Here is a 57,671-nt window from a genome sequence, read left to right as displayed (position 1 = left end):
CCTCGACGCCCTCGGCGGCGGCGAGCTCGGCGGCCATCTCGAAGTTGAGCACATCGCCGGTGTAGTTCTTCACGATGTGCAGCACCCCGGCTCCGGAGTCGGCCGCCTGCGTCGCCGCCAGCACCTGGTCGGGGGTCGGAGAGGTGAACACCTCTCCTGCCGCGGCGGCGTCGAGCATGCCCCGGCCGACGAAGCCGCCGTGCATCGGCTCATGTCCCGAACCGCCGCCCGACACCAGCGCCACCTTGCCCGCGCGCGTCGGTTCGGCGCGCAGGATGACCCGGTTCTCGGCATCCACGCGCAGCTCGGGGTGTGCCGCGCCGATACCGCGCAAGGCCTCGGCCAGCACGTCTGCCGGGTCGTTGACGAACTTCTTCACGGTGCCTCCTCGTTGTGGCGTCGACGGTTCGGGCCGTCCTCCACGACGATGCTCGTCGGCGCGCCCCGCGTCAAGGGCGACCGGCGAGCCGTGCTCAGAGACGTTCGTGCGGAAGGACCTGCTTGATGCGCTCGATCGGGTTCTGCGCGGGCGCCTCGTTGTACGCGTTGGCCAGCTCCTGCCCGCTGAGGGCGTGGATAGCGGCCATGATCTCGTCGGTCGCCCCGCGCCGAGCGCGCCCCGACGAGGCGGGACCGTGCGGCGAGACGTCGAGCGGCGTCCCGAAGCGCACCGTGATGCGCTCCTTCGTGCTGGGGAACTTCGCACCCACGGGCATGGCCTTGTCGGTGCCGATCAAACCCACCGGAACGACGGGGGCACCGGTCTGCAGCGCGAGGAACGCCACCCCGGTGCGGCCCTTGTACAGGCGCCCGTCGAGCGACCGGGTGCCCTCGGGGTAGAGGGCGACCGCGCGGCCGTCCTCGAGCAGCACCCGCTGCTGGTCGAGGGCGTCGAGCGCCTTCTGGCCCGCGCCGCGCTCGACGGGGATCGCGCCGATGGCGGTGAAGAACTGCCGAGACGCCCACTTCTCGAAGTACGCCGACTTCGCCATGAAGTGCACGGGACGCGGAGCGGCGACCGGGATCGCGATCGAGTCGATGAACGACAGGTGGTTGCTGGCGAAGATCACGGGTCCCGTACGCGGGACGTTCTCGCGCCCCTCGACGCGGGGGCGGTAGACCGCACGAGCCAGGGGAGCGATGAGGAAGCGCCCCAGTCCGTACGCGGCGCCCATCTGCTGCGGCTCTGCGGCGGGGGTTTCGGCGGAGGGGTCGGAACTCACCCGACGACTTTACTCGCCGCCGCATTCCCGGGCGTGCATGGGGGCGGACACGGCCCTCTCAGCCACGCCAAAGCGTCATGCGCAAGGATGGAGGCTTCCCGATCCCCTTCGAGAGGTCTGCCGTGCGCTTCCGCCCGATCGCTTCCCTGTCCGTCGCCGCCGCCGCGGCGCTGCTGCTCGCGGGCTGCTCGGGCTCGCCCGATCAGGCGCAGACTCCGGATGCCACGGGCTCGGCCGACGCCGGGCAGTGCCAAAGCGCCCTCACCGAGGCACCGGCCCCCGAGGGGCTCGAGGTGTCGGGCGACTTCCAGTCCAAGGTGACGGTCGACCTGCCCGCGGGGTACAACCCGACCGAGCTCCAGCGCACGACGCTCGTCGAGGGCTCGGGTCAGGAGGTCCGCGCCGGTGACGTGCTGAAGGCCAACTACACCCTCATCGACGCCGCCTCCGGCCAGGTGCAGCTGCAGTCGCTCGACACCGCCCCCGACGGCATGGACACGCTCATCGCGTCGCAGCAGATCTTCGGTGCGGCCCTGGAGTGCTCGACGATCGGTTCGCGCACCGTGTCGTCGTTCCCCGCCGGGACGCTCGGCGAGGGCTCGCCCGCCTTCGTCCTCGTCGCCGACGCCATCTCGGAGCAGCCCACGCGCGCCGAGGGCGCCGAGGTCGCCCCGGTCGAGGGTCTGCCCACCGTCACGTTCGACGACGACGGCGCGCCGACCATCACCATGCCCTCCACCCCGGCTCCGACCGAGGTGCGCATCGAGAACCTGCGCCAGGGCACCGGCGACGTCGTCAACCCCGGCGACCAGGTGATCGTGCAGTACACCGGTGCGCTGTACGACGGTGGCACCGTCTTCGACTCCAGCTGGGAGCGCGGCACCCCCGCGCAGTTCGTCACCAACCAGGTGGTGGACGGCTTCCGTCAGGCGCTCGAGGGACAGACCGTCGGCTCGCAGGTGCTCGTGGTCATCCCGCCCGCCCAGGGGTACGGCGACCAGGCGCAGGGAGAGATCCCGGCCAACTCCACGCTCGTGTTCGTGGTCGACATCCTCGGCGTCCAGCACGCCACCGCAGCCGGTCAGTAGGCTGACGGAATGCGCCGCGTCCTCATCCTCGGTTCCACCGGTTCGATCGGGACGCAGGCGCTCGACGTCATCCGCGCCAACCCCGACCGTTTCGAGGTCGTCGGTCTCGCGGCCGGGAGCAACCGCGCCGGAGTCGAGGCGCAGGCTGCCGCCTTCGGCGTGGACGCCGTCGCTCTCGGTGCCGTCGAGGCGGAACAGCTGGTCCGTGACGTCGACGCCGACGTGGTGCTGAACGGCATCACCGGCTCGGTGGGGCTCGGTCCGACGATCGCCGCGCTCGAAGAGGGGCGCACCCTCGCCCTCGCGAACAAGGAGTCGCTGATCGTCGGCGGCGACCTGGTGACCGCGCTCGCCGCGCCGGGTCAGATCGTGCCGGTCGATTCCGAGCACTCGGCCATCGCGCAGGCGCTCCGGGCGGGCGACGCGCACGAGGTGCGCCGGCTGGTGCTCACGGCATCCGGGGGTCCTTTCCGGGGACGCTCACGGTCGGAGCTCGCCGACGTGACACCCGCGCAGGCCCTCGCGCACCCCACCTGGGACATGGGCCGTGTCGTGACGACCAACTCGGCGACCCTGGTGAACAAGGGCCTCGAGGTGATCGAGGCGCACCTGCTGTTCGACGTCGCCTACGACCGGATCGACGTGACCGTCCACCCGCAGTCGATCGTGCACTCGATGGTCGAGTTCGTCGACGGCTCGACCATCGCGCAGGCCTCTCCGCCCGACATGCGGCTGCCGATCTCGCTGGGCCTGGATTGGCCGCACCGGATCGGCGGCGTCGGCGCGCCGCTCGACTGGACGCGGGCCTCGCAGTGGACCTTCGAGCCCCTCGACGAAGAGGCGTTCGGCTCGGTCGCCCTCGCCAAGCGCGTCGGACGAGCGGGCGCGACGTATCCCGCGGTCTTCAACGCCGCGAACGAGCAGGCCGTCGACGCGTTCCACGAGGGGCGTCTGAGTTTCCTCGAGATCGTCGAGCTCATCGAGCGCGTGGTCGACCGGCACGAGGCCCCCTCCGCGCTCTCGCGCGAGTCCCTCGCCGAGGCCGAGGCGTGGGCGCGCCGGACGGCTGACGAGATCATCGCCGCGCGCTGAGCGCGCGCGAGCGTTGCACACCCCCTGCGAGGCGTCGCAGACGGGGGTTTCCGCGGCGTGCGGCGCGAATGTGCAGGAGTCGCGCGGCGCCGGCGCCGCGAGGCCCCGATCCGTCGCCGACCCGACGTCAGGCGGGGAAGTCGACCGGACGCTCGGGGTCGGACGACGGCGTGGCGTCGGCCGGGTAGGGCACCGGCCACTGCGGATCGGGCACGGCCCATCCCGCGGCGCGCAGGGCTCGGCGCGAGAGCTCGCGCGCCGAGTAGGGGGTGCGCACGCCGCGGATGTCGCGGTAGTCCTGGTGGCCGGGTCCGGCCCACAGGATCGCATCACCCTCGCCGACGAGCTTGACGGCCTCGAGGATCGCGCGCTCGGGCGGGGTGAACTCGTGGATCTCGCCGTCGGGACGCGCGCGACGCGCCCCCTTGACGAGGACCGCGCGGATGGCATCCGGATCCTCGTGGCGCGGGTGATGGTCGGTGATGACGAGGATGTCGCTGCCCTCGACCGCGGTGCGTCCCATGTCGAGACGCTTGGTGGCGTCGCGATCGCCGTCGGCGCCGAACACCATGACGACCTTGCCGGGCGTGACGCGACGGACGGCCGCGAGCGTCTTCTCGAACGCGTCGGGGGAGTGACCGAAGTCGACGTAGACCGCGGGACCGTGCGGACCCGAGACGAGCTGCGTCCGCCCCGGCAACGACGCGTCGATGCGCTCGCCATCGAGGGTGCTGTACAGGTGCTCCCAGGTGTACCCCGCCTCGAGCAGCATGACGATGGCGAGACCCGCGTTGGCCGCCATGTGCCGACCGATGACGGGGACGACCGTCGTGAGCGCACGACCCTTGCCGTCCGTCAGGGTGAACTCGGTGCCCTCCTGCCGCTCGTCGACGATCTCGACGCGCCACTGGGCGGATGCCGCGGCGGCGGCGTCCTCGGCGATCGCGGGCGTCGCGATGGTGACGACCGGGATCTCGGCGCGCGCGGCGATCTCGATCCCCGCGACGGTGTCGAGGCACACGACGCCGCGGCGGGCGCGGTCGGGCCGGAACAGGGGCAGCTTCGCCTCGAAGTACTCGCGCATGTCGGCGTAGTCGTCGAGGTGGTCGTGGGAGAGGTTGGTGAAACCGGCGACGTCGAACACCAGACCGTCGACCCGGTGACGCGTGAGCGCCTGCGCGCTCACCTCGACCGCGACGGCCTCGACACCGCGTTCGCGCATGAGCGCGAGCAGGGCGTGGAACTCGGACGCCTCGGGCGTCGTCAACCGCGACACGATGACCTCGCCGGCGATGTGCCGCTCGGCGGTCGACGACAGACCCGTCACGACGCCCAGCTGGTCGAGGATCCCCTCGAGCAGGTGCGAGACGCTGGTCTTGCCGTTGGTGCCCGTGGTGGCCAGCAGTCGCGGCAGCTCGTCCTGGGGACCGGTGCCGTACACCCAGGCCGACAGGTCGCCGAGAAGGGCGCGGGGATCCTCGACCACCACGATCGGAAGACCGGTGGATGCCGCGATGGCGGCGCCGTCCTCGTCGGTGATGACCGCGACGGCACCCCGCTCCGCGGCGGTGGGGGCGAACTCGGCCCCGTGGCGGTTCACGCCGCGGATCGCGACGAACGCCTCGCCGGCGCGCAGGTCGGCGGTGGCGAGCGTGATGCCGGTCACGGCGGTGCCGTCGACGTCGCCGACGGTGCGCACGCCGAAGAGGCGGGCGAGTTCGGCGAGGTCGCGGCGGGGAGGCCGCTCCGGTCGGAGCACGGGCGGGAGGTTCGAGGCAGCGTCGGTCGACATCGCTCCCATTGTCTCATCCGGCGTCGCACAGACACCGCATCGCGGCCGCACGGGCCGTTCCAAGGCGGGCGGCGGTATCGTCAGCGGGTGACCGCGATCGCCTTCCTCATCGGCGTGCTCGTGCTCGTGATCGGCCTGGCCGTCTCGATCGCCCTGCACGAGATCGGGCACCTGCTGCCCGCGAAGCTCTTCGGCGTGCGCGTCGGTCAGTACATGATCGGGTTCGGCCCGACGCTCTGGTCGAAGCGCATCGGCGAGACCGAGTACGGCTTCAAGGCGCTGCCGCTGGGCGGCTTCATCTCGATGGCGGGCATGTTCCCCCCGGCTCCGGACGACGCCGAGCCCGGCAGAAAGCGCTCGCGGTTCTTCGCCACCATGGTGCAGGACGCCCGCGACGCCAACGCCGAGACGCTCATCGCCGCCGACGACCGGGTGTTCTACAAGCTGCCCGTCTACAAGCGGATCATCGTCATGCTCGGCGGTCCGGTGATGAACCTCGTGCTCGCGGTCGTCCTGTTCGCCATCGCGCTGAGCGGCATCGGCGTCCAGGCCGGAACGACCACCGTCGCCTCGGTCAGCCAGTGCGTGATCCCCGCGAGTCAGCAGCGCGATGCGTGCACCACGGGAGACCCGGTCGCCCCGGCCGCGGCCGCCGGCATCCAGCCCGGAGACCGCCTCGTGTCGATCGACGGCACCCCGGTCGAGACGTTCGCCGACGCGGCGGCGATCATCCAGCGCTCGCCCGGCCGGCAGCTGTCGGTGGTCATCGACCGCGACGGCTCCCAGCAGACCGTGCAGTTCACCCCGCAGAGCACGGACCGTGCGGTGACCGACGACCGCGGACGGGCCGTGACCGACGCGAGCGGTGCCCCCGAGTACGAGACGGTCGGCTTCGCCGGGCTGCGCGCGCAGGAGGCTCTCGTCCCCCAGCCGCTCACGACCAGCTTCGAGGCCACGGGACAGTACATCGGCACGGTCGCGCAGATCATGTCGCAGCTGCCGGTGCGCATCTACGACGCGGCGGCCGACACCCTCACCGGGCAGCCGCGCGACGCCAACAGTCCCATGAGCGTCGTCGGCGCGGGACGCATGGCCGGCGAGATCGCCGCCGTCGACGCACCCATCCTCGCCCGCGTGCAGCAGATCCTCGCTCTGCTGGCGGGATTGAACGTCGCCCTGTTCGTGTTCAACCTCATCCCGCTGCTGCCGCTCGACGGCGGACACGTCGTCGTCGCGCTGTGGGACGGCATCAAGCGCTGGCTCGCTCGGATGCGCGGCAAGGTCGCACGGCCCGTGGATGCCACGAAGCTCGTCCCCGTGACGTTCGTCGTCGTGGTGCTGCTGGTCGGAATGGGCGGCGTGCTGTTCCTCGCGGACATCTTCAACCCGGTGCAGCTGCTGTAACGCGCCGGGTCCCCGGCGTCAGAGCGCGTGGGCGATCAGCCGCTCGAGCGTGCGCATGCCGTCGCGCGAGAGGATCGACTCGAGGTGCCCCTGCACGCTCGCGACCGCGGGGCCGCGCAGGGCGTACACGTCGCCGGTCTCGGCATCCGCGGCCACCTCGATAGGGATGTCGCGATCGACGGTCGACAGCCCCCGTGCGGTGGTCCCGGGCGCGACGCGCGCGGTGAACGTGTTGTAGAACCCGATGGACGCCGGCTCGCCGAACACGTCGACGCTCTTCTGCAGGCCCTGGTGCGGCTGCGCGAGCGGCGCCAGGTCGATGCCCAGCTGATCGGCGAGGATCTGGTGGCTCAGGCAGACCGCGAGCAGGGGAGCGCCCCCGTGCAGGCGCCGCGACACGACGCGACGCATCGCGGCGATGCGCGCGCTGTCGTCGTCGCGCGGATCGCCGGGCCCGGGGCCCGAGACGACGAGGTCGGCGGCATCCATCTCGGTGTCCGTCACCCGCGACCAGTGCACGATCCGCGCATCCAGTCCGAGGTGGCGCAGCTGGTGGGCGAGCATCGTGGTGAAGCGGTCCTCGGCATCCACGACCACCGCCGTGCGCCCCGCGAACGGGCCGGTCTCGTCGGGGTCCTGCGGGTTCATCCAGAACGGTGCGAGGCGGTCGTTGCGCGACGCCAGCAGCGCGGCGATCGCGGGATCCTCGGCGAGCGGGCGGCGCTCGGCGACGGGGGCGTCGGGATCGGCGTCGGCGGGCGCAGCGGGAACATCGCGTGGGATCGCGCCGATGGCGCCGAGCACCCCGGCCGCCTTGCCGTGGGTCTCGCCGACCTCGCCGTACGGATCGGAGTGGCGCACGAGGGTCGCGCCGACCGGCACGCGCAGGCGCCCGTCGACCAGGTAGGCCGTGCGGATGAGGATCGGGGCGTCGAGGTCGTGGGTCGGGCCCTGCACGGCCCCGTTCGGGGTGAACAGTGCGGCGACGCCGGAGTAGTAGCCGCGCGGGGAGGTCTCGTGACGGGCGATCACCGTGCACGCGTTCTGCATGGGCGAGCCCGTGACGGTGGGGGCGAACATCGTCTCGCGCAGGATGTCGCGCGGGTCGAGGTCGCTGCGGCCCCGCAGCATGTACTCGGTGTGGGTCAGCCGCGACATCTCTTTGAGGTGGGGGCCGGTGATGCGGCCGCCGTCCGTGCACACGGCGCTCATCATCTTGAGCTCCTCGTCGACCACCATGAAGAGCTCCTCGGTCTCTTTGGTCGAACGCAGGAACTCCGCCAGGGTGTCCGCGGTGGCACCGCCGGCCGGATGGCGGAACGTGCCCGAGATGGGGTTCATCGTGACGATGCCGTCCTGGGCGCTCACGTGCGCCTCGGGGCTCGCACCGACGGCGATGTGCCCGTCGGTGACGACCGCGAAGGTCCAGTAGGCGCCTCTCTCGTGCTCGAGCAGGGCGCGGAACCACGTCAGCGCCGCCACGCGCGGGTCGGCGGAGACCCCGGCGACGAAGTCGCGGCGGATGACGAAGTTCGCCCCCTCGCCGCGTCCGATCTCATCGGCGATCACCCGCCGGACGATGTCGGCGTACTCCTCGTCCGCGATGTCGAAGCCCGCTCCCTCGAGCTCCACGGGGGAGGAGGGGAGGGATGCCATGACCTCCGCGCGCGGCAGGATCGTCCGCTCGCCGATGACGAGGCAGCGCAGCGGGGCGCCGTCGTCGTGGCAGACGAACCCGCGCTCGCGGACCTGTCGGAACGGGACGAGGGCGAGCACCTCGCGGTGCCGGCCGTCGGCATCCGTCAGCGGGATGTCGGAGAGCAGCTCGACGTCGACTACGTCGCCCGTGAGCACCTCGACGGTGTCGGGGTCGCGCGCGATGAGCGCGAACGGCGCGTCGCCGGTCAGCAGGTGCAGGAGCGAGGAGGAGGGGTCGGGCCCGGTCATCGAAGTACTTCCGTCTGTGAGCGAGGGTCCTGTGCGGCCGCCGAAAACACGAAGACCGCCCGGATCCCGAGGGAGGGCGGTCTGTCGCACGCGAGCTCACCGCCTAGACGGTGGGCCACCAACTGCAGTGCGCGCGCATGGCGCCGAACCTATCACAGAGAGCTTTCGCAGCCGGTTCGGACTCCGTTCAGCGCGGGCGGCGTAGGCTGAGCGCGTGCCTGCTGTGAATCTCGGAATGCCCCGCGTGCCGGAGACCCTCGCTCCCCGTCGCAAGACCCGTCAGATCCGGGTCGGCAAGGTGCTCGTCGGAGGCGACGCCCCCGTGAGCGTGCAGTCGATGACGACGACGCCGACGACCAACATCAACGCCACCCTGCAGCAGATCGCCGAGCTGACGGCATCCGGGTGCGAGATCGTGCGTGTCGCCGTGCCCTCGCAGGACGACGCCGACGTGCTGCACATCATCGCGAAGAAGAGTCAGATCCCCGTCATCGCCGACATCCACTTCCAGCCGAAGTACGTCTTCCAGGCCATCGACGCCGGGTGCGGCGCGGTGCGCGTGAACCCCGGCAACATCCGCAAGTTCGACGACCAGGTCGGTGCGATCGCCAAGGCCGCCAAGGACGCGGGCGTCTCGCTGCGCATCGGCGTGAACGCCGGTTCGCTCGACCGTCGACTGCTCGAGAAGTACGGCAAGGCGACCCCCGAGGCGCTCGTCGAGAGCGCCGTCTGGGAGGCCTCGCTGTTCGAGGAGCACGACTTCCACGACTTCAAGATCTCGGTCAAGCACAACGACCCCGTCGTCATGGTCAAGGCCTACCGCCTGCTCGCCGAGCGGGGCGACTGGCCCCTGCACCTCGGCGTGACCGAGGCCGGCCCCGCGTTCCAGGGCACCATCAAGAGCGCCACGGCCTTCGGCATCCTGCTCTCCGAGGGCATCGGCGACACCATCCGCGTGTCGCTGTCGGCCCCGCCCGCCGAAGAGGTCAAGGTCGGCCACCAGATCCTGCAGTCCCTCAACCTGCGCGAGCGCAAGCTCGAGATCGTGTCCTGCCCCTCGTGCGGTCGCGCGCAGGTGGACGTGTACTCGCTCGCCGACAACGTCACCGAGGGTCTGAAGGACATGACCGTGCCGCTGCGCGTGGCCGTCATGGGCTGCGTCGTGAACGGCCCGGGCGAGGCGCGCGACGCCGACCTGGGCGTCGCGTCGGGCAACGGCAAGGGCCAGATCTTCGTCAAGGGCCAGGTCATCAAGACCGTGCCCGAGGCCGAGATCGTCCAGACCCTCATCGAAGAGGCGAACCGCCTCGCCGACGAGATGGGGCCCGACGCCGCGACCGGCACGGCCCAGGTCATCACGGCCTGACCCGGCCCCGGCCGGCGGGACGAGGCGCCGCGGTCCGATAGCGTCGGAGGCCTCATGGCTTCCGACGTCTCCCTCGCTCGCCCGCTCGTCGCGGGCGTCGTCACCGCCCTGGTCGGCTTCACGAGCACCTTCGCCGTCGTCTTGACGGGGCTGCGCGCGGTCGGCGCGACCGCCGAGCAGGCCGCGAGCGGACTGCTGGCCATCACCCTCGTGGTCGGCATCGGGTGCATCGTGCTGGCCGGACGCCACCGTCTGCCGATCACCGTCGCGTGGTCGACCCCGGGTGCGGCTCTGCTCGCGGCCACGGGGGCGATCGACGGGGGCTGGTCGGCCGTGGTCGGGGGCTTCTTCGTCTCGGCGGGCCTGATCCTGTGCACGGCGCTGTTCCCCCCGCTCGGGGCTCTCATCGCCCGGATCCCTCCCTCGATCGCGCAGGCCATGCTCGCGGGCGTCCTGCTGCCGCTGTGCGTGGCGCCGTTCACCGGTCTCGTCGACGACCCGTGGGGCGTGGCGCCGGTGCTGATCGTGTGGCTGGTGGCATCCCGGATCCTGCCCCGGTGGGCCGTGCCGCTGGCGTTCGTGACGGCGATCGTCGTGGTCGCCGTCGAGCTCTCGCGCACGGGCGCGGGGACGGATGCCGCGACCCTGCTGCCGCGGCTGGAGTTCACCGCACCGACGCTCACCGTGGGAGCGGTCGTGGGTATCGCCCTGCCGCTGTTCGTCGTGACGATGGCGTCGCAGAACGTCCCGGGGGTCGCCGTGATGCGCAGCCTCGGCTACACGATCCCGTGGCGTCCCGCGATGCTCGTCACCGGGCTGGGTTCGGCGGCCGCCGCGGGCTTCGGCGGACACGCGATGAACCTCGGGGCGATCAGCGCCGCTATCGCCGCCGGCCCCGACGCCCACCCGGACCCGCGACGACGGTGGGTGGCCGGCCTGTCCGCCGGGGGCACCTACCTCGTCCTCGGCGCGCTGTCGGCGGCGTTCGCCGCCGTCGTGCTGCTCGCGCCGGCCGGGGTGATCCCGGCGGTGGCCGGTGTGGCGCTGTTCGGTGCGTTCGGGTCGGCGGTGCAGCAGGCCATCGACGACCCCGGCGAGCGGGTGCCGGCCGTGGTGACGTTCCTGGTCGCGGCATCCGGGATCGCCGTGTTCGGGGTGAGCGCGGCGTTCTGGGCGCTCCTGGCCGGGCTGGCGGTGCGCGGGGTGCTGCACGTCGGGCGCGGCCCGCGCTGACGCCGTCCCGGAGCGGCGCGTCGGCGGTCAGGAGCCGAGGGAGAACTCCGCCCGGATGCGTTCGCGGGCCCCGGCGTACTCGGGCAGCTCGGCGAAGTACCGGAACTTGTCGGCCAGGACCGAGTCGCCGACGATCTCGGGCTCGAGGACGAACGTGGCGAAGGTCTCGGCGAAGTCCTCCGAGGCGTTGGTGGCGGCGTAGTCGCTGACGAAGTCCGCCTCGTGCGCGGCGTAGAACGCGGTGCCCACGTCGGTGTCGAGGTTGTCGCGCGCCGGCGCGTCGTCGTACCCGGCCCAGAAGCGCTCGGCGAAGCGCTGCAGATCGGAGTCCGCCGACAGGCATCCGGCCCCGGTCCACTCGGTGTCGCAGGTCGAGGCATCGGTGTCGACATCGTCGACGCCCAGGCTCAGCAGGTGCGCGTACTCGTGGACGAGGGTGGTCAGCAGCAGCCGCGGGTCGTCGGCGAAGGCCAGGTTCGCGGCGAACGCCCATCGCGTCGGATCGTCGTCGTCGCTGATGACGTAGGCGAGGGTGTCGCTGCCGGCATCGTCGCCGACGCGGTAGGTCGTCACGTCCGAGCGCACGAAGGCGGGGGTGGCGACGCGCACGAAGTCGTCCCAGACGCGTTGCGCGCGCTCGTCGGGTGAGGGGTCGAGCGCGCCGTCGGGGGTCAGGCGGTACGACGCGGTGATGGCGAAGTCCCCGTCGGTGGGGGCGGGGGAGCGCGGGTCGTCCCCGCCCAGGGCCGAGACGCCGACCCACGCGCCCACCCCGACGAGCAGGGCGAGCGAGAATCCCAGGACGAGGGTCCACCGTGCGCGCATGTGCTCACGATAAGGGAGGCCGCCACCGCCGCGCCCTAGACTCGACTCTCGTGGTCACCCGTCTGTCGAACTACTTCCTCCGCACGCTCCGCGAAGATCCCTCGGATGCCGAGGTCACGAGCCACCGCCTGCTCGTGCGCGCCGGATACATCCGTCGCAACGCCCCCGGCGTCTTCGCCTGGCTGCCGCTCGGCCTGAGGGTCAAGGCCAAGATCGAGGCGGTCGTCCGCGAAGAGATGGCGAACGCCGGAGCATTCGAGGTGCACTTCCCGGCGCTCCTGCCGCGCGAGCCGTACGAGGTGACGGGCCGCTGGGAGGAGTACGGCGACGCGCTGTTCCGCCTGCAGGACCGCAAGGGGGCCGACTACCTGCTCGCGCCCACGCACGAGGAGATGTTCACCCTGCTGGTGAAGGACCTGTACTCGTCGTACAAGGACCTGCCCCTGACGATCTACCAGATCCAGGACAAGTACCGCGACGAGGCGCGCCCCCGCGCCGGCCTCCTGCGCGGTCGCGAGTTCACGATGAAGGACGCGTACTCGTTCGACGCGACGGATGCCGGTCTCGACGCCTCGTACCAGGCTCAGCGCGATGCCTACGAGCGGATCTTCACCCGCCTGGGCCTCGAGTACGTCATCGTCGCCGCCGACGCCGGCGCGATGGGCGGCTCGAAGTCCGAGGAGTTCCTGCACCCGACCCCGATCGGCGAGGACACCTTCGTCCGCTCGGCCGGAGGCTACGCGGCCAACGTCGAGGCGTTCACCACGGTCGTCCCCGACGCGCTGCCGATCGAGGGTCGGCCCGAGCCGGTCGTCTTCGACTCGCCGAACACCCCCACGATCGCCACCCTCGTCGATCACTCCAACGCGCACCTGGCCGCACCGGCCCCCGGTATCGCCGGTCCCGCCACGGCCGACGCCGTCGAGTGGACCGCCGCGCACACGCTGAAGAACGTGGTGCTCGCCCTCACGCATCTCGACGGCACGCGCGAGCTCGTCGTCGTGGGCCTGCCCGGTGACCGCGACGTCGACGACAAGCGCGTCGAGGTCGCCTTCGCCCCGGCCGAGGTCGAGGCGGCCACCGAGGCGGACTTCGCGAAGAACCCGCTGCTGGTCAAGGGCTACATCGGCCCCTGGTCGCCCACCGGTCCGGTGCTGGGCGAGGAGTCGGCGACCAAGATCCGCTACGTGCTCGACCCCCGCGTGGTCGACGGCACCGCCTGGATCACCGGTGCCAACATCGACCAGAAGCACGTGCACTCGCTCGTCGCCGGCCGCGACTTCGTCGGCGACGGCTTCGTCGAGGTCTCGACCGTGCGCGCGGGCGACCCCGCCCCCGACGGCTCCGGTCCGGTGGAGCTGGCCCGCGGCATGGAGATCGGCCACGTCTTCCAGCTGGGCCGCAAGTACGCCGAGGCCCTGGGGCTCAAGGTCCTGGACGAGAACGGCAAGCTCGCCACCGTCACGATGGGCTCGTACGGCATTGGGGTCACCCGCATCCTGGCCATCATCGCCGAACTCAACAACGACGCGAAGGGTCTCATCTGGCCCGAGTCGGTCGCCCCGTTCGACGTGCACGTGGTGGCCACGGGGCGCGACGCCGTGGCCTTCGAGCTCGCGGCATCCGTCTCGGAGCAGCTCGAGTCCGCCGGCCTCGACGTGCTCTACGACGACCGCCCCAAGGTCTCTCCGGGGGTCAAGTTCGGCGACGCCGAGCTCGTCGGCATCCCGCGCATCCTCATCGTGGGTCGCGGCGCCGCCGACGGGCAGGTCGAGCTGTGGGACCGCCGCACGGGCGAGCGCGAGACCGTGTCCGTCGACGACGCTCTGGCGGCGCTCACGCGCTGACGCCTGACGGAACGGCATCCCTCCCGCTGCGGGAAAGGGGTGCCGTTCCGCCGTTCCGGAGGGTGTTCGCCGGTACCGTGGATGCCATGATCTCGGCCCCTCGCCTGTCGCTCGCCGACGGCTCCACGATTCCCCAGCTCGGCGTCGGCACCTACAAGGTGCCGGCCGAGACCACCGCCGGACTCGTCGAGGGGGCGCTCGCCGCGGGCTACCGCCACATCGACACCGCGGCGCTCTACGGCAACGAGGCCGAGGTGGGCGCGGGGCTGCGGGCCTCGGGGCTCGATCGCGACGAGGTGTTCGTCACCACCAAGGTGTGGAACGACGATCAGGGCTTCGACGAGACGCTCCGCGCCTTCGACACCAGCGCCGCGGCGCTGGGCCTCGACCGCGTCGACCTGTATCTGATCCACTGGCCCATCCCGAGTGCCGACCGCTACGTCGACACGTGGCGGGCGCTGCTGCGATTGCAGCAGGAAGGGCGGGCGACGTCGATCGGCGTCAGCAACTTCTCGGTGCCGCACCTGGAGCGGCTGCGCGACGAGACGGGCGTGCTGCCCGTGGTCAACCAGGTCGAGCTGCACCCGCGCTTCCCCCAGGACGACCTCGTCGCCTGGCACGAGGCGAACGGCATCGTCACCGAGGCGTGGGCGCCGCTGGCGCGCGGCGGGCTGTTGGACGAACCGGTCCTGGCGACCCTGGCCGACAAGTACGGCAAGACGCCGGCTCAGGTCGTCATCCGCTGGCACCTCGACCGCGGGCTCGTCGTCTTCCCCAAGTCCGTGTCGCTGGACCGGATCCGCGAGAACGGCGACGTGTTCGACTTCACGCTCGACGCCGACGATCACGCTGAAATCGCCGGGCTCGAGACGGGCGAGCGGACGGGTCGCGATCCCGACCTGGACTGAGGGCCGTCACACGTCCAGTCGGGCGTACCGGGCGCGGAAGACCGTGAACACCCCGTAGGCGAGGAAGCCCAGGCCGACCAGGCATGCCAGGAACGGTCCCAGCGGCAGGGCCACGACCGCAGCGACGGCGCCGTCGAGTCCGCCCGCGGTGTCGGGCTCGACACGGATCGCGGCGGTCACCAGCAGCACGCCGACGACGATCAGCGCGATCCCCTTCGCGACGAAGCCGACGACGCCCAGGGTCGTGAGCGCGAAGCCGCGCGGCCCGTCCGGTGTGCGCACCTTCGAGTGGAACGATCGACGCAGGCCCATCCACACGAAACCGATGCCCACGCCGGCCACGGCGAGTCCGACGGCGCCCAGGATCGCCCCGCCGATGGGCCAGGTCAGCACGCCCTGGCTGAGGTCCTCCGCGGCCTGCTCGGCGCGCGGGCGGGCCCCCAGGGCGACGGATGCCGACACCAGACCGATCGCGAGGAACACCAGCCCCTGCGGCAACTCGGCGAGGATCCGCGCGAGACGCCGCCACACCGACAACCGCCGCGGAGCGAAGGCCTGCAGCAGATGCCACCCGCCGAGGGCGACCAGGCCGATCGCCAGGGCCCACAGGGCCGCCGCGCCCAGGGGAGCGGCGGCGAGGGCGCGGAAGGCCCCCGTCTGATCGCTGTCCTCCTGCGCGCCCAGGCCGACCGCGATGACCAGGCCGCCGATGAGCAGATGCAGGATGCCGTTGGCGGCGTAGCCCGCGCGGGCAGCCAGCCGGAAAGCAGGGTTCGCCTCGGCGTCGCGAGCGGCGGTCCGGGCGGTGGAGGGCATCGGCTCACCGTATGCGCTGGAGTCCTCCGGCGACAATCCGGTTGCGCGACGGGCGTCGTCCCGTGCGGCACGCGGGTGAAGATCGTGTGTCGTTCAGGTTCCACCTTGGCGAGACGCCGCGGGACTCATTACGGTCGGAGAGTGCCCGAGAACACCCCCGAACTGCGCCCGACCCACCCCCTGGCCCTCGCGCCGGTCGTCGCCCCCGCGGCATCCGTCGACGGCTTCGCGAAACAGTTCCTGCAGAACCTCAACTTCGACCAGGGCGTGACCCTGTCGAACTCCGACGTCAACGACCAGTACCTGGCCCTGGCCTACACGGTGCGTGACTACCTGATGGCGCGCTGGTTCGACGACCGGGCCCAGCAGAAGGCGCAGCAGAACAAGACCGTCTGCTACCTTTCGGCCGAGTACCTGCTCGGTCGTCAGCTCGACAACAACCTGCTCGCCGCGCGTCTGACCGACATCGCCACCGAGGCGCTCGCGCAGTGCGGCATCGACATCGACGACCTGCGCGCCGTCGAGATCGAGCCGGGGCTGGGCAACGGTGGTCTCGGCCGTCTGGCCGCCTGCTTCGTCGACTCGCTCGCGACCATGAGCATCCCGGCGATCGGGTACGGCATCCGCTACGAGTACGGCATCTTTCGCCAGGCCTTCGCCGACGGGCAGCAGATCGAGCAGCCCGACGCGTGGCTGCGCATGGGCTCGCCGTGGGACTTCGCCCACCCCGAGGCCGCGCAGACCATCTCGTTCGCCGGCACCACCGAGACCTACGACGACGGCGGCGTCGAGCGCACCCGCTGGGCGCCCGAGTGGAACGTGCTCGCGGTGCCGTACAACATGATGGTCCCGGGCTACCACAACGGTCGCGTGAACACCCTGCGCCTGTGGCGCGCGGTGGCCACCAACGCCTTCGACCTGCACACCTTCAACTCCGGCGACTACGTCGAGTCGGTGCGCGCGCAGACCTTCGCCGAGAACATCTCGAAGGTGCTCTACCCCGAGGACTCCACGCCCCAGGGCAAGGAGCTGCGCCTGCAGCAGCAGTACTTCTTCGTCGCGGCATCCATCGCCGACTTCATCGACAACGTGCTCCCCGACGACTTCGACATCGAGAAGCTGCCGGAGCGCGTGATCTTCCAGCTCAACGACACGCACCCCGTGATCGGCGTGCCCGAGCTCATGCGCGTGCTGGTCGACGAGAAGAAGCTCGAGTGGGATGCCGCGTGGGCCATCACGCAGAAGTGCTTCGCGTACACGTGCCACACGCTGCTGCCCGAGGCCCTCGAGGTCTGGTCGGTCGATCTGCTCGGGCGCCTGCTGCCGCGCCACCTCGAGATCATCTACCGCATCAACGACGAGTTCCTGCTCGAAGTGCGCGAGCGCTTCGGCGACGACGAGATGCTCATCCGCAACATGTCGATCATCGGCGAGCACCCGTACCGCTCGGTGCGCATGGCGTACCTCGCCACGGTCGCAGGCTCCAAGGTGAACGGTGTCGCCGAGCTGCACTCGCAGCTGCTGCGCGACAACGTCCTGAAGGACTTCGCCAAAATGTGGCCCGACAAGTTCACCAACGTCACCAACGGCGTCACCCCGCGCCGCTTCCTCCGTCTGGCCAATCCCGATCTCTCGGCTCTCATCACCGAGGCGCTCGGCGCGGGCTGGACCGTCGACCTCGAGCGCCTGCGCGGCCTCGAGGCGCTCGCCGACGACGGCGACTTCCGAGAGCGGTTCGCCGCGGTCAAGGCCGCCAACAAGCGCCGCTTCGCCCGCGTGCTCGAGGCCCGCGGCGACCAGCCCCTCGACGACGGTCACATGCTCGACGTCATGATCAAGCGCCTGCACGAGTACAAGCGTCAGACGCTCAAGGTGCTGCACATCGTCAGCACCTACGAGGGCATCGTCTCGGGTCGTCTCGACGTGGACACCGTGCAGCCGCGCACCTTCCTGTTCGGCGCCAAGGCGGCCCCGGGCTACGGCATGGCCAAGCGCATCATCCACCTCATCAACGCCGTCGGCGAGGTGGTGAGCGGGGACGAACGCGTGCAGGGCAAGCTCAAGGTGCTGTACCCGGCGAACTACAACGTCACCCTCGCCGAGGGCATCATCCCCGCCGCCGACCTGTCGGAGCAGATCTCGCTCGCCGGCAAAGAGGCGTCCGGCACGGGCAACATGAAGCTCGCCCTGAACGGCGCGCTCACCATCGGCACCGACGACGGCGCGAACGTCGAGATCCGCAAGCTGGTCGGCGACGACAACTTCTTCCTGTTCGGCATGAGCGAGCCCGAGGTCGAGGCGCTGTGGGCCGAGGGGTACCGCCCCGCGGACGTCTACCAGGGCGACGAGCGGCTGCGCAGCGCGATCGACCTGATCGCCTCGGGCGCGTTCTCGGACGGCGACCGCACGGTCTTCGAACCGCTCGTGTCGAACCTGCTGTACGAAGACCGCTTCATGGCGCTCGCCGACTTCGCCTCGTACCTCGACGCCCAGGAGCGCGTCGACGCGGCGTACGCCGACCAGGACGCGTGGGTGCGTTCGGCGATCCTGAACGTCGCCCGCAGCGGCTACTTCTCGTCCGACCGGGCCATGCGCGACTACCTCGACCGCATCTGGCACGCCACGCCGGTGTCCTGAGCGGTTCTGGATGCCGCGGCCCCGCCGCCGCGGCATCCCTCGCTCTTGTGGTGCGCCTCGCCGCCGTCCTTCCCCCGGCACGTCCTCTCGCCTGCGGGGCGGCGGCGGCGTTCGTCGCGGGGGAGCGGGGTCGGCACGGGTGCGCGATGCAGGGCGTGCGTCTTGGCAGGGGAACGACGAGGCGTGGCGGGGCGGGGCGTCGCGGCGGGCGCGTGGGCGCGTCAAGCTGGGGCCCTGACCCCGGAGGACCCATGCGCATCGCCGACTTTTCCGTGCCCGACACCGCCGCCGCCCGCGCGGCGCTCGAGCTCGCCCGCGAGTATCAGACGCCGGCGATCACGGCCCACGCCCTGCGGTCGTGGCTCTTCGCCGAGGCGTTCGCGCGCGACGGCGGCTTCGACGCCATCGACCACGAGCTGCTCTACGTCTCGGCCGTGCTGCACGACATCGGCACCGTCACCGCGTTCGACAACCACACGCTGTCCTACGAGGACGCCGGCGGCCACGTCGCGATCGCCCTTACCGCCGGAGCGGGCTGGCCGCGCGAGCGTCGGCGCCGCGCGCTCGAGGTGATCGTGCGGCACAACTGGACCAGCGTGGATCCCATGATGGATGCCGAGGGCCACCTGCTCGAGATCGCCACCGGCCTCGACATCTCGGGAGCCCGCGTCGACGTGCTGCCCGAGGACTTCGTGCGCGAGGTGCTCGCGGCCCACCCGCGGGGGACGCTCGCGGCGGAGTTCGCCGCGTGCGTCTCGGACCAGGCCGCCCGCAAGCCCGGCACGGCCGCCCGCCGTCTCGTCGACGGGGGAGTGCGGGAGAAGCTCGCTGCGCACCCGTTCGAGCGCCTCTGAACCGGCATCGGCATCGCTCCGCCGTCTCGGGTCGCGGAGCGGGTGGCATCCCGGGTATCGTAGGAGGGTTGTCGGCGCCGGTCGTGCCGACGAAAGCTGAACAACGGAGGGCCTTGTGGACATCGATCTCGCACTTCTGAAGACGATCGAACGCGAGAAGGAGATCCCCTTCGACGAACTCGCGCGGATCATCGAGCAGGCGATCCTGACCGCCTACGCCAAGCACATCTCGTCCGAGGGCGAGATCCCGGCGGGCGCTCGCGCCTCGCTCGACCGCAAGACCGGTCACGTGGGCATCTTCACGCCCGTGACCGACGACGAGGGCGCCGTGATCGGCGAAGAGGAGCAGGCCCCCGACGACTTCGGCCGCATCGCCGCGTTCGCCGCGAAGCAGGTCATCAGCCAGCGTCTGCGCGACATCGCCGACGACGCGGTGCTGGGGGAGTTCAAGGGCAAAGAGGGCGACATCGTCGCCGGTGTGGTCCAGCAGGGACCGAACCCGCGCATGGTGCACGTCGACCTCGGTACCGTCGAGGCGATCCTGCCGCCCGAGGAGCAGGTGCCCGGCGAGACCTACCCGCACGGCTCGCGCCTGCGCGTGTACGTCACGAGCGTCTCGAAGGGCAACAAGGGCCCGCAGATCACGGTCTCGCGCACCCACCCCGGTCTCGTGCGCAAGCTCTTCGCGCTCGAGGTGCCCGAGATCGCCGCGGGTCTGGTCGAGATCGTCTCGCTGGCGCGCGAGGCGGGCCACCGTTCCAAGATCGCGGTCAAGGCGAACGACCCGACGGTCAACGCCAAGGGCGCCTGCATCGGCGAGCTGGGCCGTCGCGTCCGCGCCGTCACCGAGGAGCTCGCGGGCGAGAAGATCGACATCATCGACTACGACGCCGAGCTGCCCCGTTTCGTCGCGAACGCCCTGTCGCCCGCCAAGGTGACCTCGTCGTTCGTGCTGGATGCCTCGACCAAGGCCGTGCGCGCCCTCGTGCCCGACTACCAGCTGTCGCTCGCGATCGGCAAAGAGGGGCAGAACGCCCGTCTCGCCGCCAAGCTGACCGGTGCCAAGATCGACATCCAGCCCGACAGCATCCTCGAAGACAACTGAGCGTCCGTCTTCCGGGTAGGCGCGAGGTGTAGGATGGATCCCGTACGAACGTGCGTCGGATGCCGCGCACGCGCCCCCCGATCCTCGCTTCTGCGTGTGGTCGCCGACGGATCGGTCCTCGTCCCCGACGAGAGAGCGGTGCTTCCGGGCCGGGGAGCGTGGGTGCACGAGACGGACGCGTGCGTGACGAAAGCTCTCACGCGTCGCGCTTTCGTACGAGCATTGCGTGTGTCAGGCCCGCTTGACACGCAGACCTTCGAATCACACCTCCAGCGAAAAGGCTGAACGGCTATGGACACGAAGTGAACGGCTCGAAATGAGACCCGTCCGCAACTAACGGTCTGCCCTGTCCGGGGTAGGCCCTCAGACAGGAGAATTGTGGCAAAACCACGCGTGCACGAGATCGCTTCCGAGCTCGGCGTCGACAGCAAGGTCGCGCTTGCGAAGCTGAAGGAGCTCGGCGAGTTCGTCAAGAGCCCTTCGTCCACCATCGAACCCCCGGTGGCCCGTAAGCTCCGCGCCGCCCTGGCGGCCGAGGGCTCTTCGGGATCCTCGGATGCCAAGCCCGCCGCTCCCGCGGCGCGCCCCGGCGCCGGAGCCCGTCCGGGCCCCGCGCGACCCGCGGCGACCCCCGGCGCGCGCCCCTCGGGACCGACCCCCGGCCCCGCGAAGCCCGCCGCTCCGGCTGCTCCCGCGGCCGCGCCGGCCCCCGCGGCATCCGCTCCCGCGACTCCCGCCGCAGCCCAGGCCGCTCCCGCGGCGTCGGCTCCCGCGGCGTCGAGCCCCGCGCCGTCCGCTCCCGCCAAGCCGGGCGCCAAGCCCGCGGCTCCGTCGGCGACCCCCGCGGCCGGTGGCGGCGCACCCAAGCCCGGCCCCAGCGCGCCCCCGCGCCCGGGTGGAGCGCGCCCCGGCAACAACCCCTTCGCGTCGTCGCAGGGCATGGGTCAGCGTCCCGCCGGCCCCCGACCGGGCAACAACCCCTTCGCCTCGGCGCAGGGCATGGGCCAGCGCCCGACCCCCGGCAACATCCCGCGTCCCCAGGCTCCGCGCCCGGGCGCCCCGCGTCCCGGAGCCCCGCGTCCCGGCGGCGCCGGTCGCCCCGGTGGTGGCGGTCGTCCCGGCGCCCCGTTCCAGCAGCGTCCCGGCGGTCCCGGTCGTCCCGGCGGTGCCGGCGGCGGCTTCCAGCGCCCCGGTGGCGGCGCTCCGGCCGGTGGTTTCGCCGGTCGTCCCGGCGGCGGCGGTGGCCGTGGCCGTGGTCCCGGCGGTGGTACCGCGGGAGCCTTCGGCAAGGGTGGCGGCAAGTCCAAGCAGCGTAAGTCGCGTCGGGCGAAGCGGCAGGAATTCGAGATGCGGTCGGCGCCGGTCGTCGGCGGCGTCAACGTCTCGAAGGGCAACGGCGAGATCATCCGTCTGCGTCGTGGTGCCTCCATCGCCGACTTCGCGGACAAGCTCGAGGCGCTGCGCGGCTACACCGTGCAGCCCGGCACGCTCGTGACCATCCTGTTCAACCTGGGTGAGATGGCCACCGCGACCGAGTCGCTCGACGAGGCCACCTTCGAGGTGCTTGGCGAGGAGCTCGGCTACAAGATCCAGATGGTCTCGCCCGAGGACGAGGACAAGGAGCTCCTCGAGGGCTTCGGTCTCGACCTCGACGCCGAGCTCGAGGCCGAGAGCGAGGACGATCTCGAGATCCGTCCTCCCGTGGTCACCGTCATGGGCCACGTCGACCACGGTAAGACGCGACTGCTCGACGCCATCCGCCAGACCAACGTGGTCGCGGGCGAGGCCGGCGGCATCACGCAGCACATCGGTGCGTACCAGATCTGGACCGAGCACGAGGGCATCGAGCGCGCGATCACCTTCATCGACACCCCGGGTCACGAGGCGTTCACCGCCATGCGTGCCCGCGGTGCGCAGGTGACCGACATCGCGATCCTCGTGGTCGCGGCCGACGACGGCATCATGCCCCAGACGGTCGAGGCGCTGAACCACGCCCAGGCGGCGAACGTGCCGATCGTGGTCGCGGTCAACAAGGTCGACAAGCCCGACGCCAACCCCGCCAAGGTGCGCCAGCAGCTCACCGAGTACGGTCTGGTCGCCGAGGAATACGGTGGAGACGTCATGTTCGTCGACGTCTCGGCCCGACAGAACCTCAACATCCAGGCCCTCCTGGACGCGGTCCTGCTCACCGCCGACGCCGGCCTCGACCTGACGGCCAACCCGAACAAGGCGGCCCGCGGTGTCGCGATCGAGGCGAAGCTCGACAAGGGTCGCGGTTCGGTCGCCACGGTGCTCATCCAGTCCGGAACCCTGCGCGTCGGCGACGCGATCGTCGCCGGAACGGCGTACGGCCGCGTCCGCGCGATGATGGACGAGAACGGCGAAGCCGTCGAAGAGGCCTACCCCTCGCGTCCCGTGCAGGTGCAGGGTCTGAACTCGGTGCCCCGCGCCGGCGACGTCTTCATCGTCACCGAAGAGGACCGCACCGCGCGTCAGATCGCCGAGAAGCGCGAAGCCGCCGAGCGCAACGCCCAGCTGGCCAAGGCCCGCAAGCGCATCTCGCTCGAGGACTTCACCCGTGCTCTCGAAGAGGGCAAGGTCGAGTCGCTCAACCTCATCATCAAGGGCGACGTGTCGGGTGCCGTCGAGGCGCTCGAGGAGTCGCTGCTCAAGATCGAGGTCGACGACAGCGTCCAGCTGCGCATCATCCACCGCGGCGTGGGTGCCATCACCGAGTCGGACATCAACCTGGCCACGATCGACAACGCGATCGTGATCGGCTTCAACGTCCGTCCCGACACGAAGGCCCGTGAGCGCGCCGCCCGCGAGGGTGTCGACGTGCGGTTCTACTCGGTCATCTACAACGCGATCGACGACGTCGAGCAGTCGCTCAAGGGCCTGCTCAAGCCGGAGTTCGAAGAGGTGCAGTCGGGTGTCGCCGAGATCCGGGAGGTGTTCCGCTCCTCGAAGTTCGGCAACATCGCCGGTGTCATCGTGCGATCGGGAACGATCACGCGCAACGCCAAGGCCCGCGTCATCCGCGATGGCGTCGTGCTGGCCGACGGTCTGGCCATCGAGTCGCTGCGCCGCTTCAAGGACGACGTCACCGAGGTCCGCACGGACTTCGAGTGCGGTATCGGCCTGGGCAAGTTCAACGACATCCAGATCGGCGACGAGATCGAGACGACCGAGATGGTCGAGAAGCCGCGAGGCTGATCACACCTGGCGGGAGTCGCGTCTTCGGGCGCGGCTCCCGCTTCGTCATCCGTGGCGGTATTGCGAAGAAGGAGAAGGCAGTGGCAGGGGAACGACAGGCACGCGTGGCGGACCGCATTCGCGTGGTGCTCGCGGAGCGCCTCGAGAAGGGGCTGCGCGATCCGCGGCTCGGATTCGTCACGATCACCGACGTGCGGGTGACGGGTGACCTGCAGCGCGCCTCGGTGTTCTACACCGTGATGGGCGACGAGGCGCACCGCGCCGACACCGCCGCGGCGCTGAAGTCCGCGACCGGCATGCTGCGCAGCGAGGTCGGCAAGCACCTCAACACGCGGCTCACCCCCTCTCTCGAATTCATCCTCGACGGCATCCCCGAGAATGCCGACCACATCTCGGCGCTGCTGCGCGAGGCGCGCGAGCGCGACGAGTCGGTGGCCGGTCTGGCGGCCTCGGCCGCCTACGCCGGCGACGCCGATCCGTACGTGAAGCCTCGTGAGGACGACGACGAGGACGACCTCGACGACGACGAGGACGAAGAAGACGAAGAGGCCGCGCGCACCTGAGCGGGCGGGCCGACGGGCCGGATGCCACCCCGAGCGGGCGGCGTCCGGCCCTTTCGCGTTCCGGGTGGCCGTCGGCCCGTCAGGGGGTCGGGTGGCCCGGCAGGCGAAGCTGCTCGTCGACGGCTTCGGCGAGGCCGTCCGCCACGAGGGAGTCGATCGCTCGATCGCGCTGGGCGGCATCCGGCCAGTCCGGAAGAACCGCGAACAGCGGAACGGCCGCCGGAGCCGCAGCGCGCAGCACCCGGAGCACCGCACCGCGGGCCTGCCGGTCGCTGCCCTCGTAGGCGGCCTGCTTGCGACGCCGGTCCTCGGACTCCGGGTATCCCGCCGCCCGCCAGGCGCACTGTTCGGCCAGGGGGCAGACCTCGCACATCGGCGACCGCGCGGTGCAGACGATCGCGCCCAGCTCCATCGCCGCCGCGTTCACGATCGCGGACTCGGCGACGTCGGCGGGGAGCTCGGCATCCATCCGCTCCAGGTCGCGGCGGTGCGGCGGGCCCGGCTGCGCCCGGCCCTCGACGGCACGGGCGAGCACCCGGCGGGTGTTGGTGTCGACGACGGGATGCCGATCCCCGTACGCGAACACGGCGACCGCCCGCGCGGTGTAGTCGCCGATGCCGGTCAGCGCCAGCAGGGCGTCGACGTCGCGGGGGACGACACCGTCGTGCCGGTCGCGGATCTCGACGGCCGCGCGGTGCAGCCAGAGCGCGCGCCGGGGATACCCCAGGTTCGCCCACTGGGTGACCGCGTCGCCCGGGGGAGACGCCGCCAGGTCGGCCGGCGTGGGCCAGCGCGTCAGCCAGGCCTCGAGGTGCGGGATGACGCGGGCGACCGGCGTCTGCTGCAGCATGAACTCGCTGACCAGGGTGCCCCAGGCCCCGAAGCCCTCTCGGCGCCACGGCAGGTCGCGCGCCGCCTCGCGATACCAGTCGATGAGCGGGGCGGCGAGTCCTGGCATCCGTCCAGCCTACGGTCGCGGGCAGGGCCGGACATCACCGATAAACGCCCTCCGTGCGGAGAAACGCGGGCTCTCCGCGTTCATCAGCACAGAGAGCGTTTATCGGCGGCTGCGGGCGCCGCGCCCGGGCTGTCGCGGGGCGGCGGCAGCGGTCCGGTGTCGGCGGTCGATCGTAGGCTGGGGGTATGTCGAGTGAGAACGCCGTCGAGACCCTGCAGCGCAGCCTGCGCGACCTGATGCGGCAGAACAACCGCGCGGGGCGCGTCGTGGTGGCCGTCGATGCGCTCGACCCGGAGGCGGCTGAGCGATTCGCCGGCGGGTTCCAGCGGGCGATCGCCGAGGAGGGCACGGCGGTGTTCCCCGTCCCGGTCGCGGACGCCGCGCCCGAGGTCCGCGAGAGGCTGGTCGCACCGTTCCGCGCGGGCGAGCCGTTCGGTTCCGGCGATGTCGCCCCCGCCGACGCGGTGCTGGTCGTGTCGGGGCGCTTCCTGCACGCGCCCGAGGTGCGGGGTCTGTGGAACTTCTCGATCTGGCTCGAGAGCAACCCGCCGATCGGCGCACCCCGCCCCGAGCTTCCGGATGCCGAGAAGCAGTACCTGCGCACGGTCCGGCCGAAGGCGGCGGCGTCCGTCATCGTCGAGAACTCCGACCCCGCGCACCCCGTGCAGGTCTTCGGGGACTTCTGCTGATGGTGCGCCCCGGCATCCTGCTGGTCGACAAACCCCGCGGCATCACCAGTCACGACGTCGTGTCGCGCGCGCGGCGGGCGCTCGGCACCCGCAAGATCGGGCACGCCGGCACCCTCGACCCCATGGCGACGGGTCTGCTCGTGCTCGGCGTCGAGGGCGCGACGCGGCTGCTCACCTACATCGTCGGGGCCGACAAGACCTACGAGGCGACCATCCTGCTGGGGGCGTCGACCGACAGCGACGACGCCGACGGGGTCGAGACCGAGAGAGCGGATGCCGCGACCGTCGCCGCCGTGAGCGATGCGGCCATCCGCGACGGCATCACCGAGCTGACGGGCGAGATCGACCAGGTGCCCAGCACGGTGTCGGCCATCAAGGTCGACGGGCGTCGTGCCTACGACCTCGCCCGAGCCGGCGAGCAGGTCGAGCTGAAGGCGAGACGTGTGACCGTCTCGCGCTTCGACGTGCTCTCGGCGCGCCGCACCGACGGCGCCATCGCGCTCGACGTCGTCGTGGACTGCACGAGCGGCACCTACATCCGCGCCCTCGCGCGCGACCTCGGGCGTGCCCTCGGGGTGGGCGGGCACCTGACGGCGCTGCGCCGCACGCGCATCGGCGCGTTCGACGTCGCCGCCGCGGCATCCGTCGACGACCTCGACGACGCGGCGCTCATCGAGCCCGCCACCGCCGCGGCGGTCGTCATGGGCGCTCTCGCCGTGGGGGCCGACGAGGCCCGTGACCTGCGGCACGGGAAGCGCATCGACGGGGGCGGACGACTCACCGGCGCCGTCGCGGCGGCGATCGACCCCGACGGCCGTCTCATCGGCGTCGTCGAGAAGCGGGGGGCGCAGCTCAAGAGCGTCATGAACATGCCCGAGGAGGCCGTCCGATGATCCTGTGGTTCACGCTCGTCCAGGTCGGTCTGGCCGTGCTCGCCGGGATCGTGGCGGTCGCCGCGGGGCTCATCGGCCGTCGCCCCGGGGACGTCACGGTCGGGGCGCTGGCCCTCATCGAACTGCTGCTGATCGTGCAGATCGTCGTCGCGATCATCGCCCCCTTCGCCGGCAACGCCCCCTCGGGCAGCCTGCTGGAGTTCTGGACCTACCTCGTGTCCGCCGCGCTCGTTCCCATCGCGGGGGTGGCGTGGGCGCTCATCGAGCGCAGCCGCTGGAGCACGGTCATCATGGGCGTCGCCGCGCTGGCCGTGGCCGTGATGGTGTGGCGCATGCACGTGATCTGGACGGTGCAGGTCGCCTGACGGCACCGGATGCCACGGCGCCGGGGCGCCTAGAATGGAGGGGTCATGGCATCCACCACTCCCAACCGTTCCCGGGGGATGACCGGCATCGGCCGTGTCCTCGTCGTCGTCTACGGCATCATGGCGCTCGCCGCCACGGGCCGGTCGTTCGTGCAGATCGTGCGCGAGTTCGACGACGCCCCTCTGGCGTACACGCTGTCCGCCCTCGCCGCCGTCGTCTACATCCTTGCGACCCTCGCGCTGGTCTTCTCGGCGCGACCGGCGTGGTTCCGCGTCGCGTGGATCGCGATCGGCTTCGAACTGGTCGGCGTCCTCGTCGTCGGCACCCTGAGCCTCGTGCTGCCGGCGCTGTTCCAGCACCCCACGGTGTGGTCGGTGTACGGCTACGGCTATCTGTTCATCCCGCTCGTCCTGCCCTTCCTCGGGCTCTGGTGGCTCGTGCGGCACCGCCGGGCGGCGTCGTGATCGTTTTCCGCGATCCGACCGAGGTGCCCGCGCACTTCGGTCCCTCGGTCGTCGCGATCGGCAAGTTCGACGGGGTGCACGCCGGGCATCGCGCGGTCATCGATCGTGCCCGCGTCGACGCCTCGGACGGCGCGCGCGTCGTGGCGGTCACGTTCGACCGCAACCCTCTGAGCGTCCTGCGGCCCGAGAAGTGCCCCCCGGATGTCATCGGGCCGCACCAGAAGCTCGAACTGCTAGAGCGCGCCGGGGTGGACGCGACGCTGCTGCTCACCTTCGACGAGGCGCTCGCCTCGATCCCCGCCGACGAGTTCGTGCGCCGCATCCTGGTCGACGCCCTCGAGGCGCGGACGGTGCTGGTCGGCCGCGACTTCCGCTTCGGCGCCGGGGGAGCGGGCGACCCCGCGCTGCTGGAGCGCATGGGGGCCGAGCACGGCTTCCGCGTCGACGTCGTCGACGACGTGCGCGCGGTCCACCTCGACCGGCGCGTGTCGTCGACGTGGATCCGCGAGGCGCTGTCGGCGGGCGACATCTCGACCGCGGCCCGCCTGCTCGGGCGCGCCCCCTCGGTGTGGGGCGAGGTGGTGCACGGTCTCAAGCGGGGACGCGAGCTCGGCTACCCGACCGCGAACCTCTCACCCGATCTCGAGGGCTTCGTCCCGGCCGACGGCGTCTACGCCGGATGGCTGATCGACGTCGACGGCGCGCGGCGCATCAGCTACCCCGCCGCCATCAGCGTGGGCACCAACCCCACGTTCGACGACGTGCACTCCCGGCAGGTCGAGGCGTACGTGATCGACGAGACCGGTCTCGATCTGTACGGCCACCACGTCGAGGTGCGCTTCGTCGAACGCGTGCGGGGCATGACGGCCTTCGACGGCATCGATGCGCTCCTCGTGCAGATGGCCGACGACGTCGAGCGTTCGCGCGCGATCCTCCGCTGATCGGCCGTCAGTCCGCGCGCGACAGGTGATTGCGGATGCCGAAGAACGACGTCGCCGCTCCCAGCACCATCAGCACGGCGACGAAGATCGCGGCGCGGTGGAAGCCGTCCAGATCGAGCGATCCGCCCACGACCGCCGACACCGCGGCGATCGCGAGCAGACCCGCGACGCGTGACACGGCGTTGTTGACCGCCGAGGCGATGCCCGACCGCTCGGAGTCGATCGCGCCGAGCACCGCGGCGGTGAGCGGCGACACGGTGGCGGTCACACCGAGCCCGAACACGACGACCCCCGGCAGCACCTGCGCCCAGTAGTCGAAGTCGCTCCGCACGTTCAACAGCAGCAGCGCGCCGATCGCCATGACCAGGGGGCCGAGGGTCATGAACAGGCGCGGTCCGAGGCGTCCCGACAGCGCCCCCATGCGCGAACTGAGCGCGATCATGAGGATGGTGCTGGGCAGGGATGCCAGTCCTGCGAGCGTCGCGGGCAGTCCCGCCCCCTGCTGCAGGTAGACGCTGAGCACGAACCCGTTGAGCGACAGCGCCGCATAGACGAAGACCGTGGCGAGATTACCGGCCCAGAAGTTGCGCGAGCGGAACAGGTCGAGCGGCATCATCGGCTGGCGGGCCAGACGCTGGCGCACGAGGAAGCCCGCGAACGAGGCCGCGCCGATCAGGCCAGGCGCCCAGATGACGGGCGAGGCCCACCCGAGATTCGGCTGCTCGATGAGGGCGAAGACCACGCCGCCCAACCCCGCGGCGCACAGCACGGCCCCGAGCACGTCGACGCGGGCTCCGGGCCGGCGGTGATCGCGGTGGCCGAGGCGGGCGAGCAGCCACAGCGTCACCCCGATGGGCAGGACGTTGACGAGGAAGACCAGCCGCCATGACAGGGTGTCGACGAAGATCCCCCCGATCAGCGGGCCGGCGAGCATGGCCACGGTCGTCGCGCCGGTCCAGATGCCGATCGCGCGCGCCTGCGGCGGCCCGCGGAACGTCGAGGTGATGAGGGCGAGCGAGCTCGGCACGAGCAGGGCCCCGGCGACGCCCTGGAGAGCTCGCGCGGCGATGAGGAACTCCGCGGAGGGGGCGGCCGCGATCGCGACCGAGGCGACGCCGAAGCCGAGCAGGCCGATGCGCAGCACGACGACGCGCCCGAGGACGTCGCTGAGCGAACCGGCGACGAGGATGAAGGCGCCGAGCGTCACCAGGTACGCATCGACGACCCATTGCTGCGTCGACAGTCCGCCCCCGAGCTCGCGCGCGATGGCCGGCAGGGCGACGTTGACGACCGTGCCGTCCAGGAACGACACGAAGGATGCCAGGACGGCGATCGTCAGCACCACGCGCTGCTCGGGTGTCATCGGCTCGGCCACGTGCCCAGCGTAGAGTCGGCCGCCGACGTCGGGGCGGGGGTGGACAAGGCCCTCACCGCCGAGGGAATACCCCCTGGGGGTATCGTGTTATCGGCGATGAGCAGAGGAGGCGTCATGATCGACGACACCGACAGGGGAGCGACCGCCGAGGCGGTGCTCGACATCGAGGGCATGACCTGCGCGAGCTGCGTCGCCCGCGTCGAGAAGAAGCTCCGGCGCGTCGACGGGGTCGATGCCGCCGTGAACCTCGCGACCGAGACCGCGCGGGTGCGCTATCCGGCCGCTCTCGACACCACGGCTCTCGTCGACGCGGTCCGCGCGGCGGGCTACGACGCGCGGGTGCGGCCGCGAACGGCCTCCGAGCCGCCGCAGCCGGTCGAGGTGACCGTCCCCGGGGGAGAGCTGGATGCGGTCACCGGAGGCGACGTGGCGCCGGGCGCCGACGCGCGACCCGCGCAGAGCGAGCATGCGCACATGCACGAGACCGCCGACGCCCCCGGGACGACCCCCCTGCGGGTGCGTCTGCGGGTCTCGCTCGTCCTCGCCGTGCCGGTGATCGCCGTCGGGATGATCCCGGCTCTGCAGTTCCCCGGGTGGCAGTGGATGTCGCTCGCGCTCGCGACCCCGATCGTGCTCTGGGGCGGCTGGCCCTTCCACCGCGCGACCCTGCGCAACGCCCGCCACGGCGCCGCCACCATGGACACGCTCATCACCCTCGGCACCTTCGCCGCGTACCTGTGGAGCGTCTGGGCCCTGCTGTTCGGCTCGGCCGGGCGGATCGGCATCCGTCACGAGGTCATGCTCTTCGGTCCCGTGCACGATGCCACCTCGGTCGTGTACTTCGAGGTCGCGGCCGCCGTGACCGTCTTCCTGCTGCTGGGGCGCGTGATCGAGCAGCGTTCCACGCGCCGCGCGGGAGCGGCGCTGCGGTCGCTGCTCGATCTCGGCGCGCGCGAGGCCGAACTCGCCGACGGCAGCCGTATCGACATCTCCCGGCTCGCCGTGGGGGACGAGTTCGTCGTCCGCCCCGGGGCGACCGTCGCCACCGACGGAGAGGTCGTCGACGGACGCGCCTCGATTGACGAGAGCATGCTGACCGGAGAGTCGCTCCCCGTCGACGTCGGACCCGGCTCGACGGTGACCGGCGGCACGATCGCCTCGGGCGGTCGTCTCGTCGTGCGGGCGACCGGCGTGGGCGAGCAGACGCGGCTCGCGCGCATCGCCCGCCTGGTCGAGGACGCCCAGCTCGGCAAGAGCCGTGTGCAGCGGCTCGCCGACCGCATCTCGGGCGTCTTCGTCCCGGCCGTCATCGTGCTGGCGGTGCTGACCCTCGTCGCCTGGCTCGTCGCCGGCCAGCCGATCGCCGCCGGCTTCACCGCCGCCGTCGCGGTGCTGATCATCGCGTGCCCCTGCGCCCTGGGCCTCGCCACGCCCATCGCGATCCTGGTCGGCACCGGTCGCGCCGCTCAGCTCGGCATCCTGGTCACCGGTCCGGCCGCGCTCGAATCCGCCGAGCGCATCGACACGATCGTGCTCGACAAGACCGGGACCCTCACCGCGGGACGCATGAGCGTCACGCGGGTCACGCCCGCGCGGGCGCAGGATGCCGAGGCCGCCCTGCAGCGCGTCGCGTCCGTCGAACGCGGGTCGGAGCACCCCATCGCTCGAGCCATCGTCGCGGCGGCCGGAGACGGCGAGGTGGCCCGCGACCTCGAAGCGCTTCCCGGACGCGGGGTGACCGGCATCGTCGACGGGGTGCGCGTCTTCGCCGGCCGGCCGGCGCTCGCCGCCGAGCTCGGCGCCGCGCTGAGTCCCGAGCTCGCCGCCGCCGTCGAGGCGGGGGAGCAGCGGGGCACGGTCGTGGTCGCCGGGTGGGCGGATGCCGCGGGGCAGCCGGAGGTCCGCGTCGTGATCGAGATCGCCGACACGGTGCGGCCGCAGAGCGCCGCGGCGGTCGCCCGCCTGCGCGAGATGGGACTGGAACCCGTGCTGCTCACCGGCGACAATCCCCACGTCGCCCGCGCCGTCGCCGCCGAGCTCGGCATCCTGAGCGTGCGCGCGGGAGTGCTGCCCGAGGGGAAGGTCGCCGAGATCGCCGCCCTGCGCGCCGAGGGGCGCACCGTCGCGATGGTCGGAGACGGCGTGAACGACGCCGCCGCCCTCGCGTCGGCCGACCTGGGCATCGCGATGGGCGGGGGGACGGATGCCGCGCTGCACGCGAGCGACGTCGCCCTGATGCGGGACGACCCGCGCGGGATCGTCACCGCGGTCGCCCTCAGCCGCCGCACCATGCGCGTCATCCGGGGCAACCTGTTCTGGGCGTTCGCGTACAACGTGGCGGCGCTGCCCCTGGCCGCGCTCGGCCTGCTCAACCCGATGCTCGCCGGGGCGGCGATGGCGTTCTCGAGCGTGTTCGTCGTGCTGAACAGTCTGCGTCTGCGGCGCGCGGGCTGACACCCGGTGAGGAATCCGGGCGCCTTCTGCGCAATGTCGGCCCGGACCGCTAGAATGGAGACGACCCCGTCACCCGCTGTCCTCGCGAGCCGTTCCGGCGTAGACGCGTTGCGGGTCGCCGACACCGCTTCTCCGGCGGCGGTTCGCGCGACGTCACCCTGGGGTCACTGATCCACCGGCATACGCCGGACGCTCCGGACTGTCATCCGGACGACACGCTCAGGAGGAGCATGCCGACCACGGCAACCGCCGCCCGTAGCTCGAGCCAGCGGCGCAGGAAGACCACGTCATCCCGACGAGACGACGAAGCCCCCGTCATCCCGATCCTCGCGCGCAAGGTGCGCGAGGTCGAGGCCAAGGCGCAGCGCGGAAAGCTCGGACCCACCAACCGCGTCAAGTTCCAGGTGATCGCCTTCCTCGTCCGCGAGGAGCGCGCCCGGGTCAAGGCCGACACCGAGATCACCGACGCCGCCCGTGCCGAGCTGCTCAAGCGCCTCGACGGTGTGGCGACGATCCTCGCCAAGACCGCCGCGCGCGACACCTCGCTGATCCAGCTGCTCGAGGTCGACGCCGCCACCTCGCCGGTCGCCCGTCGCATGCGTCGCGACTGGCTGCTCGAGTCGGGCGCCGAGCTGCCCGCCGACGAGCTCATCATCACCGACAACACCCCCAAGATCGCGCCGGTCGTTCCCGCGGCCCTCGCCGAGAAGCAGGTCGTCCCCGCCTCGATCGAGGCGCGGCAGATGGCCAACCCCTTCCTCGCGCCCGACCTCACCCCCCGCGCCACCGGCGACGCCCCGCGCCGCCGCCTCGACGGCTGGGAGCTGATGGGCCCGCTGTACAAGGCGTTCGAGACCGGCGCCGGCGGCTCGGCCGCGAGCATGGAGCTGCCGCCCGTCCCCGAGTTCGATCGGCTCTCGCCGCGCGGTCTCGAGGTCATGCCGCACCAGTCGCGCTTCCTCGAGGCCGTCCGCACCGGTCACCGCTCGTTCCTGCTCGCCGACGAGCCGGGCCTGGGCAAGACCGCCGAGTCGGTGCTCGCGGCATCCGTCGCCGACGCGTATCCGCTCCTCGTGGTCGTCCCCAACGTCGTCAAGATGAACTGGGCGCGCGAGGTGCAGCGCTGGACGCCGCAGCGTCGCGCGACGGTCATCTCGGGCGGCGGCGCCGACATCGACGCCTTCGCCGACGTCTTCATCGTCAACTACGAGATCCTCGACCGGCACCTCTCGTGGCTGTCGTCGATCGGGCTCAAGGGCGTCGTCGTCGACGAGGCGCACTTCATCAAGAACCTCACGTCGCAGCGCTCGCAGAACGTGCTGGCTCTGGCATCCCGTGTCCGTCAGCAGACGCGCGACCCGCTCATGCTGGCCCTCACGGGCACGCCGCTGATCAACGACGTCGAGGATTTCGACGCGATCTGGCGCTTCCTCGGCTGGACCAACGGCGAGAAGCCGGGCCCCGAGCTGATGGAGAAACTGGATGCCACGGGCCTGACGCCCGCCGACAAGGCCTTCTACCCCGAGGCGCGCGAAGCGGTCATCTCGATGGGGATCGTCCGGCGCAAGAAGAAGGACGTCGCCGCCGACCTGCCCGACAAGCTCGTCGCCGACCTGCCGGTCGAGCTGGACGACGAGTTCGGCCGCTCGATCCGTCAGGCCGAGCGCGAACTCGGCGCCCGCCTCGCGGCCAAGTACCGTCGCATCATCGAGGCGCGCGGCGATCGGGGCCTCGCGCCCGGCGAGATCGACGACGACATCGTCCGCCTCGTCGCCCACGGCGAGCTCGAAGAGGCCAAGGCGGCCGGCTCGGGCAGCGAGAACGTCTTCACGATGGTCCGCCGCATCGGTCAGGCCAAGGCGCACCTCGCCGCCGACTACGCCGTGCAGCTGCAGCGCTCGGTGGGCAAGGTCGTCTTCTTCGCCAAGCACATCGATGTCATGGATGCCGCAGAGGCCCACTTCAAGGCCTCCGGCCTCAAGGTGGTGTCGGTGCGCGGCGAGCAGACCTCGACCGCCCGCCAGGCGGCGATCGATGCGTTCAACGGCGACCCCGACGTGAGCATCGCGGTGTGTTCGCTCACCGCCGCAGGCGTCGGCCTCAACATGCAGGCCGCCTCCAACGTCGTGCTCGCCGAGCTGTCGTGGACCGCCGCCGAGCAGACGCAGGCGATCGACCGCGTGCACCGCATCGGCCAGGGCGAGCCCGTGACCGCGTGGCGCATCATCGCCGCGCACACGATCGACACCAAGATCGCCGAACTGATCGACTCGAAAGAGGGGCTCGCCCAGCGCGCCCTCGACGGCCAGTCGATCGAGCCCGGCTCGAGTGACTCGGTGCAGCTGTCGGCGCTCATGCACCTTCTGCGGCAGGCTCTCGGCGCGGCCTGACCGCGCGTCGCGGACGCCCCGGGGGATGGACCCTCCGGGGCGTTCGCGCGTTCGCGGGCGGGGCGGGCAGGCCGACTCGGTCCCGCGCCTCGCGCCTTGCTCCTCGCGCGACGAAAACAGGGCACTGCGACGAGGACAGGCTGTTTCCGCCCGGACCGGCCTGTTTCTGCGACATGTCCTGTTTCCCGCGACGCCGGGGTGACGCGCCGGCCGCACGACGAGGGCGTCGCGGCACCCGGTGGCGCCGCCCTGGCGGCTGCACGCCGCCGTGGCATCGAGGCACGGTATCCCCGCCGGTCGCCATCACCCTGTCGTACCGTTCCCGCCCGCGGCGGGGGCGGCATCCCCGCAGGTCCCCGTCACCGTGTCGCACCGTTCCCGCCCGCGGCGGGGGCGGCATCCCCGCAGGTCCCCGTCACCGTGTCGCACCGTTCCCGCCCGCGGCGATAGGGTCGAAGACGGCAACGGCGCCGCCCCTCCACCCGACACACAGCACACGAGGACTCTGCCCATGAAGATCGGCATCCTGACCAGCGGCGGCGACTGCCCCGGCCTGAACGCTGTCATCCGTGGCGTCGTGCTGAAGGGCACGACCAACTACGACATCGAATTCGTCGGCATCCGCGACGGTTGGCGCGGGGTCGTCGACGGCGACTTCTTCCCGCTCACGCGGCACGAGGTGAAGGGGTTGTCCAAGGTCGGCGGCACCATCCTCGGCACCAGCCGCACCAACCCGTACGAGGGCGTGCGCGGCGGCGCCGAGAACATCTCGAAGACCCTCTACGGGCACCGCATCGACGGCATCCTGGCCATCGGCGGCGAGGGGACGCTCGCGGCGGCCGACCGCCTCTCCAACGACGGCATCAACGTGATCGGCGTGCCCAAGACGATCGACAACGACCTGCGCGCGACGGATTACTCGTTCGGCTTCGACACCGCCGTCAACATCGCGACGGATGCCATGGACCGCCTGCGCACCACGGGTGACTCGCACCAGCGCTGCATGGTGGCCGAGGTCATGGGTCGCCACGTCGGATGGATCGCCCTGCACGCGGGAATCGCCGCGGGCGCCCACGTCATCTGCATCCCCGAGGTGCCGATGTCGATCGACGAGATCGTCGAGCAGGTCACGCGCGCCCACGACCGCGGCCGTGCGCCGCTCGTCGTCGTGTCCGAGGGGTTCAAGCTGAAGGGCATGGACGAGGCGTTCAGCGACAAGGGCCTCGACGCCTTCAACCGTCCGCGCCTGGGCGGGATCGGCGAGCAGCTCGCGCCCGAGATCGAGCGGCTGACGGGGATCGAGACGCGCGCGACGGTGCTCGGTCACATCCAGCGCGGCGGTTCGCCGTCGGGCTTCGACCGCGTGCTCGCGACGCGTCTGGGCCTGCACGCCGCCGACGCGCTGCACGAGGGCTCGTGGGGGCAGATGGTCGCGATGCGCGGCACCGACATCGTGCGCGTCCCCTTCGCCGACGCCCTCGGCGAGCTGAACAGCGTGCCCCTCTACCGCTACGAAGAGGCCGCGGCGCTGTTCGGCTGATCCTCTCGCCGCTGACGCCCCGTCCCGCCGCCGCGCGGGGCGGGGCGTCGCGCGTTGCTTCTCTCTGGCATGTTGTCCCACTTATGGCGGTGCATGTCCCGCTTTTGGTCGTTTGAGGCGCTCGCAGTCGGCCAAAAGTGGGACATACTCGCGCGGGGCGCAGGAATCGGGGCGTCTTCTTCACAGGCGGGGGAGTACGCGAAGGGGCTGTGGACGACAGCTGACGCCGACGGTGGGGAGGAGATCGTTGAGCATGACGCGACCACACCCTCTGCCGGCCGACCTCCCCGAGCTGTTCCACGTCTCCGATGCTCTGCAGAGAGGCGCGACCCGCGGCCGGCTGCGCGCGTCCGATCTCGCCGCTCCGTTCAACGGTGTGCGATCACGATCGTTGGGCGAGGGCACGGACATCCTCGATCGCTGTCGCGCGTACGCGCCGCGACTCGCGCCCGGCCAGTTCTTCAGTCATGAGACCGTCTTCGCGCTGCGCAACCTCAGCACGCCCGAGTGGCCTTACGTGCCGCGCATCCACGTGTCGACCCATCGACCCGCGCGCGAGCCTCGAACGCACGGTATCGTCGGACACCGGCTGCAAGCGCGAGAAACCGCGGTGGAGATCGGCCCGGGAGGGTTGCCGATCGAGAACGCTGTGCGCGCCTGGCGACAGTGCGGCCGACTGTGGCGTCTCGATGATCTCGTCGCGGGGGCCGATGCGCTGCTGGGCGGCCCGCGGCCGATGGCTTCGGTCGCCGACCTCGAAGCGGAGGTCGCCGTCATGGGCGATGTCCGCGACGGCATCCTGAGACGGTCCCTCGCCCTTGCTCGTCCCGGCGTGAGATCGCCGCGCGAGACCCACCTGCGTCTGCTCCTGGTGCGACACGGGTTCCCCGAGCCCGAGGTGAATGTCGACATCTTCTCGACCCGCGGGGATTTCGTCGCCGAGATCGACCTGGTTTTCAAGATGTGGCGGGTGGCGGTCGAATACGACGGCCGGGTTCATGCAACGGATCCGCGACAATTCGCGCGAGATGCCGACCGCTGGGCCGCAATCCGGGACGCGGGCTGGGATCACATCCGCATCCTGAGCCACCACCTCCGGGACGGCGGCGAGCCGGCGGTCGCGATGGTGCGCGCCGCACTGATGCGGGCGGGTTGGCGGCCCGGCCAGTGATGGGCTCGTCCCACTTTCTGCTGTCTCAGTCGCCGTCAGGCGACCATTTTTGGGACATACAGTGCGAAAAGTGGGACGAGGTGGGTGGATGCCGCGCCCCGCCGCGCGCGCGGAACGCCCCGCCGCGCGGGGCGACGGGGCGTTCGGGCGAGCCGGCCGGGGGCCTACTCCGCCAGGCCGAGCACGTCCAGCAGCCACGCGAGCTCGAACGCGCGCTCGCGCCAGGCGTTGTAGCGACCGCTGACGCCGCCGTGGCCGGCGACCATCTCGCACTTCAGCATCGCGTCGGCACCGACCTCGCGCAGACGTGCCACCCACTTGGCGGGCTCCACGTACATCACGCGGGTGTCGTTGAGCGAGGTGACGGCGAGGATGCGGGGGTACTTCACGCCCTCGCGGACGTTCTCGTACGGCGTGTACGACTTCATGTAGGCGTAGACGTCGGCGTCGTGCAGGGGGTCGCCCCACTCGTCCCATTCGATGACCGTCAGGGGGAGCGAGGGGTCGAGGATCGTGGTCAGGGCGTCGACGAAGGGCACATCGGCGACGATCCCGGCGAACAGCTCGGGCGCGAGGTTGGTCACGGCGCCCATCAGCAGACCGCCCGCGCTGCCGCCCTCGGCGACGAGCCGGTCGGGGGTGGTGTAGCCGGCATCCACGAGGTGACGGGCGGCGGCCACGAAGTCGGTGAACGTGTTGCGCTTGGCCAGCAGCTTGCCGTCCTCGTACCACTGGCGACCCATCTCGCCGCCGCCGCGGACGTGCGCGACGGCGAACACCACGCCGCGGTCCAGCAGCGACAGCCGCGGCACCGAGAAACCGGGCTCGATGGAGTGCTCGTACGAGCCGTAGCCGTACAGGTGCACCGGCCGCGGCGCGGACCCGGGCTCGCCGAACGAGCGCTTCCACACGAGCGACACCGGGACGCGCGTGCCGTCGTCGGCGATCGCCCAGACGCGCTCCTGGCCGTAGTCGGCCGGGTCGAAGCCGCCCAGCACGGGCTGGCGCTTGCGCAGCAGCAGCTCGCCGGTGTCGACGACGTAGTCGTAGACGGTCCCGGGGGTCACGAACGAGCCGTAGCCCAGGCGCAGCACGGGCGGGGCCCATTCGGGGTTGCCGCCGGTGCCGACGCTGTAGAGCGGTTCGTCGAAGGAGATCTCGTCGACGGACCCGTCGGCGTAGGTTAGCATGCCCAGTCGCGCGAGTCCTTCGCGGCGGTAGCCGACGACGCCCCAGTCGCGGAAGGTGTCGACGCCGAGCAGACGCTGACCGGTGCGGTGGGCGATCACCGTCTCGCGGGCACCCTGGGGGTCGGATGCCGACACCCGGACGAGCTCGAAATCGAGGGCGCCGTCGTTGTGGAGGATGTACAGCACGTCCTCGCCGTCGACGACGGCGTGCGACGAGGAGTACTCCACGCCCTCGCGGCGCGGCCAGACGACGCGTGGGTCGCCGTGCAGGTCGTCGGCGTCGAGCAGCCACTCCTCGCTGGTGATGGAGGAGCCCATCTCGATCACGAGATAGCGGTCGCTGCGGGTGAAGTCGGCGCCGACCCAGAACCGGTCGTCGGGCTCGTGGAACAGCTTGGCGTCGGCATCCGTGGGGGTGCCGATCTCGTGCAGCCAGACGGTGTCGGGACGCCAGGCGTCGTCGACCGTCGTGTAGACGATCGCGCGTCCGTCGGGCGAGAACGTCGCGCCCGAGAAGGTGCCCTCGATCACGTCGGGGAGCGTCTCGCCGGTGGTCAGGTCGCGCACCCGCACGGTGTACCGCTCGTCGCCGGAGGTGTCGATGCCGTAGAGCATGCGCGTGCCGTCGTTCGAGGTCTCGAAGCTGCCGAGCGAGAAGAACTCGGTGCCCTCGGCCTCGACGTTGCCGTCGAACAGCACCTGCTCGCCCGGGACGGGACGGTCGGGCGAGAGGGTGGGCGGGGTCCAGTCGTCGGGCGCGTCCAGGGGAGCGCGGCACTGGATGCCGTACTGGTGGCCGGCGACCGTCCGGCCGTAGTACCACCAGTCGCCGCGGCGCGCGGGGACCGAAAGGTCGGTCTCGAGCGTGCGGCCCTTGATCTCGCCGAACAGGGTGTCGCGCAGTCCGGAGAGGTGCGCCGTCCGAGCGGTCGTGTACGCGTTCTCGGCCTCGAGGTGCGCCAGGACGTCCTGGTCCTCTTTTGCGCGCAGCCATTCGTAAGGGTCGTCGAACGTGTCGCCGTGGTGGGTGCGCGCGACGGGGCGGCGTGCGGCGACGGGCGGGGTGGGCTGCGGGTCGAGGTCGGTCACCGTTCCACGCTAGTGCGCGGGCGCCGCGCCGGCGCGGATGATCGAACGGGATGCCGGGGGTGCGGCCCGCTGCGTTTTGACCCTCACAGGTCGGGGTGAAAGGATGTCGTCGCGTCTTTCGTGAACGAAAGAACAACGCCAGGTGAACTCTTCGTTCGTCACGCCGATCCCGTCGGCATCCCCCTCCTTCTCACGGAAAGCGAACGGTGGAGAGCGCAGCCCTCATCATCGTGCTGGTCATCGTGCTGGCACTGTTCTTCGATTTCACCAACGGATTCCACGACACCGCCAACGCGATGGCCACGCCCATCGCGACGGGTGCGCTGAAGCCGAAGGTGGCGGTCCTGCTCGCGGCGAGCCTCAACCTGGTCGGCGCCTTCCTGTCGACCGAGGTCGCCAAGACCATCTCGGGCGGCATGATCCGCGAGGAGCAGCTGAGTCCCGACATCTTCCCGCCGATCATCTTCGCCGGCCTCATCGGCGCGATCACCTGGAACATGCTCACGTGGCTCCTGGGCCTGCCGTCGAGCTCGTCGCACGCGCTGTTCGGCGGCCTGATCGGGGCGACCCTGGTGGGCGTGGGCGCCTCGGCGATCGACACCGGCGTCGTGCTGAGCAAGGTGATCCTGCCGGCCCTGATCGCCCCGCTCACCGCGGGCGTGATCGCTTTCATCGTCACCAAGATCGCCTACGGCGTCACCCGCCGCTACGACATGAAGGCCGACGGACGCGACGGCTTCCGCTGGGGCCAGATCTTCACGTCCTCCCTCGTGGCGCTGGCGCACGGCACCAACGACGCGCAGAAGACCATGGGTGTCATCACGCTCGCGCTCATCACCGTGGGATGGCAGTCCTCGGCGAACCCCGACCCGCAGCTGTGGGTGGTGTTCGCGTGCGCGATCACCATCGCGCTCGGCACCTACATGGGCGGCTGGCGCATCATCCGCACGCTCGGCAAGGGGCTGACCGACGTGAAGCCCGCCCAGGGCTTCTCGGCCGAGACCTCGACGGCGGCGACGATCCTGGCATCCAGCGCCCTGGGCTTCGCCCTCTCGACCACGCAGGTCGCCTCGGGCTCGGTGATCGGTTCGGGACTGGGGCGCCGCGGGTCGACCGTGCGCTGGAACACCGTGGGGCGCATCATGATCGGCTGGGTGCTGACCCTGCCCGCCGCCGGTGCGGTGGGAGCGGCCGCCGCGCTCATCGTCGTGTGGCTGGGCGGCTGGGGCGTCGCGGTCGACGCCGTGATCGCTGTGGTCATCGTGCTGGGGCTGTTCCTGCGCTCACGGCGCGATGAGGTGACCTCGGCGAACGCGATGAGCGAGGTCGCCGACTCGGGTGCGGCCGTCAAGGTGCCCCGCAAGCCCGGCCCCACCCGTCGTCAGCGCCGCCTGGATCGCGAGAAGATCGGGAAGGACGCCTGATGCTCATCGACTGGGAAGCCTTCCTGCACGTCTTCGTCGCGGCCCTGCTCGGCGCGACGGTCGTCGTGACCTTCTACGCCCTGGGACTGCGCCTGCTCGTACGCGGGGGACGCCCGCCGCTGGTCGCACCGGCGGAGTTCACGGATGCCATCACCGTCCTGAGCGACAAGCAGCGCCGCCGCGCCGAGAAGGCGGTCGCCAAGGCGGCCAGGAAGAACCCCCTCAGCGAGGGGCAGAAGCGTGTCTCGCTGATCGGCGCGTACGCCTGCTTCGGCGTGTGCGCGGCGGCGGTGCTCGGCGCACTGCTGCTGATCCTGTTCAACCACTGAGCCGCGCAGCCGCCGGCGCGCGGGGTGTCGGAGCCCCTCTCTAGGCTGAGGTCATGGCATCCGTGCAGTTCGGTCAGCACGCGCCCGCGGCGCGCGTGATCCTCCACCTCAGCGACACGCACCTGCTCGGGGGCGATCGGCTGCTGGGCGACCGCTTCGACACGGCGAGGCACCTGCGCCGCACTCTGGCCGCCGCCGAGGCGACGGGGGTGCGACCGGATGCCGTGGTCTTCACGGGCGATCTGACCGACCTCGGCGAGCCCGAGGCGTACCGCGCGCTGCGCGACGCGGTCGAGCCGTGGGCGGCGCGGCTGGGCGCCCCGGTGGTGTGGGTCGCGGGCAACCACGACGAGCGTGCCGCCCTGCGCGCGCACCTGCTGGACTCCCCGGCCACCGAGGAGCCCGTGACGAGCGTGCACGACCTCGGCGGGCTGCGGCTGATCGCGCTGGATTCGACGGTGCCCGGCTGGCACCACGGCGATCTCGACGCCGCCCAGCTCGACTGGTTGCGGGCCGAGCTCGCCGAGCCCGCCCCGCTCGGGACGATCCTGGCGCTGCATCATCCGCCGCTGCCCACGCACATCCCCTTCTTCGACATCCTCGAGCTGCGCGACCAGGCCGGGCTGGCCGAGGCCATCGCCGGCAGCGACGTCCGAGCGATCCTCGCCGGCCACCTGCACTACTCGACCTCGGGCACGTTCGCGGGGGTGCCGGTGAGCGTCGCCTCGGCGTCCTGCTACACGATGGACCTCGCACGCCCCGCCGACGCCGTCAACGGCATGGACGACGGCCGGTCGTTCCACCTGGTGCACGTGTGGGACGACACCGTCACCCACGCGGTCGTCCCCGTGGTCGACGCCGAGTCGTCCGGCGTCTTCACCCCCGAGTGGACGGCGCGGATGGCCGCGCTCAGCCCGCGCGAGCGACTCGAGGCGTTCTCGCGCAAGCGCGCGCCCGGGCAATAGACGCGGCGGACGGTGGGGATCGCCCGACAGGCCGCGGCGTCCAGCGGCGGGGCGGAGCGCGGTGGTTAGGCTCGTGGCATCCCTGCTCGCCGTGACACCCACGAGGACCCCCACATGGCTTTGGACGCAATGACGCGCACCCGTACCGAGACCGACTCCCTCGGATCCCTCGAGATCCCCGCCGACGCGTACTGGGGCATCCACACCGCCCGGGCACAGGAGAACTTCCCGATCGCGAAGCGGCCCATCTCGGTGTACCCCGACCTCGTGCGGGCGCTGGCGATGGTCAAGCAGGCGTCCGCCCGCGCCAATCGCGAGATCGGCGTCCTCGACGAGTCCAAGGCCGATCTGATCGACCGAGCCGCGCAGCGGGTCATCGACGGCGAGTTCCACGACGAGTTCACCGTCGGCGTCATCCAGGGCGGCGCCGGTACGTCGACCAACATGAACGCCAACGAGGTCATCACCAACATCGCCCTCGAGATGGCCGGACGCGAGAAGGGCGATTACGCCTTCCTCTCGCCGATCGACGACACCAATCGCAGCCAGTCGACCAACGACGTCTACCCGACGGCGATCAAGATCGGCCTGTCGCTCACCCTGCAGAGCCTGCTCGAGGAGCTCGCCCTGCTGAGGCAGTCGTTCCTGGCCAAGTCCGAGGAGTTCCACGACGTCCTCAAGGTCGGCCGCACCCAGCTGCAGGATGCCGTGCCCATGACCCTCGGGCAGGAGTTCCACGGCTTCGCCACCACGCTCGGCGAGGACTACAACCGCCTCACCGAGAACGCCTACCTGCTGTACGAGATCAACATGGGCGCCACGGCGATCGGCACGGGCATCACCGCCCACTCCGGCTACGCGGGTGCCGTCCTGCGCCACCTGCGCGCGATCACCGGCCTCGACCTCGAGACCGCGACCGACCTGGTGGAGTCCACGAGCGACACGGGCGCCTTCATGTCGTTCTCGTCGTCGCTCAAGCGCAACGCCGTCAAGCTGTCGAAGATCTGCAACGACCTGCGCCTGCTGTCGTCGGGTCCGCAGGCGGGCCTGGGCGAGATCAACCTGCCGGCGCGGCAGGCCGGGTCGAGCATCATGCCCGGCAAGGTCAACCCGGTGATCCCCGAGGTGGTCAATCAGGTGGCGTTCTCGGTCGTCGGGGCCGACATGACGGTGACCATGGCGGTCGAGGGCGGTCAGCTGCAGCTCAACGCCTTCGAGCCGGTCATCGCCCACTCGATCTACCAGTCGATCACGTGGATGCGCCAGGCGATGTGGACGCTGCGCGTCAACTGCGTCGACGGCATCACCGCGAACCGCGAACGCCTGGGCGCGATGGTGGGGTCGTCGGTCGGCGTCGTCACGGCGCTCACCCCCTTCATCGGGTACGCGGCGGCCGCCGCCCTGGCCAAGACGGCGCTGCTGACGCACCGCAACGTCGCCGACCTCGTCGTCGAGGCGGGGCTGATGTCGCGCGAAGAGGTCACGAAGCAGATCTCGCCCGCGCGCCTGTCGGGCCTGCAGGCCGTGACCGCGGCGATCCCGATCGTCCGGTCGGCGGACAGCGTCGTCGAGGACTGATCCGCGGCGCCGCCGCCGCGGCGGGCTCGGCGTTCGCGACCCCGCGGCCGGCCCGGCGGCGCCGCCGCTGGCCCGGCGGCCTCGAGACGGCATCCGGCTGACAACTCGGTGACATTCTGCAACCGAGATGTCAGCGGGATGCTGTCTCGCGCGCCCGGAGCTCGGCGCCGGGCGGGCGCGCTCGCCCGGCGGGCGCGGCGGGCGCGGCGCCGGGCGGGCGCGGGCGCCGGGTCAGTCGAGGATGCGGCAGTGCGTCGTGAGCTCGCCGATGCCGTCGATGCCGACGGTCACGGTCGAGCGGTCGCGCAGGAAGATCTGCGGGTCGCGCGAGTAGCCGGCGCCGCCGGGGCTGCCGGTGGAGATGAGCGTCCCGGGCAGCAGAGTCACGGACTCGGACAGCTTGTTGACGAGGGTGGCGACCGAGCGGACCATCTGGCCGGTGCTGGCATCCTGCACGGTGTGGCCGTCGACGACGGTCCAGATGTGCAGATCCTGCGGGTCGGGGATCTCGTCGGCCGTGACGACGAAGGGCCCGGTGGGGGTGAAGCCGTCGAACGACTTGCAGCGCGACCACTGCGCCTCAGAGAACTGGATGTTGCGCGCGGTGATGTCGTTGACCACCGTGTAGCCCCAGACGTGGTCGAGGGCGTCCTCTTCGGCGATGTCGCGACCGGGGCGCCCGATGATCACACCCAGCTCGGCCTCGTAGTCCACGGCCTCGCTGAGCGCTCGCGGCCACGACGTGGTCTCGCCGTGCGCGGTGAGCGAGTTCGGCCACAGCACGAACACCGTGGGGCCCGCGTCGGTCTTGAGCCCGAGCTCGCCGGAGTGCGCCGCGTAGTTCAGCCCCACGGCCAGGATCGACGGGGGAGCGAGCACGGCGGAGGCGAAGCGGATGCCGTCCAACGGATGCCGGGGCGCGTCGTCGACGGCCGCGCGAACACGGGCGAGCTCGGCGTCACCCCCGGCGATGAGCTGCTCGAGCGTGGCGGGGGCGCCGTCGAAGAGCTCGTCGACGAAGCTGAACTCCTCGCCGTGGACGCTGACGAGACGAGGGGCGTGCGCCCCCTCGTGAGACCGGACGTGGGCGAAACGCATGGTTCCACGCTACCGGGCCGTGCCCCGGGGCCGAGCCCGCAACCCTCGACGCCGAACAGACGGCCGACCCTAGGCTGAGCGCATGAGCTCCCCGTCGCCGCTGTCGCGGCCCGGTTCGGTCGAACCCACCCGCATCTCCACCGCGCCGCAGGCGGCGGTCTCCGCCGCCCCGCCCGGCTCACGTCGCGGGGGAGTGGCCCTGTGGGTCGTGGCGGTGCTGCTCGTCCCCCTGCTCGCGCTCCTGGTGCGCTACTTCACGGGTTTCCTCGGCACCGCGGCGACGTTCCTCGGACTGGTGCTCGCGGCGATCCCGTTCGTCATCGTGTGGTTCGCCGTGCGGTACATCGACCGGTGGGAGCCGGAACCGCGACGCCTGCTCGTGTTCGCGGTGGCGTGGGGGGCGATCGCCTCGGTCGTGATCGCCCTGGCCGTCGACCTGGTCGTGACCCTCGTGGCCGGACGTCTGCCCGAGGCCGTCAGCGCCGTCGTCCAGGCGCCGATCGTCGAGGAGATCGCCAAGGGGCTCGGGGTGCTGCTGATCTTCGCGTTCGCGCGTCGCGCGTTCGACGGGCCGGTCGACGGCATCGTCTACGGTGCGCTGATCGGCGCGGGCTTCGCCCTCACCGAGAACGTGCAGTACTTCGCGATCAGCTATCTCGAGGGCGGGTCGGCGCAGGTGGCGAGCACGTTCTTCCTGCGCGCCGTCCTGTCGCCGTTCGCGCACGTCATGTTCACCAGCCTGACCGGCTTCGCCTTCGGTCTCGCCGCGCGCCGGGGCCTGCGCGCGGGTGCGGCGCTGCGCTACGGCATCCCGGGACTCATCGGCGCGATCCTGCTGCACGCCCTCTGGAACGGCTCGGCGACGTTCGCGAACTTCTTCGAGGTGTACGCGGCGCTGCAGGTGCCCCTCTTCGTGCTCTTCATCCTCGGCATCCTGGCCCTGCGGCGCGAAGAGACGCGCCTCACGCGCGCCCGTCTCGGCGAGTACGCCGCGGCGGGGTGGTTCACCCCGCAAGAGGTCGAGATGCTCGCCACGCCCGCCGGTCGACGGTCGGCGCTGGCGTGGGCGCGCACCCTTCCGGGGGACCGCACCGCGGTGATGAGGGGTTTCATCGTGGATGCCACCTCTCTGGCCGCCGCGCGCCAGCGCACCCTGTCGGGGCGCGACCCTCACGCACCGGCGACCGAGCGGTATCTGCTCGAGCGCACCACGGCGGCGCGGGCCGCGCTGCTGTCGCGCTGACGCGTGCGGGGCGCGACAGCCCCACCGGACGCCGGAACCGCACGAGGACGACGAGACCGCGCGCATGTCATCGCGCCGGCGTGCGGGTTCGGCGATCGCCTGCGGTGTCGGCGAACGAGCGGCGCTCACCGGGGTCTTGACACCGGCACGCGGCGGGAGGACCATCGACGTAGGCCAACTCAGCGCCCGGGAGACACGCAGGCATCGCCGCGGCACCGGGCGCTGAGTCTTTGTCCAGGGGACGTTCGCGAGGGGCCGGGCGTGCTTGGATGGACTCATGACTGATCGCACCAAGCCGGAGTTCGACGCTCCCAGCGGCCCCGCCCCCTCCGACCTCGTCATCCGCGACATCATCGTCGGCGACGGTGACGAGGCCAAGCCCGGCGACACCGTCACCGTGCACTACGCCGGTGTCGAGTACGAGTCCGGCGAGGAGTTCGACTCCTCGTGGGGCCGTGGCGAGAGCATCCAGTTCCCCCTCCGCGGCCTCATCCAGGGCTGGCAGGACGGCATCCCGGGCATGAAGGTCGGCGGCCGTCGCGAGCTCGTGATCCCGCCGCACCTGGCGTACGGCCCCGCCGGCGGGCACTTCCTGGGGGGCAAGACGCTCATCTTCATCATCGACCTGCTCAAGGTCGGCTGACCCGTTCGACACCGGACGTTCACGAACCCGAGGGGCCCACGGCACCCTCGGGTTCGTTTTTTTCCTCGAGTGTGGAATACATTCGTGTGAATGGGAGTTTGATCCCGTCAGGACGCCGACACGGCTCCCCCGACCTTTAGGAGTGACATGACCGACGCAACCGCCCTCGACATCCCCGGCTACAAGACGGGCACCTGGGTGCTCGACCCCGCCCACAGCGAGGTCACCTTCTCGGTGCGCCACATGATGATCTCGAAGGTGCGCGGCACCTTCGGTGTCAAGAGCGCCACCATCGTCGCCCCCGAGAACCCCCTCGAGGCCACCGTCGAGGCGTCCGTCGACGTCACCTCGGTCGACACCAAGGACGAGGGTCGCGACCAGCACCTGCGCTCGGCCGAGTTCTTCGACGCCGAGACCTACCCCACGCTCGACTTCCGCTCGACCGGCGTGCGCCTCGAGGACGGCGACTTCCTCGTCGACGGCGACCTCACCATCCGCGGCATCACCAAGCCCGCCACCTTCTCGCTCGACTTCGGCGGCTTCGGCACCGACCCGTGGGGCAACTACAAGGCCGGCGCGACCGCCAAGACCGTCGTCAACCGCGAAGACTTCGGCCTCACGTGGAACGCCGCGCTCGAGACCGGCGGCGTGCTCGTCGGCAAGGACGTCACGATCGAGCTCGACCTGCAGCTCTCGCTCCAGGCGTGATCCGACCGCGACGCGCGTCGCGGTACTGATCGATTCGAAGACCCCGGGTGCTCGGCATCCGGGGTCTTCGTCGTCTCCGTCCGCCACCGGGGTGCAGGGACCGCGTCGCGGACGGGGGCCTACCCCGCGACCGCGCGGCGCCCGAGGCGAAGGCGCTGCTGCACGAGCAGGATGCCCACGAAGACCACCGCCGCGCCCACGGGCTCGTTCCAGCTGATGGTCTCGTTCAGCAACAGGATGCCGAGCCCCACCCCGACCACGGGGGTGATGTACGTGACCGTCGAGGCACGGGTCGGTCCCCAGGCGCGCAGGGTGTTCTGGTTCCAGACGTAGGCGACGCCGGTGCCGAGCACCCCGAGGGCGATGATGCTGGCGGAGACGGGCAGGTCGAGGCGCATCGGCTCGGCGAGGATCAGCGGCGACAGTGCGACCATGATGGCCGCCGCCGGGGCGATGTACCCGAAGGCGAAGGCGACGCCCGAGAGGCCGGTGTCGCCGAGGAAGCGGCGCATGTACGCGAGGCTGAAGCCGTAGCACGCCGTCGCGGCCAACAGTGCCAGCTGGGCGACGGTGCTGTCGCCGACGTCGGCCACGGCCCCCGGCGCGATGATGACGACGACGCCGACGATGCCCACACCGATGCCGACCAGCTGCCCGATCGCGAGCCGCTCGACCCGGAACACCGCCCAGGCCATGATCGCCGTCATGATCGGGGTCGTCGCGTTGAAGATGCTCGCCAGCCCCGACGACACGTGCTGCTCGGCCCAGGCGAAGAGCAGAAACGGCACGACGCAGAAGCTGACGGCCAGGACGACGAGATGGCCCCACGTGCGCCGGCCGCGGGGCAGGCGCTCGCGGCGGACGAGCACGATGGCGCCGAGGGCGAGCGCGCCGAACAGCAGTCGCCCGCCGGCGACCTGCGCGGGCGTCATGCCGGTGAGGGCGACGGCGATGAAGAGGAAGCTCGACCCCCACACGATCCCCGTGAGGACGAACTGCACGACGATCGACGCGGGGGAGGGGGAGGAAGGGGATGCCACGGGACCGACACTACGGTCGGCGCCCGTCCGCGCGTCCGCCGAGCGGATGCGACGTCCGGAATCCGCCGTCTCTCGGCAGTCGGATGACGCGGGGGTGGTGCGCGGGGAGCACGGTCGCCGGGGGCGGCGGCGCGCTCGACGTCCGCGGGGTCGCTCGGGTCGCGGCGTCGCTCGGGGTCGTGGGGTCGTGGGGTCGCGGGGTCGCTCGGTGCGCGGGGTGGTTCGGGGTCGCGGGGTGGCTCGGCGTCGCCCGGGGTCGCGGGGTGGCTCGGCGTCGCCCGGGGTCGCGGCGTCGCTCAGGGGCCGGTGTCGTTCAGGGCTGCGGGTCGAGGGCGTCGTAGGCGCGGAAGCGCGGGGTCAGACGCACCAGGGTCCCGACGAGGGCGAGGATCACCAGGCCGCCCAGCAGCGGGGGCACCCACAGCGCGGCGAGGGTCGCGAGAGTGCCGGCGTAAAGCGCCCCGACACGGGGACCGCCGGCCACCACCACGATGAAGATGCCCTGCAGGCGCCCGCGCATGGCATCCGGAACAGCCGCCTGCATCATCGTGGAGCGGTAGATGGCGCTGACGTTGTCGGCGGCGCCCGAGACGGCCAGTGCGATCGCGGCCAGGACGATCAGCACGACGGCGGCGACGTCCTCGCCCGTGTCGGCGGGGCGCAGCCACCCCAGGGAGGCGGCGAGCAGCACCGCCCCGAAAGCGCCGACGGCCACCGCGTAGACCTGGATCGCCCGGGCGATGCCGAGGCCCTGGCGCCGGACGCGCCCGATCGGTCCCGAGAACAGGCTCGACAGGAAGGCGCCGGCCGCGACCGCGGCGGTGAGCACGCCGGTCGTGATCGCTCCGCCGCCCAGCAGCACGGCGCCGATCGCGGGGAAGAGCGCCACGGGCTGACCGAAGGTCATGGCGATGATGTCGAGGATGTACTGCAAGCGGATGTTCGGCGCACGGCGCAGGAAGCGGACGCCGTCGCGGAACGATTCCAGGCCCGGGCGCACGATCTCTCCCTCGGGCCGCAGGCGCGGCAGCGACCAGAGGCCGAGGAACAGCGAGGTCATCAGCAGGACGTCGAGCGAATACGTCCAGGCGTAGCCGGCGACCGCGACGAGCACTCCCGCGAGGGCCGGTCCGGCCATGACCATGATCCCCACCGTCACCCCCTGCAGCGCCGCCGCCGCGGGCAGGAGGTCGCGGGGGATCAGTCGCGGGGTGATCGCCGACTTCGTCGCCATGACGATCGAGTTGGCGGCCGAGTTGACCACGCTGAGCACGAAGAGCCAGGCCACCGTCTCGAGACCCGTCCAAGCCAGGATCGCCAGCAGGGCCGTCGACGCGAAGGTGATGACGGCCGCCAGCAGTGCCACGGTGCGCCGATCGAAGGCGTCGGCGAGCATGCCGCCGTACAGACCCGCCACGACCATGGGCAGCAGCCCCGCCACCGCGATCATCGAGACCGCGAAGGTGCTCTGCGTCAGCTCGAACACGTGCAGCATGACCGCGACGACGGTGAGCTGACCCCCGAGGCCCGCGAGGGTCGAGCCGATCCACAGCCGGGCGAACGCGGGAGACGTGGTGAGCGGGCGGACGTCGATCAGGGCGCGGCGGGCCCGGGAGGTGGTCACGGGGTCGCTCGGCTGCACGGATCGAGGCTACGCCAGCCCGCCGACAGTGGTCCGCGGCACGGTTCGTGCACGGGGTCGGGGGCTGGTAGACTCATGCGGTTGCCGTTCGATCGGCCGCGGATAAAGAGAGCTCGCACATCAGGTGCCGAGCGCCGCGCAATGAGAAGGAAGGGGATCCCATCTATGGCACTCGAAGCAGACGTCAAGAAGGCGATCATCGAAGAGTACGCGACGCACCCCGGTGACACCGGATCCCCCGAGGTGCAGGTCGCGATGATGACGCAGCGCATCAAGGACCTCACCGAGCACCTCAAGGCACACAAGCACGACCACCACTCGCGCCGTGGCCTGTTCCTGCTCGTCGGTCAGCGCCGTCGCCTGCTGGGTTACCTGCAGGACGTCGACATCAACCGTTACCGCTCGCTCATCGAGCGTCTCGGTCTGCGTCGCTAATCGCACCAGCGTTCTATCGCGCAAAACATTCTTGGAAGGCCGCCCCACGGTGTGGGGCGGCCTTCGGCGTTCCCGGATGCCGTGCCCTCGCTCTTCGCGCCCCCGGCCCGCCCTGCCCTTGCCGGGTCCGCTCCACCGCTGCCCCGCCCGGTCGCTCGAGCACACCGCCAGCACCATCGATAAACGCCGGTCCTGCCGAGACACGGCGCGTCGCCGCGTGTCTGAGCGGGACCGGCGTTTATCGCGGGGATGACCTCGCGGGTCAGGAGCCCGCGCGCGCGGCCAACAGGTCGGGGTGCCAGCGCTCGGCCACGTCGGGGTGGGCGCGCAGGCGCGACTTGAGGGCGTTCTCGCCGTAGGTCGCGTGGATGGGGTTGGTGGGGTCGTCGGTGACTCCCCGGACCTCGGATGCCAACTCCTCGGGCAGATCGATGATGGGCAGGCGCGCGTCGAGCGCGGGGTTGAAGAAGAACGGCACCGAGATGCGCTCGTCCGGGAAGCGCGGCGAGATGACCCGGTGGTTGGTCGCGGTCAGGTAGCCCTGGGTCGCGTACTCGAGCAGCTCGCCGATGTTCACCACGAAAGCGCCCGAGACCGGGGGAGCGTCGACCCACTCGCCGTCGCGCTCGACCTGCAGGCCGCCCTTGCCCGGCTCCACCCACAGCAGGGTGAGGACTCCCGAGTCCTTGTGCGCACCGACGCCCTGCTGGGGGGTGGGGTCGTCCTTGCCGGGGTAGCGGACGATCTTGATGAGCGTCTGCGGGTCGCCGAAGTGCCGGTCGAAGTACTGCTCTTCGGCTCCCAGCGACAGCGCCCACGCGCGGAGGAGTTTACGGGCGATGCCGGTCAGGTGGTCGTGCCACTCGGCGACCACCTCGCGCAGCTCGGGCTGGGCCGCGGGCCAAAGGTTGGGGCCGACGAGGCGGTTGTAGCCGGGACCGTCGGGGTCGACCAGCGGTTCCCGCTCGGGGCCGATGTCGATCTGCTCGCGCCAGTCGACCCGGCCCTGGGTCAGCTCGCCGCCGACGCGCGTGTAGCCGCGGAAGTGCGGACTGGTGACGTTCTCGATGGCGAGCTTGTCGGCATCCGGCAGGGCGAAGAAGTCCTTCGCCGCCTGCAGCAGTCGGGACTCCAGCTCGGCGCTGACGCCGGTGCCGGTGAGGTAGAAGAGGCCGACGTCGTGCGTGGCGGCGCGCAGATCGTCGCGGAACCGGGCGGCGGCGTCGGGGCCCTGGTCGAGGAGCGAGAGGTCGAGGATCGGAAGAGTGAGCTCGGACATGCGTCGAGGCTAGATCGGCTCGCGGCCGTCGGCGCGAATGTTGCCGAGGGTTACCTCCGCCTCCGTCCCGAGAGCGGCACGGGTGCGCGCGGGGGATGCGCGTCGCGGCGAAAGTGCGTAATCTGTCTGAGTCAGGTGAGGCTGTCCTTACCGACCCGCAGCGTCGCGGCATCCCATCTCCCGAAAGTCGGAAACCCGCCCGTGCTTGCCAGCTTCTTCGCCACCTTCCTCATCGGCCTCCGCGAGGGCCTCGAGGCCGCGCTCGTCGTCGGCATCCTCGTCGCCTATCTCACCCGGGTCGGTCGCCGCGATGCCCTGCCGAAGCTGTGGACCGGGGTCGGCCTGGCGATCGGTCTCGCGCTGGCCATCGGCGCCGTCTTCACCTTCGGCGCCTACATGCTGACCTTCGAGGCGCAGGAGATGCTCGGCGGCGGGCTCTCGTTGCTGGCCGTGGCGATGGTCACCTGGATGATCTTCTGGATGCAGAAGGCCGGCCGCACCCTCAAGAGCGGCCTCGAGGGCGGCGTCGACAAGGCCCTGCGCGGCGGCGTCTGGGCGCTCGTGGCCATCGGCTTCGTGTCGGTCGCGCGCGAGGGCGTCGAGACGACCCTGCTGCTGTGGTCGATGGTGCAGTCCTTCGGCGAGTCGGCCGAGGCGCTCATCGGCGCCCTGCTGGGGCTGGCCACGGCCGCGGTGCTCGGCTGGTTCATCGCGCGCGGCATGCTGCGCCTGAACCTCGGTCGTTTCTTCACCTGGACGGGCGGCTTCCTCGTCGTGGTCGCCGCCGGGGTGCTCGCCTACGCGTTCCACGACCTGCAGGAGGCCGGCGTCCTGCCCGGTCCCTTCGGCGCCGGCGCGCCCATCGACCCCGCCACGGGTGCGGTCGCCGTCGGCTGGGCGGGTCTGCCCTTCGGCTGGGCCTTCGACCTCTCGACCGTGATCGCCCCCGACAGCGCGCTCGCCGCGATCCTGCAGGCGACGGTCGGCTTCATGCCGCAGATGACGTGGCTGCAGGTGATCGCCTGGGTGATCTACGTCGCGGTCGTGGTCCCCCTGTTCATCCGGGGTGTGCGCGCGAACCGTCGTCCGCGCGCGACCGCGGCCAGCCCCGTCGCGCCGTCCGCGCGCGCCACGGCCGCCGCCGCGACCTCCTGACTCCCGGGTCCGCGCCCCTCCCCGACGCCGTGGCATCCGCTACTTCCGAATCCGAACGGAGCACCATGAATCCCACACGCCTTCTCGCGGCCACCGCCGTGGCCGGGGTCGCCGCCCTCGCCCTGTCGGGGTGCGTCGCCAAGGCCGACGCCGCCGGCACCGGCGCGCTCACCGTCACCTCGACCGCCGACGACTGCGCCGTGTCGTCGAGCAGCGCCCCCAGCGGCACGGTGGCGTTCCAGATCGACAACAAGAGCGATCAGGTGACCGAGTTCTACCTGCTGGCCTCGGACGGCCTGCGCATCGTCGGCGAGGTCGAGAACATCGCCCCCGGCGCCTCGCGCAGCCTGACCGTCGTCGCTCAGCCCGGCGACTACTTCACCCTGTGCAAGCCCGGGATGGTGGGCGACGGCGTCGGCAAGAAGGCCTTCGCGGTCACCGGTGAGGCGGTCGCCCTCGACGGAGCGGATGCCGAGCAGAAGCAGCAGGCCGTCGACCTGTACGCCGCGTTCGTCAAGGACCAGACGGGCCAGCTCATCCCCGCCGTGCAGACCTTCGCCGCCGCGTACGAGGCCGGGGACGACGCCGCCGCGCGTGAGCAGTTCCCGCGCGTGCGCGCCTTCTACGAGCGCATCGAGCCCGTCGCCGAGGCGCTGGGCGACCTCGACCCGCGCATCGACTACCGCGAGGTGGACGCCGTTGCCGAGGGCCTGCAGTGGACCGGGTTCCACCGCATCGAGAAGGACCTCTGGGTGCCCGCGCAGGACGCGCTCAACGCCGACGGCGAGACCCCGGCGTGGAAGGACTGGGCTCCCTCGACGACCGCGGAGCGCGCGACCTACGGCGACCAGCTGATCGCCGACACGCAGGAGCTGTACGACTACGTGCACTCCGACGAGTTCACCCGGACGCTCGAGGCGCAGGGCGTCGCGGGCATCTCGAACGGTGCGATCGCGCTGCTCGACGAGGTGGCCACCGGCAAGATCAGCGGCGAGGAGGACTGGTGGTCCAAGACCGACCTGCACGACTTCGCCGCCAACGTCGAGGGCTCCAAGATGGCCTTCTCGCTCGTGCGCGACTTCGCCGAATCGAAGGGCGACAAGGGCGCCTCGCTCGTCAGTCGGATCGACGCCGGGTACGCCGACCTCGAAGCGGCGCTCGCCGCGCACGGCTCCGCCGACGCCGGGTTCGTGCCCTATCCGCAGCTCACCGAGGCCGACAAGCGTCAGCTGACCGACCTCATCAACGCGCTCGCCGAGCCGCTGTCGCAGCTCACGGTGACGATCCTGGAGTGAGCGTGACCGACGAAGAGCAGTCCTCCCCGCCCGTCGAGGCGGGTGCCGTCTCCAACGAGCGGACGGATGCCGCCGGCCTCTCCCGCCGGGGCCTGTTCGGCCTGGCGATCGGCGCCGGGGCCACGGGCCTCGTCGTCGGCGCCGGGGCGGGCCTGGTCGGCGGGGCCGCGTACGGCACCGCGCAGGCGCGGGCGGTGACGGATGCCGTGGCCCCGGGGGCCGGCATCCATCAGCCCGGGATCACGACTCCGGTGCAGGACCACCTGCACTTCGCCGCCTACGACATGATGGCCCGCACCACGCGCGCGGATCTGGCGGAGCTGCTGTCGGACTGGACCTACGCCGCGACCCGGATGATGCAGGGTCTCGACGTCAGCGCGACGGGCGCGGTCGGCGGGTCGCCCGAGGCGCCGCCGGATGACACCGGCGAGGCGCTGGGGCTGCCCGCGAGCAACCTCACGATCACGTTCGGGTTCGGCCCGTCGCTCTTCGACGAGCGCTTCGGGCTCGAGGCCCAGAAGCCGGAGGGGCTCGAGCGGCTGCCCGCCTTCGTCGGCGACGACCTCGATCCGCTCCGTTCGGACGGCGACCTGTGCATCCAGGCGTGCGCGGACGACCCGCAGGTCGCCGTGCACGCGATCCGCAACCTCAGTCGCATCGCCTTCGGCCGCGCAACGATCCGGTGGTCGCAGCTCGGATTCGGACGCACGTCCAAGACCACCGCCGCTCAGGCGACCCCGCGCAACCTCTTCGGGTACAAGGACGGCACCGCGAACATCCTGGCCGACGACGCCGCCGCCCTCGACGAGAACGTGTGGGTGCCGGCATCCGAGGGCCCGGCGTGGCTCGCGGGCGGGTCGTACCTCGTCGCCCGGCGGATCGCGATGCTCATCGAGACCTGGGACCGCACGCGCCTGGCCGAACAGGACCGGGTCGTCGGTCGCGACAAGGCGAACGGCGCGCCGCTGTCGGGCGGCGACGAGTTCGCCGCTCCCGACTTCGCGGCCGTCGGCGCCACGGGGAAGCCCGCGATCGACCCGCGCAGTCACGTGCGGCTGGCCCACCCCGATCTCAACGGCGGCATCCGTCTGCTGCGCCGCGGGTACAACTTCGTCGACGGCACGACCGACCTCGGCCGGTTGAACGCCGGGCTGTTCTTCCTGTCGTTCCAGCGCAGTCCCGACCGGTACATCACGGTGCAGCGGTCCCTGGCGACGGATGCCATGGGCGAATACCTGCGCCACGTCGGCTCGGGGCTGTGGGCGGTGCCGCCCGCGCCGGCGGCGGGGACCTCGATCGGGGCGGGGCTCATGGGCGCCTGACGCCCTCCCGGGCGTCCGCGCGTGCCTGCCCGGCATCCGCGCGTGTCCCCGGCGTCCGCGCGTGCCTGCCCGGTGTCCGCGCGTGCCTCCCGGCGTTCGCGCGTGCCTGCCCGGTGTCCGCGCGTGCCTCCCCGGCGTCGGCGTGTGCCTCCTGCATCCGCGCGTGCCCCCGGCGTCGGCGTGTGCCCCCGGCGTCGGCGTGTGCCCCGGCATCCGCGCGTGCCCCCGGCATCCGCGCGTGCCCCGGGCGTCGGCGTGTGCCCCCGGCATCCGCCCACAAACGCTCTCCGTATCGAGAAACGCGGTCTCGTCGCGTTTCTCGACACGGAGAGCGTTTATCGGCAGGTTCGAGCGGATGCCGGTGGTCCGGGAATAGATCCGACGGCCCGGCGTTCTCCCATGTATATTCAGATGCATACAAACAGGAGGCGCATCGTGAACGAGACGAGCAACTGGCCCGGAATGCAGTTCGGTGTCATGACGGTGAGCGACATCACCCAGGACCCGACCACGGGCAAGACCCCGAGCGAAGCCCAGCGCATCAAGGACACGCTCACGATCGCGAAGCACACCGAGGAGGTCGGACTCGACGTCTTCGCCCTGGGCGAGCACCACAACCCTCCGTTCTGGTCGTCGTCGCCCACGACGACGCTGGCGTACATCGCCGCGCAGACCGAGCGCCTCATCCTCACCACCTCGACCACGCTCATCACCACGAACGACCCGGTGAAGATCGCCGAGGACTTCGCGATGCTGCAGCACGTGTCGGGCGGCCGCGCCGACCTCATGCTCGGTCGCGGTAACACCGGCCCCGTGTACCCCTGGTTCGGCAAGGACATCCGTCAGGGACTGCCGCTGACCATCGAGAACTACGACCTGCTGCACAAGCTGTGGCGTGAGGACGTCGTCGACTGGGAGGGCAAGTTCCGCACGCCGCTGCAGGGCTTCACCTCGACCCCGCGTCCCCTCGACGGCGTACCGCCGTTCGTCTGGCACGGCTCGATCCGCACGCCCGAGATCGCCGAGCAGGCCGCGTACTACGGCAACGGCTTCTTCGCCAACAACATCTTCTGGCCCAAGGAGCACTACCAGCGTCTCATCACGCTGTACCGCGAACGCTACGCCCACTACGGCCACGGCACGCCCCAGCAGGCGATCGTCGGCCTCGGCGGCCAGGTGTTCATGCGCGCCAACTCCCAGGACGCGGTGCGCGAGTTCCGCCCCTACTTCGACAACGCGCCCGTGTACGGCCACGGCCCGAGCCTCGAGGACTTCAGCGAGATGACCCCGCTGACCGTCGGCTCGCCGCAGCAGATAATCGACCGCTACGCCGCCATGCGCGAGACCTTCGGCGACTACCAGCGCCAGCTCTTCCTCATCGACCACGCGGGTCTTCCGACCAAGACCGTGCTCGAGCAGCTCGACATCCTGGGCGGCGAGGTCGTCCCCGTCCTCCGCAAGGAGCTGCAGAAGAACCGTCCGGCCGAGGTGCCCGACGCCCCCACGCACGCCAACCTGGTCGAGAAGATCTACGCCGGGGCGGCGCCGCGCCAGGCCGTCCCCGCCGCCAACCGCGGTGACAACCTCACCTCGGGAAGCCCGTACCAGGATGCCGCGAAGGCCGGCAGCGCCTTCGGCAAGGCCGCCGCGAAGGTCGGTGCCTGAGATGGCCGCCCGTCGCATCGCGGTCGTCACCGCGGGGCTGTCGACGCCCTCGTCGACGCGGATGCTCGGCGACCGCCTGGCGCACGCCGTGCTCGCCGAGTTGCGCGAACGCGGGATCGACGCGACCTCGGACGTGTTCGAGCTGCGCGACTACGCCCACGACCTGACCGACAACCTGTTGACCGGCTTCGCGCCGCCCGCGCTGGAGCAGATGATCAACACGGTCGTCTCGGCCGACGGCATCATCGCGGTCACACCGATCTTTTCCACGAGCTACTCGGGCCTGTTCAAGTCGTTCATCGACGTGCTCGACCCGCAGGCGCTGAACGGCACCCCGGTGCTGCTGGGCGCCAACGCGGGCACGGCCCGCCACTCGCTCGCGATCGACTACGCGATCCGCCCGCTGTTCACCTA

General features: G+C 71.3%; 48 protein-coding genes (2 of these 48 only partly in view). 35 read left to right on the top strand and 13 right to left on the bottom strand.

Features of this window, described 5'->3' with window-relative positions:
- Window positions 1–379, bottom strand: partial view of a dihydroxyacetone kinase subunit DhaK gene (gene dhaK, locus DC432_RS02165; protein ID WP_116536491.1) — the 5' end (the start) only. The gene continues 617 nt to the left of window position 1, outside the view; 379 of the gene's 996 nt are visible here — the first part of the coding sequence; it begins with the start codon at window positions 377–379; its stop codon lies off the left edge, out of view.
- A 94-nt stretch (window positions 380–473) separates the two neighbouring features.
- Window positions 474–1,175 carry a lysophospholipid acyltransferase family protein gene (locus tag DC432_RS02160; protein ID WP_243392986.1) on the bottom strand — a complete coding sequence of 234 codons (702 nt, stop codon included), beginning with the start codon at window positions 1,173–1,175 and terminating at the stop codon, window positions 474–476.
- Window positions 1,176–1,300: 125 nt separating this feature from the next.
- On the opposite strand from DC432_RS02160, the gene DC432_RS02155 reads away from it, so the two are divergent.
- Window positions 1,301–2,311 (top strand): FKBP-type peptidyl-prolyl cis-trans isomerase, encoded by a 1,011-nt coding sequence (locus DC432_RS02155; RefSeq protein WP_133177869.1) that lies wholly within the window; start codon window positions 1,301–1,303, stop codon window positions 2,309–2,311.
- 9 nt (window positions 2,312–2,320) lie between these two features.
- Window positions 2,321–3,403 carry a 1-deoxy-D-xylulose-5-phosphate reductoisomerase gene (dxr, locus tag DC432_RS02150; protein WP_116536488.1) on the top strand — a complete coding sequence of 361 codons (1,083 nt, stop codon included), beginning with the start codon at window positions 2,321–2,323 and terminating at the stop codon, window positions 3,401–3,403.
- Window positions 3,404–3,530: 127 nt separating this feature from the next.
- Here the strand turns inward: dxr and DC432_RS02145 are convergent, their stop codons facing one another.
- Entirely contained in the window at window positions 3,531–5,195 is a 1,665-nt protein-coding gene (locus tag DC432_RS02145; RefSeq protein ID WP_207770727.1) for a Mur ligase family protein, read from the bottom strand.
- A gap of 87 nt (window positions 5,196–5,282) precedes the next feature.
- Here DC432_RS02145 and DC432_RS02140 point away from each other — a divergent pair, with 87 nt between their 5' ends.
- Entirely contained in the window at window positions 5,283–6,599 is a 1,317-nt protein-coding gene (locus tag DC432_RS02140) for a M50 family metallopeptidase (RefSeq protein WP_116536487.1), read from the top strand.
- A gap of 18 nt (window positions 6,600–6,617) precedes the next feature.
- Here DC432_RS02140 and DC432_RS02135 read toward each other — a convergent pair whose 3' ends face one another.
- Window positions 6,618–8,546, bottom strand: a complete 1,929-nt coding sequence (locus DC432_RS02135; RefSeq protein WP_116536486.1) for a chorismate-binding protein — start codon at window positions 8,544–8,546, stop codon at window positions 6,618–6,620.
- A 214-nt stretch (window positions 8,547–8,760) separates the two neighbouring features.
- On the opposite strand from DC432_RS02135, the gene ispG reads away from it, so the two are divergent.
- Both ispG and DC432_RS02125 read left to right on the top strand, forming a co-directional pair.
- Window positions 8,761–9,912, top strand: coding sequence for a flavodoxin-dependent (E)-4-hydroxy-3-methylbut-2-enyl-diphosphate synthase (gene ispG / locus DC432_RS02130; RefSeq protein ID WP_181373670.1), 1,152 nt, complete (start codon window positions 8,761–8,763; stop codon window positions 9,910–9,912).
- 54 nt (window positions 9,913–9,966) lie between these two features.
- Complete coding sequence (locus tag DC432_RS02125; protein WP_116536485.1) at window positions 9,967–11,145, top strand: benzoate/H(+) symporter BenE family transporter; 1,179 nt, start codon at window positions 9,967–9,969, stop codon at window positions 11,143–11,145.
- 27 nt (window positions 11,146–11,172) lie between these two features.
- Here the strand turns inward: DC432_RS02125 and DC432_RS02120 are convergent, their stop codons facing one another.
- Window positions 11,173–11,970, bottom strand: a complete 798-nt coding sequence (locus DC432_RS02120; protein WP_116536484.1) for an NADH:ubiquinone oxidoreductase subunit 4 (chain M) — start codon at window positions 11,968–11,970, stop codon at window positions 11,173–11,175.
- 50 nt (window positions 11,971–12,020) lie between these two features.
- On the opposite strand from DC432_RS02120, the gene DC432_RS02115 reads away from it, so the two are divergent.
- Entirely contained in the window at window positions 12,021–13,817 is a 1,797-nt protein-coding gene (locus DC432_RS02115; protein ID WP_116536483.1) for a proline--tRNA ligase, read from the top strand.
- An 86-nt stretch (window positions 13,818–13,903) separates the two neighbouring features.
- Complete coding sequence (locus tag DC432_RS02110) at window positions 13,904–14,725, top strand: aldo/keto reductase (protein WP_116536482.1); 822 nt, start codon at window positions 13,904–13,906, stop codon at window positions 14,723–14,725.
- A gap of 6 nt (window positions 14,726–14,731) precedes the next feature.
- Here DC432_RS02110 and DC432_RS02105 read toward each other — a convergent pair whose 3' ends face one another.
- Entirely contained in the window at window positions 14,732–15,541 is an 810-nt protein-coding gene (locus DC432_RS02105; protein ID WP_116536481.1) for a DUF1206 domain-containing protein, read from the bottom strand.
- Window positions 15,542–15,682: 141 nt separating this feature from the next.
- Here DC432_RS02105 and DC432_RS02100 point away from each other — a divergent pair, with 141 nt between their 5' ends.
- The 6 genes from DC432_RS02100 to rbfA all read left to right on the top strand — a co-directional run bounded on the left by DC432_RS02100 (window position 15,683) and on the right by rbfA (window position 23,916).
- On the top strand, window positions 15,683–18,178 hold the full coding sequence (locus DC432_RS02100) for a glycogen/starch/alpha-glucan phosphorylase (RefSeq protein ID WP_116536480.1): 2,496 nt from the start codon (window positions 15,683–15,685) through the stop codon (window positions 18,176–18,178).
- Between the two features lie 251 nt (window positions 18,179–18,429).
- Window positions 18,430–19,032, top strand: a complete 603-nt coding sequence (locus tag DC432_RS02095; protein ID WP_116536479.1) for an HD domain-containing protein — start codon at window positions 18,430–18,432, stop codon at window positions 19,030–19,032.
- Between the two features lie 115 nt (window positions 19,033–19,147).
- On the top strand, window positions 19,148–20,137 hold the full coding sequence (gene nusA, locus DC432_RS02090; protein WP_108319891.1) for a transcription termination factor NusA: 990 nt from the start codon (window positions 19,148–19,150) through the stop codon (window positions 20,135–20,137).
- 33 nt (window positions 20,138–20,170) lie between these two features.
- Window positions 20,171–20,422 carry a YlxR family protein gene (locus DC432_RS02085; RefSeq protein ID WP_116536478.1) on the top strand — a complete coding sequence of 84 codons (252 nt, stop codon included), beginning with the start codon at window positions 20,171–20,173 and terminating at the stop codon, window positions 20,420–20,422.
- A 93-nt stretch (window positions 20,423–20,515) separates the two neighbouring features.
- Complete coding sequence (infB, locus tag DC432_RS02080; RefSeq protein ID WP_207770726.1) at window positions 20,516–23,353, top strand: translation initiation factor IF-2; 2,838 nt, start codon at window positions 20,516–20,518, stop codon at window positions 23,351–23,353.
- 80 nt (window positions 23,354–23,433) lie between these two features.
- Entirely contained in the window at window positions 23,434–23,916 is a 483-nt protein-coding gene (gene rbfA / locus DC432_RS02075) for a 30S ribosome-binding factor RbfA (protein ID WP_108317213.1), read from the top strand.
- Window positions 23,917–23,995: 79 nt separating this feature from the next.
- Here the strand turns inward: rbfA and DC432_RS02070 are convergent, their stop codons facing one another.
- On the bottom strand, window positions 23,996–24,874 hold the full coding sequence (locus tag DC432_RS02070) for an A/G-specific adenine glycosylase (protein WP_116536476.1): 879 nt from the start codon (window positions 24,872–24,874) through the stop codon (window positions 23,996–23,998).
- Between the two features lie 185 nt (window positions 24,875–25,059).
- Between DC432_RS02070 and DC432_RS02065 the strand changes: the two genes are divergently transcribed.
- From DC432_RS02065 to DC432_RS02045, 5 genes are read left to right on the top strand one after another with little or no spacing between them, the layout of a single operon-like run.
- Window positions 25,060–25,563, top strand: a complete 504-nt coding sequence (locus tag DC432_RS02065; RefSeq protein WP_116536475.1) for a hypothetical protein — start codon at window positions 25,060–25,062, stop codon at window positions 25,561–25,563.
- A complete protein-coding gene (gene truB / locus DC432_RS02060) occupies window positions 25,563–26,456 on the top strand; it encodes a tRNA pseudouridine(55) synthase TruB (protein ID WP_116536474.1) in 894 nt (297 codons plus the stop codon). Before DC432_RS02065 ends, truB begins: the two co-directional genes overlap by 1 nt.
- Entirely contained in the window at window positions 26,453–26,821 is a 369-nt protein-coding gene (locus DC432_RS02055; protein WP_116536473.1) for a hypothetical protein, read from the top strand. The genes truB and DC432_RS02055 overlap by 4 nt, the downstream gene beginning before the upstream one ends.
- A 45-nt stretch (window positions 26,822–26,866) precedes the next feature.
- Window positions 26,867–27,286, top strand: coding sequence for a hypothetical protein (locus DC432_RS02050; protein ID WP_116536472.1), 420 nt, complete (start codon window positions 26,867–26,869; stop codon window positions 27,284–27,286).
- Window positions 27,283–28,227 carry a bifunctional riboflavin kinase/FAD synthetase gene (locus tag DC432_RS02045; RefSeq protein ID WP_116536517.1) on the top strand — a complete coding sequence of 315 codons (945 nt, stop codon included), beginning with the start codon at window positions 27,283–27,285 and terminating at the stop codon, window positions 28,225–28,227. Before DC432_RS02050 ends, DC432_RS02045 begins: the two co-directional genes overlap by 4 nt.
- Window positions 28,228–28,234: 7 nt before the next feature.
- Here DC432_RS02045 and DC432_RS02040 read toward each other — a convergent pair whose 3' ends face one another.
- On the bottom strand, window positions 28,235–29,590 hold the full coding sequence (locus tag DC432_RS02040; protein ID WP_116536471.1) for an MFS transporter: 1,356 nt from the start codon (window positions 29,588–29,590) through the stop codon (window positions 28,235–28,237).
- Window positions 29,591–29,716: 126 nt separating this feature from the next.
- Here DC432_RS02040 and DC432_RS02035 point away from each other — a divergent pair, with 126 nt between their 5' ends.
- The 4 genes from DC432_RS02035 (at window position 29,717) to DC432_RS02020 (ending at window position 37,157) form a co-directional block, all read left to right on the top strand.
- Window positions 29,717–32,056, top strand: coding sequence for a heavy metal translocating P-type ATPase (locus tag DC432_RS02035; RefSeq protein ID WP_116536470.1), 2,340 nt, complete (start codon window positions 29,717–29,719; stop codon window positions 32,054–32,056).
- A gap of 230 nt (window positions 32,057–32,286) precedes the next feature.
- On the top strand, window positions 32,287–34,446 hold the full coding sequence (locus DC432_RS02030) for a DEAD/DEAH box helicase (protein WP_116536469.1): 2,160 nt from the start codon (window positions 32,287–32,289) through the stop codon (window positions 34,444–34,446).
- A 511-nt stretch (window positions 34,447–34,957) separates the two neighbouring features.
- Window positions 34,958–35,986, top strand: coding sequence for a 6-phosphofructokinase (locus DC432_RS02025; protein WP_108318004.1), 1,029 nt, complete (start codon window positions 34,958–34,960; stop codon window positions 35,984–35,986).
- A 253-nt stretch (window positions 35,987–36,239) separates the two neighbouring features.
- The gene (locus DC432_RS02020; RefSeq protein WP_116536468.1) at window positions 36,240–37,157 is read left to right on the top strand and encodes a hypothetical protein; all 918 of its coding nucleotides are present in this window, start codon (window positions 36,240–36,242) and stop codon (window positions 37,155–37,157) included.
- Between the two features lie 164 nt (window positions 37,158–37,321).
- Here DC432_RS02020 and DC432_RS02015 read toward each other — a convergent pair whose 3' ends face one another.
- Window positions 37,322–39,436, bottom strand: coding sequence for a S9 family peptidase (locus tag DC432_RS02015; RefSeq protein WP_116536467.1), 2,115 nt, complete (start codon window positions 39,434–39,436; stop codon window positions 37,322–37,324).
- A gap of 206 nt (window positions 39,437–39,642) precedes the next feature.
- Here DC432_RS02015 and DC432_RS02010 point away from each other — a divergent pair, with 206 nt between their 5' ends.
- The 4 genes from DC432_RS02010 (at window position 39,643) to DC432_RS01995 (ending at window position 43,732) form a co-directional block, all read left to right on the top strand.
- Window positions 39,643–40,860 (top strand): inorganic phosphate transporter, encoded by a 1,218-nt coding sequence (locus DC432_RS02010; RefSeq protein WP_116536466.1) that lies wholly within the window; start codon window positions 39,643–39,645, stop codon window positions 40,858–40,860.
- Window positions 40,860–41,189 (top strand): peptidase, encoded by a 330-nt coding sequence (locus DC432_RS02005; RefSeq protein ID WP_116536465.1) that lies wholly within the window; start codon window positions 40,860–40,862, stop codon window positions 41,187–41,189. The genes DC432_RS02010 and DC432_RS02005 overlap by 1 nt, the downstream gene beginning before the upstream one ends.
- Window positions 41,190–41,242: 53 nt before the next feature.
- The gene (locus DC432_RS02000) at window positions 41,243–42,154 is read left to right on the top strand and encodes a phosphodiesterase (protein ID WP_116536464.1); all 912 of its coding nucleotides are present in this window, start codon (window positions 41,243–41,245) and stop codon (window positions 42,152–42,154) included.
- 114 nt (window positions 42,155–42,268) lie between these two features.
- Window positions 42,269–43,732 carry an aspartate ammonia-lyase gene (locus tag DC432_RS01995; protein WP_116536463.1) on the top strand — a complete coding sequence of 488 codons (1,464 nt, stop codon included), beginning with the start codon at window positions 42,269–42,271 and terminating at the stop codon, window positions 43,730–43,732.
- A gap of 231 nt (window positions 43,733–43,963) precedes the next feature.
- On the opposite strand, the gene DC432_RS01990 is transcribed toward DC432_RS01995, so the two are convergent.
- On the bottom strand, window positions 43,964–44,830 hold the full coding sequence (locus tag DC432_RS01990) for a fumarylacetoacetate hydrolase family protein (protein ID WP_116536462.1): 867 nt from the start codon (window positions 44,828–44,830) through the stop codon (window positions 43,964–43,966).
- An 82-nt stretch (window positions 44,831–44,912) separates the two neighbouring features.
- Here DC432_RS01990 and DC432_RS01985 point away from each other — a divergent pair, with 82 nt between their 5' ends.
- The 3 genes from DC432_RS01985 (at window position 44,913) to DC432_RS01975 (ending at window position 47,424) form a co-directional block, all read left to right on the top strand.
- Complete coding sequence (locus DC432_RS01985) at window positions 44,913–46,073, top strand: PrsW family intramembrane metalloprotease (RefSeq protein WP_116536461.1); 1,161 nt, start codon at window positions 44,913–44,915, stop codon at window positions 46,071–46,073.
- Window positions 46,074–46,350: 277 nt separating this feature from the next.
- Window positions 46,351–46,716: an FKBP-type peptidyl-prolyl cis-trans isomerase gene (locus DC432_RS01980; RefSeq protein ID WP_013583439.1), complete on the top strand. Its 366-nt coding sequence runs from the start codon at window positions 46,351–46,353 to the stop codon at window positions 46,714–46,716.
- A gap of 147 nt (window positions 46,717–46,863) precedes the next feature.
- A complete protein-coding gene (locus DC432_RS01975; RefSeq protein WP_108317955.1) occupies window positions 46,864–47,424 on the top strand; it encodes a YceI family protein in 561 nt (186 codons plus the stop codon).
- Between the two features lie 119 nt (window positions 47,425–47,543).
- Here DC432_RS01975 and DC432_RS01970 read toward each other — a convergent pair whose 3' ends face one another.
- Window positions 47,544–48,464 carry a DMT family transporter gene (locus DC432_RS01970; RefSeq protein ID WP_116536460.1) on the bottom strand — a complete coding sequence of 307 codons (921 nt, stop codon included), beginning with the start codon at window positions 48,462–48,464 and terminating at the stop codon, window positions 47,544–47,546.
- Between the two features lie 313 nt (window positions 48,465–48,777).
- Window positions 48,778–50,106 carry an MFS transporter gene (locus tag DC432_RS01965; RefSeq protein ID WP_243392983.1) on the bottom strand — a complete coding sequence of 443 codons (1,329 nt, stop codon included), beginning with the start codon at window positions 50,104–50,106 and terminating at the stop codon, window positions 48,778–48,780.
- 165 nt (window positions 50,107–50,271) lie between these two features.
- On the opposite strand from DC432_RS01965, the gene rpsO reads away from it, so the two are divergent.
- A complete protein-coding gene (gene rpsO / locus DC432_RS01960; RefSeq protein ID WP_108319161.1) occupies window positions 50,272–50,541 on the top strand; it encodes a 30S ribosomal protein S15 in 270 nt (89 codons plus the stop codon).
- Between the two features lie 262 nt (window positions 50,542–50,803).
- Here rpsO and DC432_RS01955 read toward each other — a convergent pair whose 3' ends face one another.
- Entirely contained in the window at window positions 50,804–51,820 is a 1,017-nt protein-coding gene (locus DC432_RS01955) for an isopenicillin N synthase family dioxygenase (protein ID WP_116536459.1), read from the bottom strand.
- Between the two features lie 201 nt (window positions 51,821–52,021).
- Here DC432_RS01955 and efeU point away from each other — a divergent pair, with 201 nt between their 5' ends.
- From efeU to DC432_RS01930, 5 genes are all read left to right on the top strand, one after another.
- Window positions 52,022–52,975 carry an iron uptake transporter permease EfeU gene (gene efeU / locus DC432_RS01950; protein ID WP_116536458.1) on the top strand — a complete coding sequence of 318 codons (954 nt, stop codon included), beginning with the start codon at window positions 52,022–52,024 and terminating at the stop codon, window positions 52,973–52,975.
- Window positions 52,976–53,040: 65 nt separating this feature from the next.
- Window positions 53,041–54,270: an iron uptake system protein EfeO gene (gene efeO, locus DC432_RS01945; RefSeq protein ID WP_116536457.1), complete on the top strand. Its 1,230-nt coding sequence runs from the start codon at window positions 53,041–53,043 to the stop codon at window positions 54,268–54,270.
- Window positions 54,271–54,272: 2 nt separating this feature from the next.
- The gene (gene efeB / locus DC432_RS01940) at window positions 54,273–55,592 is read left to right on the top strand and encodes an iron uptake transporter deferrochelatase/peroxidase subunit (protein WP_116536515.1); all 1,320 of its coding nucleotides are present in this window, start codon (window positions 54,273–54,275) and stop codon (window positions 55,590–55,592) included.
- A 462-nt stretch (window positions 55,593–56,054) separates the two neighbouring features.
- The gene (locus DC432_RS01935) at window positions 56,055–57,257 is read left to right on the top strand and encodes an LLM class flavin-dependent oxidoreductase (protein WP_165801161.1); all 1,203 of its coding nucleotides are present in this window, start codon (window positions 56,055–56,057) and stop codon (window positions 57,255–57,257) included.
- 1 nt (window position 57,258) lies between these two features.
- Window positions 57,259–57,671 carry the 5' portion of an FMN reductase gene (locus tag DC432_RS01930; protein ID WP_116536455.1) on the top strand. 232 nt of this gene lie beyond the right edge of the window, so the window shows 413 of its 645 coding nt (coding positions 1–413); the start codon lies at window positions 57,259–57,261; its stop codon lies beyond the right edge, outside the window.

Source organism: Microbacterium testaceum (assembly GCF_003075375.1).
Lineage (GTDB): Bacteria > Actinomycetota > Actinomycetes > Actinomycetales > Microbacteriaceae > Microbacterium > Microbacterium testaceum_E.
This window is presented reverse-complemented; position numbering and strand designations above follow the sequence as displayed.

What these genes read in the sequence shown, in the direction of transcription:
- DC432_RS02160 (WP_243392986.1), bottom strand. Translation starts at nt 1,175, where the DNA reads ATGGGCGCCGCGTACGGACTGGGGCGCTTCCTCATCGCTCCCCTGGCT.
- DC432_RS02155 (WP_133177869.1), top strand. Translation starts at nt 1,301, where the DNA reads ATGCGCAAGGATGGAGGCTTCCCGATCCCCTTCGAGAGGTCTGCCGTG.
- dxr (WP_116536488.1), top strand. Translation starts at nt 2,321, where the DNA reads ATGCGCCGCGTCCTCATCCTCGGTTCCACCGGTTCGATCGGGACGCAG.
- DC432_RS02145 (WP_207770727.1), bottom strand. Translation starts at nt 5,195, where the DNA reads ATGTCGACCGACGCTGCCTCGAACCTCCCGCCCGTGCTCCGACCGGAG.
- DC432_RS02135 (WP_116536486.1), bottom strand. Translation starts at nt 8,546, where the DNA reads ATGACCGGGCCCGACCCCTCCTCCTCGCTCCTGCACCTGCTGACCGGC.
- DC432_RS02125 (WP_116536485.1), top strand. Translation starts at nt 9,967, where the DNA reads ATGGCTTCCGACGTCTCCCTCGCTCGCCCGCTCGTCGCGGGCGTCGTC.
- DC432_RS02120 (WP_116536484.1), bottom strand. Translation starts at nt 11,970, where the DNA reads ATGCGCGCACGGTGGACCCTCGTCCTGGGATTCTCGCTCGCCCTGCTC.
- DC432_RS02110 (WP_116536482.1), top strand. Translation starts at nt 13,904, where the DNA reads ATGATCTCGGCCCCTCGCCTGTCGCTCGCCGACGGCTCCACGATTCCC.
- DC432_RS02105 (WP_116536481.1), bottom strand. Translation starts at nt 15,541, where the DNA reads ATGCCCTCCACCGCCCGGACCGCCGCTCGCGACGCCGAGGCGAACCCT.
- DC432_RS02095 (WP_116536479.1), top strand. Translation starts at nt 18,430, where the DNA reads ATGCGCATCGCCGACTTTTCCGTGCCCGACACCGCCGCCGCCCGCGCG.
- DC432_RS02085 (WP_116536478.1), top strand. Translation starts at nt 20,171, where the DNA reads ATGGATCCCGTACGAACGTGCGTCGGATGCCGCGCACGCGCCCCCCGA.
- DC432_RS02070 (WP_116536476.1), bottom strand. Translation starts at nt 24,874, where the DNA reads ATGCCAGGACTCGCCGCCCCGCTCATCGACTGGTATCGCGAGGCGGCG.
- DC432_RS02065 (WP_116536475.1), top strand. Translation starts at nt 25,060, where the DNA reads ATGTCGAGTGAGAACGCCGTCGAGACCCTGCAGCGCAGCCTGCGCGAC.
- truB (WP_116536474.1), top strand. Translation starts at nt 25,563, where the DNA reads ATGGTGCGCCCCGGCATCCTGCTGGTCGACAAACCCCGCGGCATCACC.
- DC432_RS02055 (WP_116536473.1), top strand. Translation starts at nt 26,453, where the DNA reads ATGATCCTGTGGTTCACGCTCGTCCAGGTCGGTCTGGCCGTGCTCGCC.
- DC432_RS02050 (WP_116536472.1), top strand. Translation starts at nt 26,867, where the DNA reads ATGGCATCCACCACTCCCAACCGTTCCCGGGGGATGACCGGCATCGGC.
- DC432_RS02040 (WP_116536471.1), bottom strand. Translation starts at nt 29,590, where the DNA reads ATGACACCCGAGCAGCGCGTGGTGCTGACGATCGCCGTCCTGGCATCC.
- DC432_RS02035 (WP_116536470.1), top strand. Translation starts at nt 29,717, where the DNA reads ATGATCGACGACACCGACAGGGGAGCGACCGCCGAGGCGGTGCTCGAC.
- DC432_RS02030 (WP_116536469.1), top strand. Translation starts at nt 32,287, where the DNA reads ATGCCGACCACGGCAACCGCCGCCCGTAGCTCGAGCCAGCGGCGCAGG.
- DC432_RS02025 (WP_108318004.1), top strand. Translation starts at nt 34,958, where the DNA reads ATGAAGATCGGCATCCTGACCAGCGGCGGCGACTGCCCCGGCCTGAAC.
- DC432_RS02020 (WP_116536468.1), top strand. Translation starts at nt 36,240, where the DNA reads ATGACGCGACCACACCCTCTGCCGGCCGACCTCCCCGAGCTGTTCCAC.
- DC432_RS02005 (WP_116536465.1), top strand. Translation starts at nt 40,860, where the DNA reads ATGCTCATCGACTGGGAAGCCTTCCTGCACGTCTTCGTCGCGGCCCTG.
- DC432_RS02000 (WP_116536464.1), top strand. Translation starts at nt 41,243, where the DNA reads ATGGCATCCGTGCAGTTCGGTCAGCACGCGCCCGCGGCGCGCGTGATC.
- DC432_RS01995 (WP_116536463.1), top strand. Translation starts at nt 42,269, where the DNA reads ATGGCTTTGGACGCAATGACGCGCACCCGTACCGAGACCGACTCCCTC.
- DC432_RS01990 (WP_116536462.1), bottom strand. Translation starts at nt 44,830, where the DNA reads ATGCGTTTCGCCCACGTCCGGTCTCACGAGGGGGCGCACGCCCCTCGT.
- DC432_RS01985 (WP_116536461.1), top strand. Translation starts at nt 44,913, where the DNA reads ATGAGCTCCCCGTCGCCGCTGTCGCGGCCCGGTTCGGTCGAACCCACC.
- DC432_RS01980 (WP_013583439.1), top strand. Translation starts at nt 46,351, where the DNA reads ATGACTGATCGCACCAAGCCGGAGTTCGACGCTCCCAGCGGCCCCGCC.
- DC432_RS01975 (WP_108317955.1), top strand. Translation starts at nt 46,864, where the DNA reads ATGACCGACGCAACCGCCCTCGACATCCCCGGCTACAAGACGGGCACC.
- rpsO (WP_108319161.1), top strand. Translation starts at nt 50,272, where the DNA reads ATGGCACTCGAAGCAGACGTCAAGAAGGCGATCATCGAAGAGTACGCG.
- DC432_RS01955 (WP_116536459.1), bottom strand. Translation starts at nt 51,820, where the DNA reads ATGTCCGAGCTCACTCTTCCGATCCTCGACCTCTCGCTCCTCGACCAG.
- efeO (WP_116536457.1), top strand. Translation starts at nt 53,041, where the DNA reads ATGAATCCCACACGCCTTCTCGCGGCCACCGCCGTGGCCGGGGTCGCC.
- DC432_RS01935 (WP_165801161.1), top strand. Translation starts at nt 56,055, where the DNA reads ATGCAGTTCGGTGTCATGACGGTGAGCGACATCACCCAGGACCCGACC.